The sequence below is a fragment of the Carboxylicivirga sediminis genome (assembly GCF_018156225.1).
In the GTDB taxonomy this organism is placed as follows: Bacteria; Bacteroidota; Bacteroidia; order Bacteroidales; family Marinilabiliaceae; genus Carboxylicivirga; species Carboxylicivirga sediminis.
Genome location: NZ_JAGTAR010000020.1, coordinates 1 through 57,671, shown reverse-complemented (window position 1 = coordinate 57,671; position 57,671 = coordinate 1). Strand labels below are relative to the sequence as shown.

Genomic DNA, 57,671 nt, shown 5'->3' with positions numbered 1-57,671 from the left:
CAATACGATTTTACCATTGTACCATTTATTATCCACTATCCAAAGCCTCTTCAAGGCCGGATATAAATTCCCCTATATGACTCCCTTTAAGGGTCATTGGAGGCAATAACCTCAATGTGTATGTGCCGGAAACGCCGGTAAAAATATGTTTTTTTATTAATAAGTCCTTTCTTAAACTTGATATTTTTTCATGCCCATCAACAGCAATCATCAAGCCAGCACCCCTAACTGACTTAAACTGACTAAATCGGCTAAGTTCCTGCATCAAAATTTCGCCTTGCTGACAGGCATTTTCAATAAGCTTTTCTTCATTCATAATCTCAAGTACAGCTAAAGCAGCTGCACATGCCAAATAGTTTCCGCCGAAAGTAGTACCCAACATTCCTGGCTGTGCCTTAATGTGGGGCGCAATCAGCACTCCTCCTATCGGAAAGCCGTTACCCATCCCCTTGGCCACTGTAACTATATCCGGTTGAATACCGGCATATTGAAAAGCAAAGAATTTACCACTTCGCCCATATCCCGATTGAATTTCATCCAGAATTAATAACGTTGAGTATTTATGACAGACCGCCTGCAACTGTTTCAGGAAATCGGCTGAGGGCATATGAATCCCTCCAATACCCTGGATACCTTCAATGATAACAGCAGCCACATCGTTGCCCGAAAGCGCTTTTTCAACGGCAGCTATATCTTCCCAGGCCACAATCTCAATTTGATGGCCGCTGTTAAATGGCGCAATAATCTTCGGATTATCCGTTGCAGCAACAGCTCCGGAGGTTCTGCCATGAAACCCTCTTTCGAAGGCCACAATTTTACTCCGCCCCGTGTGAAACGATGCCAGCTTCAATGCGTTTTCGTTGGCTTCAGCACCCGAATTACATAGAAATAGCTGGTAATTGTCCATACCACTTAAAGCTCCAAGTTTCTGAGCTAACTCCTCTTGCATAGGGTTTTGAACCGAATTACTGTAAAAACCTATCTGCTTTAACTGCGAAGTCAACCTGTCGACATAATGCGGATGGCTATGCCCCACAGAAATAACGGCGTGACCTCCATATAAATCGAGGTACTTATTGCCCTTATCGTCCCACACATAACAGTCTTCTCCCCTCACAGGGGTTATATCAAATAATGAGTATACCTCAAATAAGTTCATAGCAATGACTCCTTATTACTAATCGATAAAATCTAATTGTATAACTTTGCTTAGGATGAAGTACCGCAGGCACAAGGCCCACGGTACTCAAAGCAGTTGGCCTTCATACAAAGAAGAATGAACACCTAAAATTTAAACCAAATAACCTGCAACAAGTAAGTTCTTTAACCCACTTAAAACGCTACAGGTTTTAAACGAAGACCTTCTGCTTCATCCAAACCAAATAAAAGATTCATATTTTGCACAGCCTGACCTGATGCCCCCTTCAGCAGGTTATCAATCACGCTGATAATATGTAGTTTCGTTCCGTGTTTTTTCACACTTACCAATGCCCTGTTGGTATTTACCACTTGCTTTACATCCGGACTATTGCGCACAACATGCGTAAATGGATGCGCTGCATAGTAATGTTCATACAGCTCTTGTGCCGCATTCTCTTCAAGCTCGGTCTCCAGATACACCGATGCCAGAATACCGCGTGGATAATTCCCACGCATGGGCACAAAGTTCACTGCATCAGCGAATGCCGGCTGCAATTGCACCAAGGACTCACCAATCTCACCCAGGTGCTGATGAGAAAATGATTTATATACCGAGGCATTGTTATTACGCCAGCTAAAATGTGTAGTGCCAGAACACGCCTGACCGGCTCCAGTTGAACCGGTGATAGCATGCACATGCACTTCTTTCAGCTTGCCGGCTTCAGCCAAAGGCAAAAGAGCAACCTGAATGGCTGTTGCAAAACAACCAGGGTTGGCAATTTTATCAGCCTTTTGAATACGCTTCTTATTCAGCTCTGGCAGGCCATACACAAATCCATCAGCTGTTTCCTTCAGGCGGTAATCATTGCTCAAATCAATAATTTTTCCTTTAAAATCAGCCGGTATAGCTTCCACAAAACTGCGCGAACGCCCATGTCCCATGCATAAAAACAAGACATCAACCTCATAATCAGCTTCAGCTACAAATGACAACTCCGTTTCGCCAACCAAATCAGTATGAATGCTACTAACCGGCAAACCAGCCTGACTTGTACTTTGAGCATAAGTAATTTCGGCTTTGGGGTGATTCAGTAATATCCGAATCAACTCACCCGCCGTATAACCAGCTCCACCTATGATGCCTACCTTAATCATCGCTGTCGTTTAGTTCTAACTGGCCCTTATTAACCGCATTAAATATTTTCATTGGTGTTGCCATAATGGTGGTGAAACCTTCCACATCCTGGGCAGTCCAGGCTTTATTCATCTCACCATACTCACCAAACACATTACTCATTAAGTCGTGATCCGACTCGATTCCCACAACCTCGAAGCGATAAGGCTTGAGTTTGATAATTACCTTACCGGTTACATTGTTCTGCGAACTCTCCAGGAACTTCTCAATATCTCTCATCACTGGCTCCAGGTATTGCGATTCGTGCAGGAACATACCGTACCAGTTAGCTAACTGCTCTTTCCAATGCATCTGCCATTTGGTAAGAACATGCTTCTCAAGTACACGGTGGGCATTGATAATCAACAGTGGAGCAGCCGCTTCAAAGCCTACACGTCCTTTGATACCAATAATAGTATCGCCCACATGCATATCACGGCCAATGGCGTAGGCAGCACCCAGGCTTTCTATTTTCTTAATGGCTTCAATCGGGTCATCGTACACCTCGTTATTCACTGTGGCCAATTCCCCTTTCACAAAGCCCAATTCCATGGTTTCTTCACCTTCTTTCTCAAGTTGACTTGGATAAGCTTCTTCTGGCAAGGTCTGATTGGAAGTTAAGGTTTCTTTACCGCCCACACTTGTTCCCCACAATCCTTTATTTATGGAATATTCCATCTTGGTCCAGTCGCGCACAACACCACGTTCCTTCAAATAATTAATCTCTTCTTCGCGCGATAGTTTTAAATCACGAATTGGTGCAATGACCTTAATATCCGGAGCTAAGACCTGGAACGTTAAATCAAACCTTATCTGATCGTTTCCTGCACCCGTACTACCGTGTGCAATGTATTTAGCTCCAATCGAACGAGCATAATCTACAATAGCCAACGCCTGAAAAATACGCTCTGAACTCACCGACAAGGGGTAAGTATTATTTTTCAGCACATTCCCATAAATCATATAACGGATGCAGCGTCGGTAGTAGCGTTTAGTTACATCAAGCGTTGCATGCTTTGCTACGCCCAGTTCATATGCTTTTGTCTCGATGTCGTTCAGCTCACTTTCGCTAAATCCACCCGTGTTGGCAATGGCCGAGTAAATCTCCAGATTTTTCTCTTCAGCCAGATACTTTACACAAAACGAAGTATCTAAACCTCCACTGTACGCTAATACTACCTTTTCCTTCATCATTATATAATTATCAAATGTCTGTTACCCTATCAGAATAATGCTGTTAAGCTTTTTAAAGTCTTGCCAATCTTTCCATCGCTTTTGCGAACGGCATCGCGCAAACGCGAAAGCATGTTTAATGGCTTTTTACTATTGGTTTGTGCTCCCTTCATCGGATCAAAGAGCATACCTGTACACAAACAGTGCTTCCGTTCTGTCCGCACCAGTATATCATAGTTAACACAACTCTGACAGCCTTTCCAGAACTGCTCATCATCAGTCAACTCCGAAAATGTAACGGGCCGATAACCTAGGTCAGAATTAATTTTCATCACAGCCAATCCGGTGGTTAAGCCAAATATTTTGGCTTGAGGATAGCGCTCTCGTGATAGCTCAAAAGCCTTGGATTTAATGGCCTTCGCCAGCCCGTTAGCCCTGAATTTATCTACCACAATTAACCCTGAGTTAGCTACAAATTTGTCATGCCCCCAGGTTTCGATATAACAGAAACCGGCAAACTCCCCCTTATGCAAAGCCAAAATAGCCTTTCGCTCCTCCATCTTCTTTTGGATATACTCAGGGCTACGCTTGGCAATTCCTGTCCCACGCACTTTAGCTGCTTCAGCTATGGCATTCAGCACCACATCTACATACTCCAGATGCTCTTCTGTTGCGACAAATATGTTAAACTTACTCATATCAATAGTTAATTAGTCAGGTGGCAGCAGTTAAAAGTGAATTACATTTCTCAACCAACGCCTTAACCTTATCTCTCATATAACCCATCAGTTTTATTACAGCTTTAGGTAAGTCTTAACTACAGTCTTCAGCCTAAAAACTAATAAGCTATTTTATAATGTCTTTTCTTTCAGGCCCGGCATAAACAAGGATAAAGCATTGATGACATCCGATTTGGATACCCCTTCGCGGCTAATCAGTAAAATACTGTCGTCGCCCGCAATGGTTCCCAATATTTCGTAAGGGCCGTGACTGTCAATTACTGAAGCAATGCCATTGGCAAAGCCTGGTCGTGTTTTCATGATGGCCAAATGCCCTGAAAACTCAATTGACTCTACACCACTTACCGGAAACTCTTCCTGCTTAACCTGCTCTTCCTGCTTTTGTGCCGACTCTGGCACCACGTATTTATAGCCGGTTTCGGCATCAGGCACCTTGGCCACTTTCAGGTACTTTAAGTCGCGCGACAAAGTAGCCTGTGTTATTTTATATCCTTCTGCTTCGAGCAATACCACCAGCTCTTCCTGCGAACTCACTTTTCGCGAACTGATAATTTGCTTGATAGCCATTAATCGTTGTGCTTTAATTTTCATTTGGTTCTTCTTCTTTGTTGATTGTATATTTATACATCGACGATGCAAATTTATTCAATAATTATAAATTTCAAAGCTGTTTTTTGCAAAAAATATGTATTTTTGCACGACAATAATTTCAAAAACGCATAAAACAACAGTTGCGAGTGACATTATTTAGTGTAAACATACGCTTATCAGACCACGCTCATCAAGGGTTAGCACTTCTGTTTCTCATTCCTTTTTCATTTTTTCAATCGCTATTGGTTTTAATCAAAACCAGGCAATCGGCATGTATAAAAATGAAAAACAGCAACACAGCAAACAGCACAAGTGCTTATTTAAACCTCAGAAACTGTATAATTATAGACAAAAGATGTTAAAATTCAGTCGTAAAATAGCGTCTTTGCATTTGCTTATTGTCGATGATGTTTTGAACTTGCTATTTATAAAGGCAGGTTTTATTGTATCGGAAAATAGAAAACAATAATAATAGAAATAAGATGAAGAAGAACGTCAAAAAGGTAGTAGTTCTGGGCTCTGGTGCGCTCAAGATTGGAGAAGCCGGCGAATTTGATTACTCAGGTTCACAGGCACTCAAAGCACTCAAGGAGGAAGGCATCGAAACGGTTTTAATTAACCCTAACATTGCCACTGTCCAAACTTCTGAAGGCATCGCAGATAAAATTTATTATCTGCCTGTAACACCATACTTTGTTGAGCAGGTTATTAAGAAAGAAAGTCCCGAAGGTATTCTTTTGGCGTTTGGAGGACAGACAGCACTAAACTGTGGTACGGCACTTTACGAGGCCGGCACACTTGCTAAGTACAATGTTGAAGTACTTGGTACACCTGTTCAGGCCATCATCAACACCGAGGACCGCGAGATTTTTGCCAACCAGCTTAAGCAAATTAACGTTAAGACACCGGTTAGTATTGCAGTAACCTCAGTAGAGGAAGCGGTTGAAGCATCTAAAAAGATTGGGTTCCCAATTATTGTACGTGCAGCCTATACCCTTGGAGGAATGGGCTCGGGCTTCTGTCACTCAACTGAAGAGTTAATTGAGCGAGCTGAAAATGCCTTCTCCTATTCGAACCAGATATTGGTTGAAGAATCGCTGAAAGGATGGAAAGAGGTAGAGTATGAAGTAGTGCGTGATGCATACAACAACTGTATCACCGTTTGTAACATGGAAAACTTTGACCCGCTGGGTATCCACACTGGTGAGTCTATTGTAGTAGCGCCTTCTCAAACTCTTTCTAATGCCGAATACCACAAGCTGCGTGAGCTGGCCATCAAGATCATTCGCCACATAGGTATTGTGGGTGAGTGTAACGTACAGTATGCCCTGGACCCTTATTCGGAAGATTATCGAGTGATTGAGGTAAATGCGCGTCTGTCACGCTCATCGGCCCTGGCCTCAAAAGCCACCGGTTATCCGCTGGCCTTTATTGCTGCCAAGCTAGGATTAGGCTATAGCCTGCACGAACTGAAGAATTCAGTCACCAAAACCACAACTGCCTTCTTTGAACCTGCACTGGACTATATCGTATGTAAGATTCCTCGTTGGGACTTAGGTAAGTTTACCGGCGTATCAAAAGAGATTGGCTCAAGCATGAAGTCGGTGGGTGAAATTATGGCCATTGGTCGCAACTTTGAAGAAGCTATCCAGAAAGGTTTGCGAATGGTTGGCCAAGGTATGCACGGCTTTGTGGGCAACCAGCCATTTTCGAAGGATATCAAGAAGGAATTGGAAGAACCAACTGACCAGCGTGTATTTGCCATTGCCGAAGCCTTACAGAATGGCGCAACAGTAGATGAGATACACGAGCTGACACGCATTGATAAATGGTTCCTTGAAAAACTGAAGAACATATCAGACCATGCCAATGTACTTGAAAAGCACGATGCTTTAGACAAATTACCTGAAGACGCTCTGCTGGACGCCAAGAAAATGGGCTTCTCCGACTTCCAGGTGGCGCGCTTAGTGCTTAAGTCAGAAAACATGGAAGAGGGTCTGCTAAAAGTTCGCGACTTCCGTAAAGCCAATGGCATATTACCTGTAGTAAAACAGATTGATACCATGGCTGGTGAGTTCCCGGCGAAAATTAACTATCTATACCTGACTTATAGTGGTACAACACACGATATCGACTACGAAAAAGATGGTCAATCAGTAATTGTGCTTGGTTCAGGTGCCTATCGCATTGGTTCATCGGTAGAATTCGACTGGTGTAGTGTAAATGCACTGAATACCATTAACAAGCAAGAGAATCATCGCTCGGTGATGATCAACTATAACCCTGAAACGGTGAGTACCGACTATGATATGTGCGATCGTCTGTACTTTGATGAGCTAACTCAGGAGCGCGTGCTGGATATCATCGACCTGGAAACACCTAAGGGAGTAATTGTATCGATGGGTGGTCAGATACCTAACAACCTCGCCATGAAACTGCACCGTCAGGAGGTACCAATACTTGGCACTTCGCCAGAAGATATTGACCGTGCCGAAAACCGTCAGAAGTTCTCAAGCCTGTTGGACGAGCTTGGTGTTGACCAGCCACGCTGGAGCGAGCTGACATCCATCGAAGACATCTTCACATTTGTGGATGAAGTAGGCTTCCCCGTATTGGTGCGTCCTTCATACGTACTTTCAGGTGCCGCCATGAATGTGGTATCGAACAAAGACGAGCTGGAGCATTTCTTAACACTGGCCGCCAACGTTTCGAAAGAGTTCCCGGTAGTAGTTTCGGAATTCATCGAGCAAGCCAAGGAGATTGAAGTAGATGCTGTAGCTAACAACGGCGAAGTGGTTGGATACGCCATCAGTGAGCACATTGAGTTTGCCGGCGTGCACTCAGGTGATGCTACCATCGTGTTCCCGCCACAGAAACTGTATGTGGAGACCATCCGCCGTGTGAAAAAGATAGCCCGCCAGATTGCCAAAGGTCTAAACATTACCGGACCTTTCAACATGCAGCTACTGGCTAAGGATAACGATATTAAAGTAATTGAGTGTAACCTGCGTGCATCACGTAGTTTCCCATTCGTTTCGAAAGTATTGAAGGTGAACCTGATTGACCTGGCTACACGTGCCATGCTTGGCCTGCCGGTTGAGAAGCTCACAAAGAGTTCGTTTGAACTGGATTATGTAGGTATTAAAGCGCCTCAGTTCTCGTTTGCCCGCTTGGCCAAGGCCGACCCGGTATTGGGAGTGGATATGTCATCAACCGGTGAGGTGGGCTGTATTGGCGAGAGCTATTACGATGCTGTGCTTCAGTCGATGCTGGCAGTAGGTTACCGTATCCCTGAAAAGAACATACTAATATCATCAGGGCCTGCCCGCTCAAAACTGGAATTGCTGCAAAGTGCCCGTATGCTAAAAGAGCGTGGCTACAACCTGTTTGCTACCGGTGGAACGCATAAGTTCTTCGCTGAGAATGGCGTGGAAACAACCTTACTTCACTGGCCAAGTGAGAATAAACAGCCAAACACGGTGGATTACATCCGTGAGAAGAAGATTGATTTTGTGATTAACATTCCGAAGAACCTGAGCAAGGATGAGTTAAAGAATGGCTACTCGATTCGACGCGATGCCATTGACTTTAACATTCCGTTAATTACCAATGCCCGCCTGGCAAGTGCCTTTATTTATTCATTCTGTAAGCTGGATATGGATGATATAAGCATTAAGCATTGGGGAGAGTATAAATAAAATAGGCAGTAGTTAACAGGCAGTAGTCAGTATTGATTAGCGGCTTGCTTAATAGACTGTTAGATAATAGACATAAAGACTATTAGATATTAGAGCCCTGCATCGTTGGATGTGGGGCTTTTCAAATTTTAACACAGAGGCACGGACGCGCAGAGTTTCTTTATATAACGTTAATCAATGCTTCCCTGGGGAAGCTGTCTGAAAGACTGAAGGGGAGATGCTAAACGTCATTCTCAACGTCTGTCTTTAACTTCGATAGCTGCATTATGATGAAAGTTACCTCCACATCACCTCCAAAAACATCCATATTATTGCTTGAAACCTGGAGTGTACCTCATTCTTAGAGCCCGTTATGCTCAACGAGCTCACTGATTATAATATCAACATACAATTTAATGTCTAGAACATCCTATAAGATATTACCGACATCAATATTGAATACTCAAATGTCTCGAAACAGATATTGCTGACATCAAAATGCATATCGCATGATAGATTTTTTTAGCACCGAAAGCAGATATTTGATGTCTGAGACAGAAATTGTGACATCACGAACACCAAAACGCATCTAGTTCACCATCTAATCGTATGTATTGGAGGGAAAAATAGAGGTCATAAATCTAATTTGCCAGTACCATTTATACAAAATAAGCCCCGACCACCATCAGTTAGCTACGGCAGTCGGGGCTTAATATTAAATGCGTTTTCAGCATTTCGACAGTCAAATATCTTTACTTCTTAATCTCGACCAATAAAAATGAACGGGGACCTACATTAACCGTTTCACCAGCCAGCGACACCTTGTTGCCACTGATTACATCCGTTCCTTGTGTTGCCGTACCAATCACCTCATCTTTAAAAGGTACAATGTTCACTTCTTTGGCCTCAGGGTTCTTATTCATCACCAACATTACCACCGATTCATCATCGTAGCGGAACAAAGTATAAAGCCCGTTAGCATGCGTTGGAGCAAAATGCTTAAGGCAACCATTATGAACAGCTGAAGAACCTTTCCTCCAGTTCAGTAGTGTTTTAGTGAATGCTTGTGCTTCTTTCTGGTCGGCCGTCAGCCCTTCACCTATAAAAGCATTGGCCGTGTGGTCAGCCCATCCGCCCGGATACTCAGCGCGAATTTCACCATGTGAATCGGAGTTAGGATTGGTCATGAGAATCTCAGTACCATAATATATTTGCGGGATACCACGTGTAACCGCAATATAGGCCATACCCATTTTAAATAGGTCGAAGTCCTCATTGATTTGTGTATAGAAGCGGCTCATATCATGGTTATCGGGGAATATCACCAACTGCGACGGGTCGGCATACAGATGGTCATTGGCCAGCATACCATATAGCTTCGGCAGTCCCTGTCCCCACTGGCTGTCATCTTCGTTTAAGGCCTTCACCAAAGCTTCTTGTAACGGAAAATCAAACACACCAGGCATATACGACACATAACCATCGGGATTGTGCTTGCCCTTCTGCCAATACGAAACAATGGCCGGATTAGAACTCCACTCCTCGCCCACAATGTTAAAGTATGGATATTCAGCCATCACACGTCGGGTCCATTCGCTCATAAAATCTTTATCAGGGTATGGATAAGTATCCATACGAATGCCGTCCAAATCGGCATGCTCAATCCACCAGATGGTGTTATAGATTAAGTAGTCCGCCATCAGAGGATTACGCTGATTCAGGTCGGGCATCGCCTCCACAAACCAGCCATCAGCATGATTACGCTTATCATAGTCTGATGCATAAGGGTCCATATTGGTTTCGCGCAGGTGAGTAGTTACCTGCCAGCCATCCTGGAAATTCAACCAATCGTCCGTAGGCAGGTCCTTCATCCACCAGTGCTCCGAACCACAGTGATTCATAATCATGTCAATCACCAGTTTCATGTCGCGTTTCTTCAGCTCTTCTGATAATTTCAGATAATCTTCATTACTACCATGTCGTGCGTCGGTCTCGTAAAAATCGGTAATGGCATAGCCGTGGTACGAACCTTCTGGCATATCGTTCTCCATCACCGGGTTCAGCCACAAAGCAGTATAGCCCATGTCTTCGATATAGTCGAGATGATTGATAATCCCGGCCAAATCGCCACCATGACGACCAAAATCATCCGAACGGTCCAGACCTTCTTTCATGCCCGCCACTTCATCATTGGATGGATCGCCATTCACAAAGCGGTCGGGCGTAATCAGATACATCACATCCGAGGTTGTGTAGCCCTGTCGCATGGCCGAACCATCGCGGCGCTGCTTCAGTTCATAGCGATAGCTTAGCTGTGTCTTGTTCTTCTTTTTGAAGGCAATATCAAAGGCGCCCGGCTGAACACTTTTATCAATTTTCAGGTAGAGAAACAGATAGTTGGGCGATTTCACCTGTACAGTGCGCTCTAAACTCACGCCTTCATAATCAATACTTGGACGTAGCTCCGAAATATTTTCGCCATACACCAATAGCTGTAGGTTTTCATCTTCCATACCGGCCCACCAGAAGGCAGGTTCGAGGCGTTCAATTTTATAGGCTGCTGAACTGGCGATGCCAATGAAAAGCAGCATTGCAAATGACAAAATAAGATGTTTCTTCATGTTTAATGTTGTTTTAACAAGCTTGTATTAAGATGCAAATTTCTTCATGAAATAACGCAATGTCAAATGAATAGAATACCAATAAAACAATCAACTTTTAAGGACAAACGACATCAGCTTAGGGACAAAAGACGATGAGAAAGTTAGAATCTGGTGGATGACCGATGACAGATGGCTTGAGGGTTTTGGGTTCAGGATTTCATCGCATGTTAGAATTGTACTACCAGATAAATACCAAACTCGACTTCTGTCCTTCTAAACATGCTTTTTGTCCATAATTAGAAGAGCAACATCTAATAAATATGTAATTTGCCGTCAATTATTATAACACAATGCAGATACTCGCCAATAGTTCAACACTAATAGCCAGGATAATCAACAACCGGTGGTTTCAGCACATCGGCTACTGGGTGGTGTTTGCGCTGTTCTTTGCCTTTGCCTGGGGAACGCACGACAACAACTACCTTAAAACACTGAGTGTTGAACTCATAAACCTGCCCATTAAAATGGCTTTGGTTTATACGGTTATTTACTACCTCTTCCCGCGCTTTCTGTTTAAAGGAAAAGTATGGTCTTTCATCACACTATTTCTATTGACTCTGCTGTTGGCATCCATCCTTCAGCGCGTCAACGACAACCTGATAATTGTTGACACTTTCTTTCCCGAATGGACCAAAGAGCCTACGCTAAATATTGTACAACTGGTGCGTGGAGCCATCAACATCAGCTCTGTGCTGGCCATTCCCATGACGGTGAAAATAATGGAATACCTCTCAAAAGTGCAACAGAGGGAGCAGAATCTGGCCAAAGATAAGCTGGAGGCCGAATTGGTATTTCTGAAAAACCAGGTACAACCTCACTTTCTGTTTAATACGCTTAACAGCTTGTATTCACTTATCCTCAAGAAGTCTGATAAATCGCTGGAGGTTCTGTTAAAATTATCGGAACTATTGCGCTACATGCTGTATGAAACTAATGTTCCACAGGTGGAGCTTCAAAAAGAAATTGACTGCGTAAAAAGCTACATTGAGCTGGAAAAAATACGCTATGGCAACCGGGTAGATATCAGTTTGAATATCTGGGGCGAGGTCAGCGGATACACCATTGCCCCTATGTTGATTATCCCCTTTCTGGAAAACAGTTTTAAGCACAGTACGCGTGGTTTCAACGGACAAGCCTGGATAACTGTTGAAATGGGCTGCTCCAATGGTATGATGACCTTAAAAGTGGAGAACAGCATCCCCGAGGTTAAGACAGATTCACCGGCAGCCAGTGGCATTGGGCTTAACAATGTTCAACGCCGCCTGAATTTATTGTATGACGATAGGCACGAACTGAAAATCAATGCATCGGAAGATGCCTATCTTGTAGTACTCAAACTTAAACTCAGCAAGCAACTATGAATAAAGTACGGTGTTTGATTGTGGACGACGAAGAACTGGCAGTTGATATTATTGCCGAATACATCAGTCGTATTGATAAGCTGGAGATTGCCGGCACATGCAGTAATGCCATCGAAGCCTTGCAGTTTATAAACGAGCACCCTATCGACCTGCTGTTTCTGGATATTCAGATGCCCGGATTAACTGGTCTGGAACTCACCAAAAGCATGAGCACCAGACCGGAGATCATTTTCACAACAGCCTACACCCAATATGCGCTGGAGGGCTTTGAGCTGGAGGCACTGGATTACCTGGTGAAGCCCATCTCCTTTGAGCGTTTTATAAAAGCCGTTAACCGATATTTTAAGCTTCATCAGCAACAAGAATTACCCAGTCAAGCCGACAGCACTGATTTCCGACACTCATTTATCTTTATCAAGTCGGATAAGATGATGATAAAAGTGATGTTACACGAAATCAACTACATCGAGAGCGTGCGCAACTATGTATCCATATTTTTAATAGATGGGCGTGAAGTCAGAACACTGAACACTATCAGCAACATTGAAGAAAAGCTGCCAGCCTCTCACTTTATGCGCATCCATCGCTCATTTATAGTATCGCTTGATAAAATAGACAGCTATATTGGCGGCAGTGTGAAATTGGCCAGACAGACGATTCCTATTGGTCGCCATTATAAAGAGGCTTTCCGGCAGTTAATGGCAGACCGAAGCATCGACTAAAAACAAAGCACTAAATCTTAATTTTCAAATCGTTACCAACTTGTTTAATTTTCTTCCCCAGCTGCTTTCCCCCTTTTTCAATCTCTTTACCTAAACCGCGCATATCCTTCTTAAACTCGTCTGTCCAGATGTGATGTTTAAACTCAGCCTTACCATGTTCAAATAACTGTTTGGCATCATTGTAAAAAACACGCTCCTGAGTGCGGACTGTTTGATCCCCAGCAGTGGTTTCAACAGCTACTTCGCCGTCGTCTACTTCCACTTCCAAACCTTCATCAGAGGACTCAACAGCAAATTCGGTTCCCAGAACAGTGATATCGCCTTGCGGTGTATGAACCTTAAATGGAATAGTGGATTTAACCACTTTAAAAAAGGCTCCTCCATCAAGATGCACTTCACGCTTATCCTCATCAATAACGTACGTCATTGTTGAATTTTGATTAAGTACAACCTTACTGCCATCGGGCAACACATAAAACTTAGGTTCATTATCTGTACTAACTGATTGATGTGCACAAGCTATGCACACCAGTAACATACAGCTACTTATGCAGCTAATTACAATTCGATTTTTTAACATGTGTAGTGAATTTTAGTTTGGGTATAAATCACAATCAGACAGTGTACGCATATGGCCTGGTTTTGTTATAGAAAGATGAGAATATACCACTTATGTGCAGGCCGATTGGTTTTAATTTAACATCAACCAGCCGCTTTTTTAGCAACAATACCGTTTTTGTTATCTTTGCAGCAAAATAGTATAGGCATGACACGAAAGGAGCTGACTCAGGTATTTGATGCATTTGATAAGATGCATATCTTAATTATAGGTGATGTAATGGTTGATTCCTATTTATGGGGCGATGTAAACCGCATTTCACCTGAAGCTCCCGTACCCATTATTGCCACTACTGGACGCGAAAACCGACTGGGTGGAGCCGCCAACGTGGCACTTAACATTCAGTCGCTAGGAGCTACACCTATTATGTGTTCGGTGATAGCCAACGACGAAGCCGGCGATATTTTTATGCAATTATTAAAAGGCAACCAGCTGCCGGCAAATGGCATCATCTCATCGGGCAAACGCAAAACCACCGTTAAAACCCGTATCATCAGCCAGAATCAACACCTGCTTCGTATTGATGAGGAAGAAAACCACCCACTGGAAGCATCGCTGGAGAAAAAACTTCAGGCACACATTGAAGACCTCCTGAACACCTATAAAATTGATGCCATCATATTTGAAGATTATGACAAGGGAGTACTGACGCCAGCCACTATTGAAGCCACTATTAAGCTGGCCCAAAGTAAAGGCATACCAACGCTTGTTGATCCCAAAAAACGCAACTTCAATGAGTACAAAGGCGTCACTTTTTTCAAACCCAACCTCAAAGAGTTTAAAGAAGGTGCCAAAGTGGATGTTAACAGTAACGACAAGAAGGGATTGCTGCAGGCGGCCACCACGTTTATTAAAGAACAGAACATTCGGAATTTCATGGTGACCATGGCCGAAAAAGGCGTGATGATTGTCAACCAGAACAAGCACTATTTTATTCCGGCAGAGGTGCGCGACATAGCCGATGTGTCAGGTGCCGGAGATACGGTGATAAGCGTTAGTGCCCTTTGTGTCTCGGCAGGTCTGGAAGAACAATTAGTGGCCGGCATTGCAAATATGGCAGGCGGCCTGGTTTGCGAACACCCAGGCGTTGTTCCTATTGACAAACAGGAACTTTTGGAAGAATGTTTTGAGAAGCTGGCAGAGTAAACATGAAAAAAATTGAAACATCATGTATTTTTCATCGTAGCGAGGCTATATATTTGAGAAAATTTTAACTTTGGCTTTTCAGAATAAAATAACCATTTTGTAGCCCATAACTTCAACATTAAAAAACACCTTAATATGGCGAAAATCATAGCTCTGGCTAACCAAAAAGGAGGAGTTGGAAAAACAACAACAGCAATTAACCTGGCTGCAAGTCTGGCTGTTTTAGAATACAATGTATTGATTGTTGATGCCGATCCGCAGGCCAATGCCACTTCCGGTCTTGGTTTTGATTTGAGAGAGATTGAAAACAGTATTTACGAGTGTATTGTTGATGGCACAAACCCCAAAGAAGCTACACTACAAACCGAAATAGAACACCTGCACGTATTACCTTCGCACATTGATTTAGTAGGTGCTGAGATTGAAATGCTTAATTTGCCCGAAAGAGAGAGGGTACTGAGCAAGGTACTGGAACAGGTGCGCGATCAGTATGATTTCATTCTGATTGATTGTTCGCCATCGTTAGGTTTGATTACGGTGAATGCACTAACAGCAGCCGACTCGGTTATAATTCCGGTACAATGCGAGTATTTCGCACTAGAAGGATTGGGCAAACTACTGAATACCATCAAAATCATTCAGAGTCGCCTAAACCCAGAACTGGAAATTGAAGGTTTCCTTTTAACCATGTTTGATTCGCGTTTAAACCTATCAAACCAGGTGGTTGAAGAGGTACAACGTCACTTCCAGGATATGGTGTTTAAAACGCTTGTATCACGTAATATCAAATTAAGTGAAGCACCTAGTTATGGTAAAGCAGTGGTGATGTATGATGCTACATCAAAAGGAGCCGTTAATTACCTGAATCTGGCACGCGAATTATTGAAGAAAAACAACCTGGCTGAAAAGAAGTAAACGCTTTTCGGACGCATATAAGATTGACAGAACATAACGATAGATAAAAGATGGCAAGAAAGAACGCTTTAGGACGTGGATTGGGCGCATTAATTGAAAACGCTGATGAAGTCACTCACAAAAGAGAGACTAAACCTGCTGCATCAATTAACGAAATAGATATTGATAAGATTGAAGTGAATCCCTGGCAGCCACGTACCAAGTTTGATCAAGAGCGTTTAAATGAGCTGTCAGAATCCATCAAGCAGATTGGCATTGTACAGCCACTTACCCTGCGTAAGATTGGCCCGGACAAATACCAGCTAATAGCCGGTGAACGCCGTTTCAGAGCATCTAAGCTGGCCGGTTTGACCAAGGTGCCGGCTTACATTCGTACAGCTGATGACGATACCATGCTGGAGATGGCACTGGTAGAAAATATTCAGCGTGAAGATCTGGATCCAATAGAAGTGGCTATCAGTTATCAGCGACTGATTGAAGAATGCAATCTGACGCAGGAAAGCATGTCGGAACGTGTGGGTAAAAAGCGTTCCACCATCGCCAACTACCTGCGCTTGTTGAAATTACCAGCTGAAGTACAACTTGGCCTGGTTGAAAAACAAATAGGCATGGGGCATGCACGCGCTATCATTAGTGTAGAAGACCCAAGGGCACAATTGATGATTTTTGATGAAACCGTCAAGAATGACCTGTCAGTGCGTAAAGTTGAACAAATGGTGCGCGACCTGAATAATGGCACCGAAAATAAAAAACCTTCCAAAGCGAAAAAAAATCTACCTGAAGAGTACGAGGCATTGAAGTCTCAATTGTCTACGTTCTTTAGAACAAACATCCAATTCTCACGCGCAGATGACGGTAAAGGAAAAATTGTGATCCCGTTTACATCTGACGATGAACTGGAAAAAATTATTAGCATTCTGGACAAAGCAAAATAATTGCATTTTTGCCTGAAATTGATTTAAGGTGACCACAACAACAAAACATTATAGATGGGTGTGGTGTCTGTTAGTTTTTATCAGTTTAACACTGACGCTGCAGGCCCAAAAGACAGAGGCATATGTTTCACAGGGTGACACCGTCATGCTTCAGGGAACAGTTGTTGAAACACCTGTTATCGAGAAAAAACATTCGCCACATAAAGCCTCTTTTTACGCCGCCATTCTGCCTGGTTTAGGGCAGGCTTACAATAAAAAATACTGGAAAATACCAATTTTGTATGCAGGTATAGGTGGTGTTGGTTATGCCATCCATTTCAACAGTAAATACTACAAGAAATATAAAGCTGCCTATCGCGACTTTATCATCCGCGACCCGGGCAACAAAAGCTATTTGGAATTCCTGCCTCCATCTATGACTGAGGATCAGATATATGGAGAATACGAACAGTGGTTTGAGGAAGCGCTCAATAGCAAAAAACAATACTACCGTCGTTATCGTGATTTAAGTTATATTGGCATGGTTGGTATCTACGTCCTGCAAATAGTTGACGCAGCAGTAGATGCCCATTTCTATAATTTCGATATTAGCGATGATTTATCCATGCAGGTTCAACCGTCTATGATGGCTCCAATACCCGGAGACTTTGCCGGCGTTGGACTGCAAGTGAAATTTAAATTTTAAAGATCTTATGCAAAAGGTGAAAGAATTGGTCGTGCTGACCAGTATGGTGATAGCAGGATTTGTGGCAAGCGCACAAGATAAAATTGATTCAATTAACTTATTAGAAGAAACGCCTCCATTTCTGGAGGAATGCCTGGATAGCTTGGTTAACCAATGGTACATCAGTAAGGCAACCGACAATCTGGTACTGGATTCAATCGACATTAATCCTATCGGGCAGCTACCCGACTCGGTGTATATCGAACGTATTGCAGCCATCAGCTCGCCTATGCCATACACCTACAATTCAATCGTTAAGAGCCACATCGAATTGTATACTTTACGCCGTCGTGAGTTAGTTCAAAACATGTTGGGCCTATCGGAGTATTACTTCCCCATGTTTGAACAGGAACTGGATGCACGGCAGATGCCATTGGAGTTGAAATACCTTCCGATCATTGAGTCGGCTCTGAACCCTCGAGCCTATTCTAGAGCAGGAGCCGCCGGCTTATGGCAGTTTATGTATTACACTGGTAAACAATACGGACTAACGATCAATTCATACGTTGATGAACGTCGCGATCCCTATAAGTCAACAGTAGCAGCCATTGATTTTCTCAATGATTTATATGCCATTTACAAAGACTGGTTTTTGGTGATTGCCGCGTATAACTGCGGGCCGGGCAATGTCAACAAAGCTATCCGTCGTTCTGGTGGCCATCGCGACTTCTGGAAAATATACTATCATTTACCTCGCGAAACACGGGGCTATGTGCCGGCATTTATTGCAGCTACCTACACATTTATGTATGCCAAAGAGCATAACTTATATGCTAAGCCACATACTCTGCCGACCATGACCGACACCATCGCCATCAATCAGCCACTGCATTTTAAACAAGTTGCTGAAAAATTAAATGTAAAAGTCGATTACTTAAGAAGTCTTAATCCCCAGTATCGCAAAGACCTGATTCCGGCAGGTAATAACTTCTCTTTACGCCTGGCTATTAATGATGCTTCAGACTTTGCAGCCATCGAAGATTCCATTTATGCCTATAAACGAGAAGCCTATTTTGTGGGTGGTAAAACAACCGTACAGCCACAATACATGACCTATACGCCCGATACGCCTAAGGATAAAGCAACAGTTTATTACACTGTTAAGTCGGGCGATGCCATTGGCTTAATTGCCGACTGGTACGATGTACGCACCTCAGATTTACGTTATTGGAACAACATAAGGCGCAACCTGATTAAAACAGGGCAAAAGCTGCGCGTATATGTACCTAAGAATAAAACAGAATACTATAGTCGTATTAACGAGATGAGCTATAGCGAAAAGCAGAAGCTGAACAGTAAAACAGCTACTACCAATAGTTCGGCTCCTAAAAAGAATCTTCCAACGGATGCCAACTATGAGTATTACACGGTAAAATCGGGTGATAACCTATGGACCATTGCCAAAAAGTTCGATAATATATCAAACAAAGATCTGATGCAGTTAAACGGTCTCTCAGAATCTTCAAAATTATGGATTGGTCAGAAGCTTAAAATCAGACCTAAGTCATAAAACGCAATAACAAAATTCTCCAGGGGTGAATATTTCAGCAATGATAATATTCACCCCTGTTCGGTATAATACAAGATATTTTTATATTTTCAGACAATTAACAAAAACCTATGAACCAACAACTTCGCATCCTCATATATTTTACTCTGATTGGTGCGATTGTATTGGCTTTGGTTCACTATGTACCCTTTCCCTTTCAGCCGGCCAACTGGCAAATAAAAACCGCCGAAGAACTAATCATCCCAGACATGGACTCATTGATGACCATGCAGCCAGAACTGCCCGACACCATCCAGCCTGTTAAAAAAGCAGAAAGAAAGGATACCATCATCACTCAACATCACCTCAGCTATTCTACCGGGTTTTTTGAACAGCTAAAACAGCTTCATGGAGCTTTACACACAGCAACCGATAACGGCACAGCTATACGCATACTACACTTTGGTGATTCACAGATTGAAGGTGACCGCATAACTGCCTACTTGCGTGAAGCATTCCAGAGTAGATTTGGAGGCAGTGGTCCTGGGCTGACGACTGTATTTGACCCGGCACATATCAATCCATCGGTTTGGATTGATAGTAAAGGCAACTGGCAGGCCTACCACATTTACAACAGACGAAACGTACTACCCAACAAAGCCTATGGGCTAATGGGGCAAACAGCTGCACTGCATGCACATTCGGCTGGCGAGTTTAAAATCAGTGCCTCGCGTTGGGCTGAACAACACGCCTCAAATTACCAGAAAGTACGCTTGTTTATTGCACCCCATACCGACACAATTGCAATAAAAGGTCAAATTAAACATGTTGAAATTATTAATGATTCTCTACCGCCCTCTTCCGACCTGACGGAGATAAACTGGGAATTTGAACAACTTTCACCATCAATAAAATTCCAATTATTGAGCAACAGTGACGTCCATGTATTAGCCTGTGCACTTGATAGCCTGGCAGGTGTATCGGTAGACAATATTGCACTGAGGGGACAAAGTACACCTTTACTGCACCGCACTGACGCCAACCTGTTTAAAGCCATGGGTGAACAACTCAATATTGGTATGCTCATCTTCCAGTTTGGCACCAATATGATACCTACGGTGGCTCCCAACTATCGATTCTACCAGGTGCAACTTGCCCGACAATTTGACTTGATAAAGAGCTATTTACCTAATGTACCGGTATTGGTAGTAGGTATTGCCGATGCCGCACATAACCACAACGGTGAAATCAAATCATACGAGCATTTGTACCGTATTAATGAAGCTCAAAAAGCTATTGCTCTAAAATACGACTTTGCCTTTTTCGACCTTTATAACGCCATGGGAGGGGAAGGCTCAATTATTAAATGGACCGAACAGCAACCTCCACTGGCACTGACTGATTACATTCACTTTTCGCGGTTAGGGGGCAAAAAAGCAGCACAGTTCATGATTAGCGCCATGTGGCATCAGTTTAATAAGTTTGAAGCACCAGATACTACTTTATTAACCCAACCTGATATGCCATGGGAGCGTTACTAGAACAATTCACTGGTCAATCCGACCTATTTTTGTTTACCCATGGAGCTTTTTGGGCGTTCTATGGCATTGCACTGCTGGCTAGTTGTATTTTAAGCCATCACAGAGCCTTACGCATAACTTTTTTATTTATCGCCAGTTTATTTTTCTATTTTAAAACAGGAGGCTACTTCTTTGCATTACTAATACTTTCAACAATAGTTGATTACACAATAGGACTTGCATTATATCGAGCATCAAAGCCAGCCGCACGCCGACTATTAGTAGCAGTGAGCCTGATAATCAACCTGTCCATCCTTGGCTACTTTAAATATGCCTACTTCTTTGCAGATGCATTGGCACATTTCACACATACAGAAATACCTGTCTATGATTACCTGGCAGCCATGGCCAATCATCTTTTTGGTACAGCCTTTAGCATTGAGCAGATAATTTTACCAGTCGGTATCTCTTTCTTTACCTTTCAAACCATCAGTTATACCATTGATATTTACCGGAAAGAACTGAAACCAGTGAGAAACATTATTGACTTTGGCTTTTACGTATCCTTCTTCCCTCAGCTCATTGCCGGCCCAATAGTCAGAGCCAAACATTTTATCCCGCAAATTTATCGCCAGTTAATACTATCTGACAAATGGATCTGGTGGGCTATCCTACTGATTACAGGTGGATTATTTAAGAAAATGTTCATTTCTGATTTTATTTCGGTCAATTTTGTTGACCGGGTATTTGAACATCCTTTGGGCTATTCCGGATTCGAAGCTTTATTGGCAATTTACGGCTATTCACTGCAGATATATTGTGATTTTTCGGGCTATACCGATATTGCGCTTGGGATAGCTCTGCTACTTGGCTTTCGATTACCTAAGAATTTTAACCACCCTTATAAAGCCACTTCCCTAAGTGATTTCTGGCGTCGATGGCACATAAGTTTATCGAGCTGGCTGCGCGATTATTTATACATCCCTTTGGGTGGCAATCGCAAGGGCTCTTTACGTACACTAATCAATCTATTAGTTACAATGCTAATTGGTGGCTTATGGCATGGAGCAGCACTTAAATTTATTATATGGGGAGCACTTCACGGTATCGGACTAATAGTTAACAGGGCAATAAACAGGATTATTACTAAGAAAAGAAAACTGATTACTGCCCTTAGTTGGTTTATAACATTCAACTTTGTAAGTGCCACATGGGTCATATTTCGTGTTGATTCGTTGGATAATGCTCAAATACTAATTGACAGAATCAGGTATGCATTTAGCATCTCGGATGCTATAAAAATAATTAGCTCAACGCCTTACACATACTTACTCATCTTGGCTGGTTTCACTTTACATTGGTTACCCGACAGAATGCGAAACAGGCTTAAAATTAGATTTATTCAGTACCCCTTTTGGCTGAAAACGGTTCTCACAGGTCTTGCTTTATACACCATTTATTCGCTGCACCAAAGCAGTTTATTGCCCTTTATCTACTTCAGATTCTAGAATAGGCATAAATACTAATAGATTTCATCTTCAATTAGTAAGCAATTGTCAAAAGTCATTTGTTATGCTAATACTAAAACGGTATATTTATCAGGTAATAGCATACCCATGAAACAAGCGTTATTAATAGCTTCACTTGCATTTTGGCTGGTTACTCAGTTGAGCGTGGCGCAACATTTCCATTTCAAGCAATATTCCCTGGAAGAAGGATTGCCTCAATCGGAAGTTGCATCTATGGCTGAAGACCAGTTTGGCTACTTGTGGGTAGGAACAAACGGTGGAGGACTTTGCCGCTTTAATGGCAAAAATTTTGAGGTGTTTACCAAAAAAGATGGCCTGTTCGATAACATCATTCTTGGACTTCTGCATGATCGTAACTACGACCTGTGGGTTGCAACACCCAAAGGCATTCAACGATACAATGGCATCAATTATGAATCGGTAATTGAAGCAGACACCACCCTGTTTACCGACAATGCACAGTTCTGTGAAACACAGGATGGCAATATCTGGTGCCTGGTCCACATGATATCAGGTGAACACCGCCTATACAGCATTCGAAATAATCAGGTTACCAATATCTCTGAAACATATAAAGACCAACTTATTGACAGCGGCACCATCTTTAAGATCATGGCAGATGACAATAACAATCTTCTGATGGCTACCAGCCGACAGCTGTTGGTTTTTGATAACGATTCTATCCGTAACTTCGACGATGGACTGGTCGCCAAAGATCAAAAAGTAATCAGGTATCCACTATTCCGTGATAGAAGCAAACATCTTTGGTTGAATTTATTTGGCCCAGATGACACCCAACAATTAATCATACACATTGACGGCAAGGGAGATAAAACAATCCCCGTTCCCAAGGAAGCACAAGACTTCAAAATATTTAAAGGATTTCAGGACAGGGAAGGCACCTACTGGTTTTTGATGGATAATGGAGGTGTGATGCAATTCAGTAAGAAAAGTGGCTGGCGCATTTTCAATAAGCAAAACGGATTGCCTATCAATATGGTGTTCAACATACATCAGGATGCTGAAGGAAATATCTGGATGGGCACCTTAGGAGCAGGACTTGTCAGATACAGTGGCGACTTGTTTGTATCGCTTAATCGTAGTAATGGTCTGACCGATGATATTATTCGAGCTATTTTTCAGGACTCCAAAGGCACTTATTACTTTGCCGATGGAGAAGGTGGTTTTTCCACGTTAACAAACAAAGAACTAACTACCTACAAAAAGCAGGACCTGCCTGATTTAGTGGCCATCAAAGAGTTTTACGAGCTACCTTCGGGTAATATCCTGATGGCCACCATTGCCGGACTTTGGGAGTTTGATGGTAAATCAACACGCTCAGTTAACGAGAAATATGGCTGGAGCAGACGATTACCACTCAGCGACATTGTGGTTCAGAATGATACTTTTTTCTTTTCAACTTACAATCATGGCTTAATCAAAAGTCATAAGGGTAAAGCCTCTTTTTACAACACCTACAATGCCCATATGCAGGATAATACCATCTTTCATATGCTATCTGATAGTCAGCAAAGACTGTGGCTGTCTACCAGCCGGGGCATTATACTATACCAGCAAGGTGAATTCACCCAGTTTACCGAAGGGCAGGAAATACCCTCTTCCTATATTCTGCAGGCTGCCGAAGATAAGGTTGGAAATATCTGGTTCGCCACTTTTACCAATGGCCTTATCCGCTATGATGGAAAAAACTGGATGACGTTTGACACGGATAAAGGACTCTCTGGTGATAACATTTATTCGGTTATTGCCGATAAGGAAGGTAATATTTTTGCAGGTGCACAAAACGGCATTGATAAACTATCCATCTCATCATCGGGCGAGGTACTAAGCGTTATACAATATGACAAATACGATGGGTTTGTGGGGATAGAAAACAACGGAACGGCCAACTTGCTGGATAATGACGGACACCTCTGGTTTGGTACCATTAAAGGTGCTATCATGTACAATCCCATGGAAAAGCGCACCAACTTTCTGGCGCCTAATATCTACATTCGTGATATAGAACTATCCTATAAACAGCCTGATTGGCTGGCCGAAACCTATAAAACAGCCTACGACTCAATCATTCCGTGGTTTGGTATTCCCAACAGACTAGCATTATCAAGCTCCGATAATAACATCTCCTTTGAGTTTGATGCCCTTTGCTATTCAGTACCTGAGAAAGTAAAATATCGCTGGCGACTGGAGCCCATTGAAACAGAATGGATAGAAGGTTATACCAACACTGTTGCTTATCCCTCTTTGCCTTCAGGCGAATATACTTTTAGAGTAATTGCCGCCAATAACAGCAATATCTGGAACGAAGAGGGAGCAATCTACAACTTCAGTATCCACCCCGAGTGGTATCGCACTGCCTCTTTCCGTGCGCTTATTATCATGCTTATTTTGGGATTAATCGGGGCACTTATTATCTCATGGCAGCAACGCACCAAGACCTTGCGCTTTGAATTGGAGACTTTAATTTCGGCCAAGACCAAAGAGATTAACGAACAAAAAAAGGAGATCTCGAAGCAAAATGAGCAGCTCAAGAATCAAAATATAAAAATTGAGAAACAGGCCAACTCCATTGCTAATGCCTTAAATGATTTGGAGAAACTGACAGAAATAGGTAAGATACTTACTGCCAACCTGTCAACCGACAACATTTTTGCATTGGTTTACAAAGCTGCCAGCGAGGTAATGGATACCTATTTATTTGGCGTGGGCTTATTCAATCAGGAAAGCAATTCATTAGACTTCAACAACGTGATTCTTAAAGGCGAACGCATGCCATTTCTCACGTTCCCTCTTGATGACGTAGAACGACTGTCGATTCACTGTCTGGTGAATGATAAGGAAATATTTATCAACGACTTTGAAAATGAATACAAAGACTATGTGCAGGAAATAAGGCCTGTGCCGGGCGATATCAATAGCCAATCAATTATATACATACCTTTAAAAGTGAGCGGTGCGCCATTTGGGGTGCTAACTGTGCAAAGTGCTGACAAAAAAGCCTACGGGGCCTACCACCTCAGCTTTATGCGCAACATCAGTATGTATACCAGTATTGCTCTGGAAAATGCTAAGGCATTCAGCCAGCTGGAACAACAGCGCCAGTCACTGGAGCAGGTAAACAAGAGTGCCTTTGAACAAAACCAGCTAATCCTAAGCCAGCAAGCCGATATGGATCGCCTGATTCAGGAAAACAATCATTTAATATCCTTATTCACCAAGGAAATAGAACGCCCCATAACCTCTTCAGTGTCACTCATTAGCAGTATCAAAAACGAAGCAGAAATTGACGAGAATGAAAAGGATGAAGCTTTGCAATATGTATTTGATGCATTGTGGCAAATTAAAGAGATGGTGAACCAGGTAACTGAAATTAAGAGACTTGAAAACAGTGAGTTTGCTATTAATAAATCAAAGTTTTCAATAGTTGCCCTTATGCGTGAAGTAGCTGCGCAATATGCCGAATCGTTAGAAGAAAAGGAGATCAGCATCAATTGGTTAGCCAGCGAAGAAATCATCGACAATGATTATACCATCCTGGAAAAAGTCATTTCGAACCTGCTGTCTAATGCCATCAAATTCTCGCCAATGGAATCAAGCATTGAGCTGTCCGTTAAGGCTGATGATGAACAGGTGATTATTGGTGTAAGCGATCAGGGCCCAGGTATTGAAGAGCAGGATATTCCTGATTTGTTTACTAAATACAAGAAGCTCGCATCGCACCATAAAAGCAATGCCCCATCATCAGGTTTGGGCTTATACATAGTTAAACGTTACATCGACAGCATTGGCGGTAGCATTGAATGCAATAGCATCGTTGGGGAGGGAACCACCTTCAATGTAATACTGCCAAAGTAAAAATCTGGCAACATTTTTGATAGTCTGTTAACCTAAATAGACTGATTATGTTTTCACCAATTTTATTAATTATCTTCTTGTTTTTCATGTTTACGAGCATGTTCGTCAGCTCCAGATTGAAAAGCAAATTCAAAGCGTATTCGCGGATACCAATTAACTTTGGCATGTCGGGAAAAGAAGTGGCAGAAAAAATGCTGCGTCAGAACGGACTCATGAATGTTAAGGTGAATTGTGTGCAAGGACAATTAAGCGACCACTACAATCCAGCTAACCGAAGTGTTAACCTGAGTCCGGATGTATATAATGGACGTAGTGTGGCAGCAGCAGCTGTGGCAGCCCATGAAACAGGTCACGCCATTCAACATGCCAATAGCTATGCTTTCCTTGAATTTCGTTCAGCACTGGTGCCGCTTCAGAATGTCAGTGCAAAGATTTTAAACTTCATGTTTATAGCTCTGTTTTTAGGCGCATTTGCACTGCCGGGTTTGATAAGTTATAATCTGGCACTGCAGATCATTATTGCTTGTTATGCCATTTTTACTTTGTTTGCATTTATCACCCTTCCGGTAGAGATTGATGCCAGTAAACGCGCCCTTGCGTGGTTGAATACTGCTGGCATCACCACCCAAGACACGCACGAGAAAGCGAAAGATGCGCTCAAATGGGCCGCTTACACCTATGTTGTTGCAGCCCTGTCAGCATTGGCCACTCTTCTATACTACATCATGTTATTTGTAGGCAACAGAGATTAAACATCGAGTTACTCTTAAATAAAAAGCGGAAGTTACCTGGTAATTTCCGCTTTCTTTCTTTTATCGATGATAATAGTTATAGTCTTTGAGAACAGTACTTAGAAACTCTTTGGCGGGTTGTTTGGTTTCAATTTTCATCTTTTTAAGCACTACCTCCTTAGTTTTAAGTACCAGCGGATGTGGTGCGCCTATACTATTGTAAGAATTATCTTTAGCGGCAATATTAAGAACCTCTTTCACCGTCTGTAAATCATTATCGGACAAAACACTCACCTCTGGATACCGAGGCTGATAATCGTCTTCTACCTCAACGTAAGCTGTGGCTGTTAAACTTCCTTTGGGATCAATTTTTAAAACCGTTGTTTTGGCAACTATATCACCAACACGCTGGCCCTTGCCTCCAATAATGATTGCTAGAAACCCAACCAAAACTCCACCAATTGGCAAGCTAAAATCAACAATGCGGAACAACCAACGCAGAAAACAATCGATAAAACGCAACTCACTGCCATCAATTTTTGCTGCTCGTATCTTAAGCATCATCTTACCAAAACTCTGACCATTTAAAAAAGCTTCGCAGAGTAGATGGTAAAAAACAACAGGCAGAAAGAAGAGACCAATCCACCATTCAGTGACATTCATGCCAACAACAAAAGCAAAAAAGATAATAACTGAATAAAAGAATTGGATAAATCCATCAATGATATAGGCAAAAATACGATCGCCAACACTGGCCAGCTGGTAATCGATATTGACATTTTGAGTAGTAGAAATACTTATATTCTCCATAAAAAGGCTAACGAAATTGATAAGAATAGATAATCAGTAGACCAAAAGTAGCAAAATAAGTTTTTTATGTGCAGAAAAATTCATTTATTCGCAATGCTCATGGACCTGCCCAATGAAGGAAATTACGTTTATAAATCGCAACAAAGCACGCTGGGAAAAATTTGAACAGCAACTTAAAAAACCATCTGCCGTTAATCCTGATAGTTTGGCCGATCAGTTTATTCAACTGACAGATGATTTAGCTTTTGCCCGCACCTTCTACCCAGGTTCACACACATTGGCTTACCTCAATAGCCTGTCTCAAAAAACCCATCAGGAGATATATCGAAACAAACGAGAAAAAGGCAACAGGATACCAGCATTTTTCAGAATCGAATTGCCATTAATTCTTTATTCAGCGCGTCCCTACTTTATTATCTCATTTATTGTGTTTATGGCCTCATGGGCGTTAGGTGTAGCATCATCATTGGCCGACATTGAGTTTGTACGGTCCATACTGGGTGACGCCTATGTCAATATGACCCTCGACAATATAGAAAAAGGGGATCCGATGGCTGTGTATGGCCAGATGGGTGAATTACCCATGGCATTCTACATTATATTTAATAATGTTAGTGTAGCCTGGCAAGTATTCCTCTACGGCTTTTTAACACCCATCGGTGCCATCTATCGCCTGTTTTTCAATGGGGTAATGGTGGGCGCTTTCCAAACCTTTTTTTACCAAAAAAATCTGTTAGGTGTATCCACCTACACCATCATGATACATGGAACACTGGAATTATCAGCCATTGTGCTGGCCGGTGGAGCCGGCATAATGCTGGGCAAATACCTCTTGTTTCCCGGAACCTATCCTCGAAAAGATTCTTTCATCTACGGCGCCATCAAAGGCGTGAAAGTGATGATTCCAATAACCATTGTCTTTTTCGTCGCAGGTATTCTGGAAAGCTTTGTTACCCGCCATTACAACAGCATTGATAACTGGCTGAACATATTTATTATTGCCACTTCAATGCTGGTAATAATCTGGTACTTTTTCATATATCCAAGTCTTGTACATAAAAAATTTAAAGCAAATGACTGAATTTAAGTTTGCACAACGCAGAGATTTTAGCAGTGTTATTAACGCCGCCTTCGAGTTTTTCAAGCAAGAAGGTAAGCTGTTTATGAAAACCATGCTTACATACACAGGCATACCGGTAATAGTGATGATTGCCTCACTGGTATATATGGTTATGCAGCTGGTTAACGGCCAATTTTCTGCCATTACAAATTCGCCGGATCCAATGAGCATACTCACATTCTTTATTCCCTTGTTTATATTCATTGTACTGGCAATTGTGGTGCAAATAGTCATCATGGCCGCCAGTTATGGGTACATGAAAGTATATCATGAGAAAGGGAAAGGTAATTTTTCGCCTTCGGATGTGGGCCAGCAGATTGTCAGGAATTTCTTCCCAATCATAGGTTATACATTTGTTATCAGCCTGCTGATTATGGCTGGTTTCATATTTTTCATCATCCCGGGTATTTACTTTGCCATTATACTAAGCCTGATTTTCCCAATCATGTTCGTTGAAGATGGTGGACTATCAAAGAATTTCAATCGCTGTTTTCAGGTGATCAAAAATCACTGGTGGCTGACCTTTGCTGTACTCATCGTCGCTTCATTGATTGTGGGTATTGTAGGTAGTATAATAAGTGTGCCACTTCAGTTTTATTTGCAATTTAAGATACCAACTATTGCTCAATCGGGTGACTGGAGCCAGGTCAATATTCCATTTGTAGTTATTTCATATGTTCTGCTAATTATTCTGGGAATATACCTCAGAGCATTTGTATACATCGTTACAGGCATACAATATTTTAGCCTAAATGAGAATGATGGTTCGAGCACGATTATGGATCGCATCAACCAGATTGGAGAAGACAGCACGACTACAGAAAACAATCAGCAGTAATAATAGTGAATAGTCTTAAGTACCTGATAGTAATTATTGTTTGGAGTCTGGGGCTCAACACCTCGGCTCAGCAGGATAGCATAGCCTCTGTGGTACCTGTTGATGCCTGGGACAACAGTATTATTGACTACCGCTGTCCAACTCAGGATACGATTGATTATTACCGGGCACAACCAGAATATCAATACAGTGTTAATGCCGATGCCTTGAATTGGTGGCAGAAGTTTGTAAAATGGTTCTTGTCACTCTTTCGTATTGGCGATGGTACCCTAAGCCTGATAGGTTGGCTATTTCTTCTATTAGGAGTAGCTGCAGTGGTGTTTATTGTTATAAGACTGCTGGGCATACCTATCAAAGGGCTGTTTATTTTCTCCCGTTCAACAAAAGTGACCAATTTAAATTTTGGACTCAACAATGCTGATATTGAAAACGAAGAGCTGGAGAACATGCTTAAAGTATTCATCAATAATCAGGCATACCGAGAGGCAACACGTATATTATTTTTGCTGAGCTTACGTCAGCTACACCGCAAAAACTTTATCAGATGGAACGCCTATAAAACAGACCGTGACTATTATTACGAAGTGGATGATCCTGAAATCAAAAGTGCATTTTTAAGCCTCATCCGGCAGTATGAGTTTATATGGTTTGGTAAATTTAATATTAATGAACAGGAATTTAGCACTGTTAAAAACGAATTTGAACAGTTCATGCAATTGCTGACTCCCAATAAACAGGCAAGTTAATGAGTAGCTCCTCTTCAAATAGAATCCTTATAACAGCTACTGTTTGTATTGTTTTACTGGTAGTGTTTGTATTGGCCTATTCGCCAAAACCCATTGACTGGTCATTAAGCTACTCAAAGTATGACACCAAACCCTTTGGCAACAAACTATTATTCGAATTACTACCTGTTGCCTTCGATGAAGATGCCGTCAAAACATCTCATGGAACCTTTGACGAGTTTTTTAGCGACTTTGAAACTGAAGCAACGAACCTGATAGTTATTAACAACGAATTTAGTCCTGACGAAACCGATATTGATACGCTGATTGAATTGCTCAATCAGGGGAATAACCTCTTCTTATCGGCCAGCTCCATGCCGGATACCATCAGAAGCCTGTTTAAAATTGATTACCAGGAACGCTATGGTGCCGGTGATTTTTTCCTGGACTCCATCAGTTTCAATTTCTCCAATCGTAAGCTTCGCACCCACCTGGGTTATTGGTATAAAAAAGCCATTTCCAATAACTATTTCACCAGTTACGATACCTTATCGACTTCTGTACTGGGATTTAATAATCTGGGCAAGACTAATTTCATTAAAGTCAAATATGGTTTAGGGCATGTGTTTATCAACCTCAATCCGCAAGCGTTTACGAACTATAATTTGCTGATTAAAGACAACTATGAATACGCCTTTAAATGCCTGTCTTATTTACCAAATCAGGCTACGGTATGGGATGAACACTATAAATATAAATACCTCGTTCATAATTATGAATCAGGCGGACAGCGCTCCATATTAAGTTTTATCCTCGATCGCACACCACTGCGAATAGCCTGGTATGTGCTATTGATTGGTGTATTAATATTCTTTCTATTTGGTTCGGCCCGCCGACAGAGAGCGGTACCAATACTAAAGCCAAATATTAACAGTACTGTCACCTTCATTGAGACAATTGGCCGCTTGTACTACAGTCGTAAAAACCACATGGACATTGCTAAAAAACGCTTTAGCTACCTGCAGGAATATATTAGAACCAGATACTATATCAACACTTCTGAGATGAATGATGAACTGTATCAGCAACTGGCCGATAAATCATCCATCCCCATCAGAGCTATTAAGCAATTGTTTGAGTTAGGCAATAACCTAAGCAATATGCAGCGCATCAGCGAAGAAGACCTGGAACAGTTTAACAGGCGAATAGACTTTTTTTATGAACAGTGTCAATAAATAACAGAGATATGGACCAACAGACCAATACACCATTTGAGAACCGATTACCATTGGAAGAACTTAACCATTCGGCATTTCGCATTCGTACCGAAATAAATAAAGTGATTGTTGGGCAAGAAAAAGTGCTTGACCTGCTACTGACCGCTGTCATTGCCAACGGCCACGTATTGATAGAAGGTGTGCCTGGTGTAGCCAAAACGATGATGGCCAAATTATTGGCAAAGTCTGTTTCATCTGATTTTTCACGAATACAGTTCACCCCCGATCTGATGCCTTCAGACGTGCTTGGAACCATGGTGTTCAACACAGGAAAATCGGAATTTGAATTTAATAAAGGTCCAATATTTTCGAACCTGGTATTGATTGACGAGGTCAACCGGGCCCCCGCCAAAACACAAGCCGCCCTCTTTGAGGTGATGGAAGAGCGCCAGGTAACCATTGATGGCACCACCCGGGCGATGACACCACCTTTTCTGGTTATGGCCACCCAAAACCCGGTTGAGCACGAAGGTACATACCGCCTGCCAGAAGCCCAACTTGACCGTTTCTTATTCAAAATTAAAATTGACTATCCCAATCTGGAGCAGGAAGTATCCATATTAGCCAATGCACAGAACCGTCAGGAAAAAGACGCATTAAGCCAGATTAATGAGGCCGTAACAGGTGAAGAAATTGTCAAGTACCAGGAGATGGCTGCCAAGGTTATTGTTGAGGATGACCTGCTGCGTTATATCGCGCAAATTGTTGATAAAACACGTACACATGGCGCACTCTTCCTTGGAGGTAGTCCGCGTGCATCTCTTGCAATTCTAACTGCGGCTAAAGCCTTTGCGGCGCTGGAAGGACGCGATTTTGTGACACCCGATGACATTAAGTTTGTGATGATCCCGGTTCTAAACCACCGTGTTATTCTTACACCTGAAAAGGAAATGGAAGGCATCAAACCTGAAGTGATCATTCAACAAATCATCGATTCTGTGGAGGTTCCACGCTAAGCTGCAGGCAATGAGATTCAGAATAAGAAACCACGTATATTTTACACCTCTGTTCTACTATGCCCTTGGCGTAATTGTATTTTCATTGGCAATGGGACAATTTGGCGAAATGTTTTTCCAGTTTGGCCTCATTGCACTGGGCTTATTTATTCTGCTAATCGTCATTGAAGCGCTGTTATTGTTTGTGAAACACAAAAGCAACTTTGAAGCTCAACGTATCACTGAAGAACGTTTTTCGAACGGCGACGAAAACCTGGTAAAGCTAACGTTTACCAATAATTTCCCTTTCCCGGTAACTATTAATGTAATTGATGAATTGCCTTTGCAGTTTCAAAAACGCGACTTCAATATTCGCACGTACCTGAAGGTGGGTGAAACGAAAAATATGAGTTACCACCTTCGCCCAACAGAGCGCGGTGAATATTGGTTTGGAGCCTTGAATGTATTTATCAAGTCACCTCTTCGACTGGTTGAGCGTCGCATTCAGTTTAACCTCAAACAGTATGTAAAGGTGTATCCGGCATTTAAAGAAATGCGGCAATTTGAGATGATGGCCATCTCTAACCGCTTGACAGAAGTTGGTATCAAAAAAATCAGACGGATTGGTCATCAGATGGAGTTTGACCAGATACGTGAATATACAAAGGGTGACGATTACCGAACTATCAACTGGAAAGCGACAGCTCGACGCAGCAGCCTGATGGTCAACCAGTACCAGGATGAAAAATCGCAGCAGGTGATTTCTATTATTGACCTGGGACGAACCATGAAAATGCCATTTGAGGGCATGACCCTGCTGGATTATGCCATTAATGCCTCGCTGGTATTATCAAAAATTGCCATGTTAAAGCAAGATAAAGCGGGGCTAATCACCTTTAACAATAAGGTGCGAACGGTAGTACCACCACAGCGCAACAGCAAGCAGATGCAGGTCATTATGGAGGCTTTGTATAATCAAACAACACGATTTGAAGAACAAAGTATTCAGGCCTTATATACCAGTATCAGACGGAACGTGCATCAACGTAGCTTACTGGTTATTTACACCAATTACGAAAGCCTGAGTGCAGCAAAACGGCAACTACCGATGCTTCAGAAGTTGGCCAATGACCATATGGTGGTCATCGTATTCTTTGAGAACACCGAACTGAAGCAACTCACCGATGCTAAAGCCAGTGATATGGAAGGTATCTATGTGAAGACCATCGCTGAAAAATTTGCTTACGATAAAAAGCGTATCGTACTTGAACTGGAACGCTATGGTATTCACTCTGTACTAACAGCCCCCGAAAACCTGACTGTTGAAACCATCAACAAATACCTTGAGCTAAAAGCCCGCGGTTATATATAAAATAGCCTGAAGCAATCTTCAGATTCAAACATTTACATCACTACTTTTGCCAAAATTAGTAGTCTTAAAAGTAAATCTTATTACCACATTTATTCTCTATTTTGACGAACAGTCGATTTTTTGAGATTATCGTTCAAAAAGGTGTGAGCTAAAAGTATCATATTCTTACAAATTCGTTACAGAAACCCCATAACTTTATACGTGTAAAATTTAGCTTGATTGTCTTATTAATGAAAGATTAACGTAAAGCTAATTTTCACCTTAACCAGACAACTAAGGCAGACACTATTTTTGCACCTATGGTATAACTTAATGAAGAAGCGTGATGATGCGAGTAAATTATTCAACCCCCTACGGTTTTCCTGAAAAGATCGAACTAGACGATGTTGTTAACAGGGAGTTAATCTCGTTAATGACCCAAAGCCCAATTAATCCAGAAGATTTTTATCTGACGGGCTATGAAACCATCTGCTTCAAGCGAACGCGCGAATTCGCATTAGAAACAGTTATATCATCCGTCATTCCGCTTGACAAAGACATACTGGTAGTTGCCAACCATTCTGACGATTTGCACATCCAGAAGTTGTGTAGTTTATACGGCGTTAACAGCACACTCATCCATTTACCCGAATCGGAGAAAGAGCTGGAAGCAGCCTTATCGGCTTATGAACAGCAGCGGTCTTATTCACACATTTTAATCTCGTGCGATGTCAACACGCCCGAATGCAAGGACAAAATCAGGCTACTGGCAGCTGAACTCAGTAAAACATCCATTAAACTCATTGTACACTGCCGACGCAGTCCAATGGATTTGAGTGAAATAAGCGAACTCAATGTGGCATTTATGGTGTGTAATGGTATGAGCAGCTACATCAGCTCAGTGGTGATTGCCCGCCGCAGTCAGCTGGTTCAAACCGAAGGCATTTCACGCAACGATAAGCTTGACCTGTACAACTACTGGCAAAAAATGCTTTACAGTCGCAATTCGGGCATTAAGCCCATGGCTGTATAGTTCTTTTATAACAAAATAGTAAAGTCGCCCATAGTGGCGACTTTTTATATTAAACAAATATTACCTCCTCTTTAACCCAGCTCTCAAGGCACCATTCAATTCGCACTAGTTTCTTACTAGCTTAACATCAACTTATTACTAAGCCATTATCATTGTGATATAATTAAACTTTGACAATGAATAACGAAAAACAAAAAACACCCAGGCATGCTGATGCAATAGTATTATCAGATACTCACCTGGGTACATTTGGCTGCAAAGCTGATGCTATTGTTTCATACTTAAACACTATTTCCACGCCTATTCTGATTCTGAATGGAGATATCATTGATATCTGGCAGTTCTCCAAATCGTATTTTCCAAAGTCGCATTTAAAAGTCATTCGCCATCTGCTAAAAATGATGGAGAAAGGAACTCATATTTATTACATTACCGGCAACCATGATGAGCACTTTCGGCGCCTGGCGGGACAAAAGATTGGTAATCTGAGTATCGTGAATAAGCTGATTCTCGAACTGGATGGTAAAAAGTCCTGGATATTTCACGGCGATGTGTTTGATGTTTTCATGCATTACTCCAAATGGCTGGCCAAATTAGGGGCCACGGGTTATGGCATTCTTACACTTATCAATCGCTTTACCAACGCCGTTCTGCAATTGCTTAAGCTTAAAAAGGTTTCCTTATCACGCGACATCAAAAAGTCGATTAAGAAAGGTAAAAATAACATCACCTCATCATTTGAACGAACCGTTTCAAACCTGGCCATTGAAAAAGGCTATGATTATGCGATTTGCGGACACATCCATTGGCCCGAGAAAAAAAACATCAGCAATGAACAAGGAAGCGTTTGCTACCTGAACAGCGGCGACTGGGTAGAAAACATGACAGCGCTTGAATATTATAACAACGACTGGCACCTGCATTACTATGAAATGCCTAAAAACAACACGAAGCAGGCAGATAACGAATTAGTTAGCGATGACATGCTTCTGCCCAACCCCAAAATCCTTTTTCAAACCATGGTGAATGACATCATTAACAGCTAACTAATATGAAAATCTTATACGCTATACAAGGAACTGGCAATGGGCATATTTCCAGAGCATTTGAAGTCATCGGTCATCTAAAAAAATACGGTGAAGTGGACCTCCTAATAAGTGGTACACAATGTGATATAAAATTACCCTGGAAAGTGAAGTATCGCTTCCATGGCATGAGTTTTATTTTCGGAAAGAAAGGAGGTGTAGATCTTAAGGAAACCTTTCTGCGCTCTCGACCATACGAATTCTTAAAAGAGGCATTGACCTTACCTGTTTATCAATATGACTTAGTACTCAACGATTTTGAGCCGGTAAGCGCATGGGCCTGCAAATTACGAAACGTTAAGTGTGTAGGCATAAGTCATCAGAGTGCAGTTTTACATCCACAGGTGCCAAAGCCCAGAACAAGGGATATTGTCGGCAAAGCCATATTGAAGCATTATGCACCGGTTTCAACGGCCCATGGCTTTCACTTTAAAAGCATCGGCCAAACTGTTTCAACTCCTGTAATACGCGACGATATTCGATGGGCCAATAACAGAAATAAAGGTCACTATACAGTATACCTCCCATCCTATTCTGACGATAAAATTATTCAGGTCCTCTCACAGTTTAAAAACACCAAATGGCATGTATTCTCCAAGCACACCAATACTGAATACACTGCGGACAATATTGATATTAAGCCGGTAAATAAGGAAAAGTTTACCAAAAGCCTGGTGAGTGGTGCAGGTGTACTTTGCAATGCCGGGTTCGAAACCCCTGCTGAAGCATTGTTTTTGGGTAAAAAACTATGTGTTATCCCCATGAAAGGGCAATACGAACAGCATTGCAATGCGGCTTTTCTGGAAAGTATGGGCATTACAACGCTTAACAGTTTCTCAAAGGAGCTAGAAAGAATACAGGACTGGCTAGATTCCAAACAGCCTGTACAAATCAAATACCCCGATAACCTGGCCGATGTAATTGACGAAATAATGGCAAATAATATAAAAGCAGCTTGTCCTGAACTGGCAGTCTATTGATACGCACTAAACCTCAACAAAATACTTAAGTTGAATAATCTATCGGCGCCTCAGGTTTTGGTAGGAGTAGCTTAGCTGGGTCTTTTCATCCACAAAAGGCCCTTCTTCATTAACAACCAACCAATCGGCCATATTAATAGCTGGGAAGAACACCGTTGCCTCATCAAAAATGTGTTCAATCACCGTCAAAAACAGCTCCTGAGTGACTGGTAGAAAGCTTTTATAAATCTCGCCACCACCAATTACAAACACTTTCTCATCGCTGTTGCAAAGTGCCAAAGCTTCATCTAATGAATGTACCACCTCAGCACCCTTGGCTTCAAAGTCAGTCTGGCGGGTGATGACCACATTACGGCGATTGGGTAAAGCACCTTTGGGCAATGCCTCAAAGGTTTTTCGCCCCATTATAATGGTATGTCCGGTGGTTAAAGCTTTAAAGCGTTTTAAATCAGCTGAGATATAAGCCAGTTGGTCATCTCCTTTACCAATACCATTGTTCCGGTCAATGGCCACAATCATTGAAAGTATCATCTTCTATAGTTCTTTGTAAAGTCAGTTAAACATTTCAGCACAAAGGCCATTAAACCGATATCGCTCCTTTAATGTGCGGATGTGCATCGTAGTTAACCAACTCAAAATCGTCATACACGAATTCATCAATTGATTTACGCTCCGGATTGAGCAGTAATTGTGGCAAAGTTTTAGGCTCCCTTGTCAGCTGTAGCTTCACCTGTTCAATATGATTCAGATAAATATGTGCATCGCCAAGTGTATGAACAAAAGTACCTGGCTTTAAACCACACACCTGCGCCACCATCATGGTTAGTATGGCATACGAAGCAATATTGAAGGGCACTCCCAAAAAGATATCAGCACTTCGTTGATAAAGCTGACAGCTCAGCTTACCATCAGCCACATAAAACTGAAATAGAATATGGCATGGTGGTAGTTGCATATCGTCAATAGCCCCTACATTCCAGGCACTCACAATATGACGTCGCGAATCCGGATTATTTTTGATGCTCTCAATAACCTGCTTAATCTGATCAATATGACCACCATTGTAATCGGGCCATGAGCGCCACTGATACCCATAAACAGGGCCAAGCTCACCATCTTCCTTAGCCCACTCGTTCCAAATACGCACGCCATTATCCTGAAGGTACTTAACATTGGTACTACCCTTTAGGAACCACAACAGTTCATGAATAATCGACTTCAGGTGTAACTTTTTGGTAGTCAGCAGTGGAAACCCTTCACTCAAATCAAAACGCATCTGATGTCCAAACACGCTGATAGTCCCGGTTCCTGTTCGATCTTCTTTCTTAAATCCTTCCTCCAAAACCCTGTCTAACAGGTCTAAATACTGCTTCATACTATACTCCTTTGCTGGTAACAGGTAGTATTACCTGCCTTTAAATTTGTGTTTCCGATGCTACATGGAATAATGCCATGTAGGATTTTGAAACGTAAAAATAGATAAATTATTAAGATATAACACCTCAACCACTATGCTCTTAATTTTCCCGATCAGGCTGAAGCTCAAGCGTGGTAACAATAGGATAATGATCGGAAACATCCACTTTGATACGCCTGAAATTATAGGAGGCAAAATGGTTATCGTGAAAAATGAAGTCAATACGAAAAGAAGGTAAGGGCCCGTTGTATGTGCCACCAAATCCCTGTCCCGATTCTTCAAAAGCATCCTTTAAATTACCCCGCATCTTACGATACACATATGATACAGGCGTATCATTAAAATCGCCACAAACAATTGGCGGATATGGCGAATTAGCAATATACTTACCAACCGTTTCGGCCTGCAAAGCCCGGTTACCAAACGCCTTACTCAGCTTACTGCTGATGGCTTTAATATTTTCGTTGCGCTCCTTTTTATTCTGATAGTTCAGACTATCCAGAAAATTAAGCTGTTCCCTGTCAAACTTAATGGACTCGAGGTGATTATTAAATATGCGAATACGCTGCTCCCCAATCTTAATATCACTATAAATACTGAAGTTATTCGATTGCTCAAACCTTACACTATACTTCTCAACAATCGGGTATTTACTGAAGGTGATCAATCCAAAATTACGCTTCCCCTTCTTACCCGATAAATATTCGATATGCTGATACTTGAACTGATTCAAGCGACGAAGTATATAATGCTCGGTGTATGATTTATTAGATGAAGTAGTAAAAAATTCCTGGATACACAGTACATCCGGATTTTCCTCACGAATAAAATCGAATATCTTCTCATTGGTATTATCACCAATCCATTGGTAATAATCAAACATGCGGGCATTTAAGCTCATCACCTTAAGTGGTGCCTGCATCTCTTTTCGATCCATTTTGGCACCCTTCCACTGAAAAGTATGCTCCCAGTGCCCCCAGGTTATAACGATAGCTAATAAAGGCAACAGGAACTGCCAGCGCCGTTTAACCAGCCAGAAAGCAAACAGCACAAAGTTGATGAGCCAGAGAGTAGGAAATACATAACCAATAAAGGCCAGCACGGAGGTATGAGCCGGACTGATATAAGCCGTTAACACAGAAAACAGCAAAATGCCTGAGGCTATCAGGCTGATAATGGTGACTACAGATTTAAAAAAACGTCTTAACAAAATGACTTATTTACTGGCATCAAACAATGTTTGCTTCTCTTCTTTACTCAAACTATCGTACCCACTCTTCTTTATCTTATCTAAAATACGGTCAACCTCCTGCTGCTTATTCACTTTGCGAGCATTGTACTCCATATCGGTTACAGGTCGGCGATGCGTCACTTTCAGTTTCGACTTGGGCTTAAACAAAGTCGCCAGTCTATCCATCATGCGATTAAAACCCATGGTGACATCGCGCCCCTGCGAAATACTTCCCCCATAGAAATAGCCAAATGCCGCACCTCCAATATGTGTCAGGTGCCCACCAGTGTTTGACAATTGCGGGATACTGATTAAATCCAATATCAAAGCAACCAAGGCTACGTATTTGAGTTGTACGGCTCCAAAAAACAGCAAATATATTTTATGGTTGGGAGCATAGCGCGCAATGGCAAATAATATGGCCATCACAGAGCCTGAAGCCCCCATTAGAATAGCATATGGTACCTGTTGATGCAGAACGGGTATTAGGTTGTAGCTAACCAGGTAAAACGCCACCCCCGATAAACCGCCTAAGAAATAAACGCCTAACAATTGGCGAGGATTCAGAAATTCGAGGAATATACGGCCAAACCAGTAGAGGTAAAGCATATTAAACAGGATGTGCAGAAAATCGTAATGCACAAACATATAGCTTATCAATGTCCAGGGCTTGAATAACAGCTTACTTAAATCAGCAGGCACCGAAACCCATTCCAGTAAAGGGTAATGTTGAGCACTGCCTGAGCCGGATGAAAAACTAAAAAAGACCTGCAACAAACGGATGGCAATAAACACCCCAATATTAATGTAGATTAATTTGGTCAGTACGCCACCCTGACGATACGATTGTTTAATTTCATCGACTATGCTCATAGCTTACAAGTTAAATCAGATTCCTTTTTTATCCCAATATTTAATCAAGATAAATCCAAAAATCATTCCTCCCAAATGCGCCCAGTGAGCCACATTGTCGAATGAGAAATTGGCAACCCCCATAAATAATTCAGCTACACCATAAATCATTACAAAATATTTGGCTTTAATAGGAATTGGTGGAAATAACAGCATGAGCTCTGTATTAGGAAACAGCATACCAAAGGCCAATAGTATACCAAATACAGCACCAGAAGCTCCTACCATGGAACTGTTAAGCACCATATTAAACTTCGCCATATCCGGGTTGGTAAAATTCTTCCACTCACGTAATGCCTGTGCACCTTGTTCAAATACAATAGCCACCTGCTCGTCGGTCAGCACTGAAATAGCATTATTGTAGTCGATGTATTTGAACCCTAGCTGAATCACAGCCGCACCTACACCCGTAATAATGTAATACACAATGAACTTCTTTGGCCCCCAATACACCTCTAACACACGCCCGAACATAAACAGGGCAAACATATTAAAGAACAGGTGCATAAAGTCGGCATGCATAAACATGTATGTTCCAAACTGCGCGGGATGAAAATTATCTGACAGAGGAAAATACAATCCCAGGTAGTTATTTAAATCTATACCGAATGTATTACGTAATACCCATGTCGCCAACAGGAACAGGGCATTAATTATCAACAGATTTTTTGTTACCGGTGGTAATCCGGCTAAAGGTGATGGACGATAGTTCATCTGCTCTATTTTAAAAGTTATTGGGCACTCTGCTACAACATCAGTGCCAATCCTATTCTTCCACTAAATAAACGCAAAAGCAACAAGAATTGTTAAATCAACTACTTATATTCTGCCAATATGACACTACATAAAGCGCTTTTGCATTTCATCCATATCCATTATTGAGATAATGGTTTTGCCCGATGGCGAGAAGTTGGGTACCATACAGGCAAACAACTGATCAAACAGTTCACTCATTTCAAGTGTCGACAGCACCTTACCATAAGGAATAGCACCACGCCTGGCCATGGAGGTGGCCACCTGCTCGGTTACTTCCTTTTGTAAATCCACCTCACCATCTCTAAAATCGGTGAGAATACCATCAATCAGCTGGGCAGCCGATACATTCTCTAGTCCGGCCGGGGTCGATAGCACATTGAAGGTTTCCTCATTAACCTGTTGCAGCTCCAAGCCGAGGGTCAACAAATCAGGCTGCAGCTCATTCACCATGGCCATTTCCTCAGGACCAAAATGCAGCTCTTCGGGGAACAGACACTTTTGAGACAACGATGCGCCTCTCTGCAATGTGCGAATAAAACCTTCGAAGATAATGCGCTCATGAGCCCGCTTCTGGTCAATCATCATCAAACCCGACTTAACCGAAGTGAGTATATAGCGGTTCTTCAACTGAAAGAAGCGGTTACTGCCTGCGCTTTCCTCATTGGCACCACCCGATAAGAAAGTTTGTTGCACCGGTTCCTGTTCCTGCTCGTTGGGTTCAAAGGGTTGTTCCTGCTTCTCCATTTCAGAATTAGCCAAAGCAGAAAAATCGGGCAGTTCATTACTTTCATTACCATCGTACAGGTTCTCCCAGCCCTGCGCCGACGCCTTTGACCGGAAAGTAGCCGTTCCGCCACTGCTATAACTCGAAACAGATTGTTTCCTTTCCTCTTCGAAAGGGTTATAAAACGGATTCACCTCAACTGTTGGCTCCACCAATTCACCCTCGCGGCTGGAGACAGGAATGTGAATTTGATCAGTAGTGTCAAAATCGATGGATGGCATCATATTGAACTTACCCAGGCTTTCGCGGATGGCGGCATTGAGTAGCTGCCAGAAAGCCCTTTCATCCTCAAACTTTATCTCTGTTTTGGTCGGATGAATATTCACATCAATAATCTGCGGATCTACTTCGAGGAAAATAAAATAAGCCGGAATGGTTTCGGGCTGCAGTATATTATCATAGGCATCCATCACTGCACGGTGCAGGTAGGGATGCTTCATAAAGCGGTTATTCACAAAAAAGAACTGATCGCCCATGGTCTTTTTAGCCGATTCGGGCTTACCAATAAAGCCGGAGATCTTCACCATCACCGTATCAGTATCGATGGGAATAATGTTATTGCCCATCTGCTTGCCGTTCATATTAACAATGCGCTGCTTTATATTACCGGCTGGCAGACTAAACATGGGCACTTCATTATGCACCAGCGACAGGGCCACATCGGGGTGCGCCAGGGCCACACGTTGAAATTCATTAATAATATGTCGGAGCTCGGTGGAGGTTTTTTTCAGAAAACGACGCCTGGCCGGCACATTGTAAAACAGATTTTTAATACAGAACTGACTACCAACCGGACATTGTACAGGTTCCTGCGACTCAACCTGAGAAGCTGCAATATTAATTTGCACTCCCAGGTCGTCTTCCTCACGTCGTGTTTTTAGTTCAACCTGGGCAATGGCGGCTATAGATGCCAAGGCTTCGCCACGGAAACCCATTGTTTGCAGCGCAAATAAATCACTGGCCTCACGAATTTTTGATGTGGCATGGCGCTCAAAAGCCATACGCGCATCGGTTTCGTTCATGCCACAACCATTGTCAATGACCTGTATCAGGCTCTTTCCCGCATCCCTGGTAATCACTTGAATATTGGTAGCCCCTGCATCAATGGCATTCTCCATCAATTCCTTGATAACCGATGCAGGTCGCTGTATCACCTCTCCGGCAGCAATCTGGTTGGCCACCGAATCTGGCAATAACTGTATTACATTCGACATGTGTTAACTATCTCTTTTTATTAATTAATAAAACCCAAGATTGATGAAGCAGGCGGCCATATGCGCTCAGGCAGACATCAAGTTTGCTATTACGATTTGTGCAAATGTTTATTCAATTGGCTAGTCGGCAAAAAATGATTCCATCCAGGCCATTCCCTCCTGAATGAGGTAAACCCCCAATATCATCAGAATAATCAGGATAAGAACTAAACGTAGATTGGAACGACGCTTCTCGCTTCGCGACACCTCGTAATGAGACTTTATACGACGACGCATACCTCCCTTAATACGGCCGGCATAGCCACTTTCCTTCTCTTCGTCGTTTAATAGCCCTAGCTCTTCCTTTATCCGACGTTCCCTTTCTTCACGCTTCTCCTTCTGCTCATCGTAATAAATCGGGTCGTGCTGAAACACCCGATGACGCGCCACTTTTGAAAATGTAAATTTCATCTTTCTCTAATTTTTATACCAAGCCACAATTCTTATACCAGCATATACTCCTACCGGTAACGAAATTCTGCGTCCTGATAATTGTGCAACAAAAAGCTGTTTGCATCCGCACCTAGGCAAAGATAACAAGTAATCGTTAATAACCAGAAACAGCCTGTTTCAAGCTGGCCTTTTAGCGACCTAAAAAGCTTATTTGATGACGAATAGTATTTACTAACAAAGCCTGTGAACATCTTATTGATAACTTCAGGGCTTCTCAACTGGGCCAATGGGCAGAGAATACAAAAACAACTGTCAGAACCAGTTAACGAAACACTTGACTGATAAATGAAGTAATGGGATGGGTAATTTTACAGCAGGGCCTGCTCATTTCCCGGAAGGCCGATGAAATTATGATATTTTCGTCGCCCTTCCCATATTTCCCTTTCCCTTTCTGTAATTTCGACGGCCTTCCCATAATTTTGATGCCCTTCCGGTAAAACAGCCCACCCCGGCTATCTTTTTATCGTCCTGCCAGCATCGTTGAGGACCATCACCAGGTTGAACCAGCTCAGAGAGTTTGGCAAGAGATCAAGCGGGTAGATTTCTATTTCAGTGGATGACCGCAGTGCTTGCAGAAAGCAGCTTCATAGTCATGCCCCTCCTTGAGGCAGTCAGGACAAACACGCGAACCTGGCTGCCGGCGACTTTCATTCACCAGCTGACTGGTAACAATACCAGTTGGCACAGCAATAATGGCATAACCCGTTATCATGATAAAACCTGCCAGGAACTTACCTAACACCGTCACAGGCGCTATGTCGCCATAGCCTACTGTGGTGAGCGTTACAATGGCCCAGTATACACTTTGCGGAATACTTTTAAAACCCTCGTTATGTGGATTCTCTACAATATACATGACGGTGCCCATGATGGTAACAATGATAAGCACCACAAACAGGAACACGCTTATTTTATTACGCGACGACAACAGCGCCAACCACAAAACGCTCGCCTCTTTTACATAGCGGGTGAGTTTCAGCACACGGAATACGCGCACCAGCCTCAATGCCCTCACAACTATCAGCATCTGTGTGCCTCCGATAATCAGACCCAGATAGGTAGGCAGGATGGCCAGCAAATCAATGATGCCAAAGAATGAAAAAATATACTTGCGCGGGCGATCGATAATAACTATACGCAGAAAATACTCAATGGTAAAAAGCCCGGTCAGGCACCACTCCATCACCACCATGGCTTTATTGATGGCTGGTGGCAGCGTGTCATCACTCTCTACCATCACCACAACTATACTTAGTAGAATAAGTATAATCAAAAGAATATCAAACAGCTTACCGGCTGGCGTATCGGTTTCGTAAATTACCTGGTATAAACGATTCTTAACAGATTGCATAAGTTTATGATTTGCGCTCACTCAAAGATATAAAGCCTTTGAGCTTAAAAAAATTTTAAGTTTAGAAAAGCCATTGTACTTTTACAAAGCAAATAAGAACACATGACACGAGAAGATATCATCAAAGAATTTAATGAAGCACAAGCGGTGCTGAACCGTTTTATGCAGGAGGAAAGCAACTGGGATAAGCTACAGGCGGCCGGCGATATGATGGCTGAGGCTATTGCTGCTGGCGGTAAAGTCATGTCGTGTGGTAATGGCGGCTCCATGAGCGATGCCATGCATTTTGCCGAAGAGCTGACAGGTCGCTTTCGTGATAATCGCCGCGGGCTGGCAGCTGTTGCCATCTCCGACCCCACTCATATCACTTGTGTGGGCAACGATTATGGCTTCGATTATATTTTCTCACGTTATGTGGAAGCCACAGGCCAGAGTGGCGATGTACTGCTGGCTATCAGTACCAGCGGCAACTCACCCAATGTATTGAACGCCGCTAAAGCAGCCCGGGAGAAGGGTATGAAAGTAGTGGCCTTGACTGGTAAATCGGGCGGTGAACTGGCTGAGGTAGCGGATATTGAACTACGCGCCCCCCATACGGGTTATTCAGATCGCATCCAGGAGATTCACATTAAAATCATCCATGTATTGATTCAATACATTGAAGCTAAAGCAATAGGAGAATAAGCCGCGGGTAACCTGCCTGTAGGCATAAATCAATAATGTTGCGCAGGCAACAATAGCAACAATAAAAGTACTGTCGCTGACGCTAGGTCATCATGTTATTAACAACAGTACTCGAGCCTTTACATCGTAAAGATACTTAAGTGAGGTAATTGACATTACTACAGCTGGGATATTACATCTAATTTGCTGAGCGATTCAGTTCTAAATCAGGCTCACGATACAATGCTACTCAGGGCTTGCGCATACTTTTATAGCCTATTCATGCTGTTACCTCAACCATTCTCACTATCTTGTGTTTCATCTTTAGAAGAAAAAGATTAACTAAATCGCACAGTTATATATGAAGGGTATATTACTAGTCAATATGGGCGGACCTCAGTCGCTAAGTGAGATGCGCCTTTTCCTCAAAAACATGTTTAGTGATAAGTATATTTTGCCGCTACCGTTTGGTCTCAGGCAATTTGTGGCCAATATGATTGCCAAAAAACGCCATCCGTCATCGTGGGAGAAATACCAGTTGATAGGCGGTACACCCATCATTAAACATACCGAAGCAACGGGCAAGGCTCTGGCCGAACAAACCAATTTGCCGGTTTACACAGCTTACTCCTATACGCCTCCTTTCATTGCCGATGTGCTCGACAAGATGGTGGCTGATGGTGTTGATGAGATTGATGTACTGACCATGTATCCACAGGCCAGTGACACCACTACCACATCTGTTTTTACTGATGTTAAGAAAGCTGCTAAGAAATTAAACGGTGTAAGCATTAGAGAGATCTGCGATTACAGTGTACATCCCACATTTCTGGAATACTGGAAAACCCTCATTGAAGAACACATTGAAAGGGAAGGTCTGGATAATCCATTGTTGCTGTTTACGGCCCATGCCATCCCCATGTATGGTGTTAAGCGGGGCGATAAATACCCCGATACGGTTAAGCACATGGCCAAACGGCTGGCTGGACTCATGAATCGCCGTTACGAAGTGGCTTTTCAATCGCGTGTAGGGCCGGTCAAATGGGTTGGACCTGATACCGATGATCACCTGGAAGAGCTGGTGGTAGCCGGTGAAGATAATTTTGTGCTGATACCCCTTAGCTTTACTACCGAGTGTCTCGAAACGGTTTATGACTTAAATATAAAGCTGGTGGATATCTACAAAAAGGATGAACGGGTAAAGCACATTTCACGTGTAGAGATACCTGTGGCGCATCCGCTTTTTATCGAAACACTAAAACGTGTGGTGAATGAATAAACAATACGATGTGGTGATACTGGGGGCCGGTGTTACGGGCTTAACCCTGGCGCATAAACTCAATAAAAAAGGCATTAACTTCTGCGTGTTGGATAAGCAAATGCAGGCAGGAGGCGTTATAAACACACAAAGCGAAAATGGCTTCGTCTTTGAATCAGGTCCCAACTCTGGTATTGTCTCACACCCTGAAGTAGTGGCTTTGTTCGATGAGCTGGGCGATGCCATTAAAGTAGAGAAAGGCAATGACCTGGTAAAAATTCGCTATGTACTCAAAAATGGTGAGTGGCATGCTTTGCCTCACAGCCCTATCTCGGCAGTCTCAACGCCTTTATTCACACTCAAAGATAAGTTTCGCATACTGGGCGAGCCCTTCAGGGCAAAAGGCACCAACCCTGATGAAACATTGGCAGAGCTGGTGAAACGACGAATGGGAAACAGTTTCCTCGACTATGCCATCGACCCCTTTATTCTGGGGATATATGCCGGTGATCCGGCACAACTGGTGACGCGGTATGCCATGCCTAAGCTATATAACCTGGAGCAAACCTATGGCAGCTTTATCGGCGGTGCCCGCAAAAAAGCCAGGGAGCCAAAAACTGAGCTTGAAAAACGTACCGATCGGGCTGTTTTCTCTATTGAAGGTGGTTTAAGTGGCTTAACCAATGCCTTGCTGCGCAGCGCAGGAGAAAGTAACTTCTGTTTTGGTGCCAGTGATGTAGTGGTGAAGCCGAATAATGGAATCTACCAGGTGAGCTATGCTGTGGATGGTACGTCCCACCAGATACAAGCTAATAAAGTGATTACCACCTTTGGTTCGGTGGGATTGGAAGAGGCCCTGCCATTTGTAGAACCTCAGCAAATGCAGCACCTGACCAACCTTAAATATGCCCGGGTAGTGGAAGTATCCCTTGGTTTTGACAACTGGGATGGGCGCCCACTGGATGGTTTTGGTGGATTGATACCGCATAAGGAGCAGCGCAACTTACTGGGCGTATTGTTTATGTCATCGCTGTTTAAAGGGCGTGCACCTGAAGGAGGCGCATTAGTCACCATCTTTATGGGAGGCGTGCGCAACGAGGGGCTGTGCGACCTTAATGACGATGAACTCTTGCAGGTGCTCGAAGATGAATTCGTTGACCTGATGAAAGTGACTACTTTTAATCCTTCACTGGTGAAAATAAAAAGATACTCGCACGCCATACCACAATATGGTATTAGTTCGGGTGAGCGTTTTCAGGCCATTGAAGGTGTGCAACAGCAATACCCCGGCCTCATCATAGCGGGCAACCTGCGCGACGGCATCGGTATGGCCGACCGCATCAAACAGGCAACACTTATTGCCAAGGAGCTGGGCGCATGAGAGAACTAGTGCTGATATTGCATATAATTACCAGCCTACTGGCCTGCTTCATCACAGGCACAATACTGGTGAGAGCCATTGGGGGTTTGGCTAACCGTCTGCAACTAAACAAGCTGGATGTGAAGCTGCCGTTTGTAGCTACTTTGCTGTTGTATCTGCAATTTGTGTTAGGCACATTCCTCTTTGTAATGTACATGCTTGAGTTTGGCAGTGGCGAAGTCACCATCTATGCCAAGCAGGTGGTTAAAGGGCGGTTTTGGGCCGTTGAGCATTTTATTCTGATGGTGTTTACCCTCGTTATGAGTCATATTGGCTGGGTATTTGCCAAGAGCAATCATACGCCTCGGCTCATTTTTAAAAAGAATTTTCTTTATTTTGGTATTGCCTGTGCCATGATTTTAATATCGATGGCCATGAATATAGTGAGGTATGCCATGTGATGTAATAATATACCACAGGCGCGTTTGAGCATATAACGACTATGAAAATATTAATAGTAGAAGATGAACCGCAACTGGCACAAAGCGTTCAGCAGTTTTTGAGTAGTGAAGGACATAGCTGCGAGGTGGTTGGCACACTCAATTCAGCCTTACAGATGCTTGACGGCCAATTTGATATTGTTCTTCTGGACCTGAACCTGCCCGATGGGAATGGCCTGGAGGTGGTCAAGAAGGTGAAAGGTGGCGGTATGCAAACCGGGATTATTATTCTTTCGGCACGCGACAGCCTGGAGAATAAAATTGAAGGATTGGAGCTGGGGGCTGATGACTACCTCACCAAACCTTTTCAGATGGCAGAGCTGAATGCACGACTGAAATCATTGGTGAGACGGGTACATTTCAAGGGCGAAGAAACCATCAATTTTAATGAGCTGGAAATAGTGCCGGGGCAATTGCTTGTAAAAGTAAATGACAATCCGGTAGATCTTACCAAGAAAGAATTTGATCTATTGGTGTATTTCATTGCCAATAAGAACCGGGTATTGACCAAGACAGGAATTGGCGAGCACATGTCAAAAGACTTTATGGACTATGGCTTTACCGATGATTTGATTTATTCGCACATTAAAAACCTTCGCAAGAAACTGATAAAAGCAGGGTGTGGCGACTACATAAAAAATGTATATGGGGTGGGCTATAAATTTACCGACGCCACTTAATCAATCCTATGAAGCTAATCACTAAAACCGGACTTAATTTCATTTCTGCCAGTATCTTCTTCTTCTTTATTGGCAGTCTGGGTGGTTATTATTTTATTCGCTTTGCAGTTGATAAAATGTTCAACAACGAACTACTGGAAGCACAGCAAAAAGTAGAATCACAAAACAACTACTCACTCACCTATGCCGATGTCAGTGTCGATACCCTTCGGTTAACAATCAGTGAGGACTATTACGAATTTACCGATACGGTGATGCAGCAGGCTGGTAACGAAAACTATGATTTTTACCGCAAACTTACCTACTTCAAACCAATTGATAATATTCACGCCACCCGCTTTACCATTATCCGCTCAACAGCACCTTCTGATCTGATGGTGATGAAGTTTACGCTGATGCTGACCGTATTTCCTGTTATCTTCTTCCTGATACTATACCTGGTAAACCGGGCATCTACCAAATATTCACTGGCCGTATTTTATGATACCATCAACAAGCTACGTGCCTTTGATGTAAATAAAGATAATCGCCTGGAATTGATGACCTCTGACATCGATGAATTTGAACAACTCAATGAGGTGTTCAATGCCATGGAGAAAAAGATTAAGGTGGACTATGAACGATTGAAGGAATACACGGAGAACACCTCACATGAGCTGCAAACACCTCTGGCCATTATCAATGCCAAGTTAGATGAACTTATTCAGGCCGATAACCTGACTGAAGAGCAAATAAAATCCATTGCCGGGTTGATTGAGACAACACACCGCCTGTCTAAAACCAACCAGGCACTTATATTCCTGGCCAAATTGGACCACCGGGTATTTGCCGATGCCGAAGAAGTAAGTTTTAATGAAGTAGTGCGCAAGCAGCTCGAGAATCTGGAGATGCTGATTGAGGATGCCGGGTTAAGAATTAAGCTGGTATCAACGGCCAGCTTGCGGGCACACATGAACCAATCGCTGGCACATACGCTCATTCAGAACTTACTGAAGAATGCCATTCGCCATAATATACCTGATGGACACATCCACATCACCATCGACGACAAGTGTCTGGAAATTAAAAACAGCGGGCTGGTAGTCAGCTATGACCCGGAGAAGCTTTTCGGGCGCTTTAAAAAAAATAGCCAACACCCGCAATCATTGGGCATTGGCTTATCCATTGTCAAACGCATCTGCGATATATCAGCTATCTCGGTCAGCTATGAGCAAAAAGATGCCGAGCATATCTTCAGATTAAATTTTTAGTAGGTTGATAAGGCTCTTCGCAAGCCTTCAAAGCGGTTCTCGTAATCTTCTATTGACAGACGAATCACCTGTTTGGCTTCTTCGGCATTATAAACATGTGTAATCTCCGAATCGTTACTCAAACCGGGCATATCCTTATAAGTCAGGAAATAATGCTTCAGACGCTTAATCACCATTTCGGGCATGTCGTTAATATCCTTATACTCGCCATACATCACATCATTTTTCAGCACCGAAATAATTTTATCATCGGCCTGATTGCCATCCAGCATGCGAAAACCTCCAATGGGTATAGCTTGTGCCAACACATCGCCATGCGGTATATCCTTTTCAGTTAATACCAATATATCCAATGGATCGCCATCTCCAATAATATCTTTCTTACCCGATTTCTCTGCGCAGTATTTGCCCACCAGCTTACCACAGTATGTTTGTGGAATAAAGCCGTAAGGTGCCGGCACCACGTTGGAGTACTTCTGCGGACGATCAATACGCAGGTATCCACTCACCTTATCCACTTCATACTTGATGGTATCCGTCGGAACTACCTCAATAAAACTGGTTATTATATCAGGCGCGTTATCACCAATGTCAACACCATGCCAGGGATGCGACTTATAACGTAAACCCATCAGGCGCCCGATTGGATCCATTAAACTATTAGATGTCATGTTCTTCCTTTTACTTGATTTTTAGATTTGGATTGTTAGTACAACAACACGAAGTAAAGGAATGTTTCAGAAGAATTTAATGATTAATGGTAATTTAATTCATAGCACAAAGCATGATGTTGCATTTGACGTTTAAGGATGCTTTTTATACTTTCAGCAATGAATAGCAGCATTGCTTGAATCATAAAAGACACAAATGATGAGAAATACAGTAATAATCAGCCTGATGGTTGTAGTGGCCATGAGCTGTCAAACGAAGAAAAAAGAAAGTACTGATAAGGTCAATCAGGAAAGTACAGCAGTTGAACAAGAACAAGCGGCTAATAAGGTCTTTTATACAAAAGAGCTAAAGCTGCAGGGTATCACATTTACTGTATCAGCAGCTAAGGAGAATGGTTTTAGTAAGATGACGGTCAACACATCCGGACTGGAAATCCAGGAATTTAATGAAGCATTTGATATTACCGGCAGCCGGATTGTTAATGCCGAGGTGGAGGATTTGAACTCCGATGGCTCGCCTGAGCTGTTGATCTTTACCCAGTCCGACGGTAGTGGTAGCTATGGCGAGGTATATGCTTTCTCGGTAAACAACCTGAAATCGATGAGCCAGGTGTATTTCCCACCCGTTGCAGATAATGAGCAACTGAACAAAGGCTATATGGGGCACGATGAATTTGCTATTGTAGAAACCAAACTGGTGCAGCGTTTCCCAAAGTATAACGATGGTGATAGCAATGCCAATCCTACCGGCGGCCTGCGCCAGGTGAGTTACCAACTGGTGGACGGTGAGGCATCGCGTCACTTTAAGGAGGTGAGTGTAACGGATGTTGAATAATTATCCGCAAACAAATAATGCATCATTCGGCATAGCCTAACGCTATGCCGTTTTTTATAATACCTTCGCTGCCGCGCGAATCTTCTCGGGTAGTAGCCTTATAAATATTAACTACCCTGCCCAACCCGAGCGGTCTAAACTGCGGTACTGAACGGCCTCAGCCACATGATGACTCTGTACGGTGTCGCAGTTCTCCAAATCGGCTATGGTGCGGGCCACTTTTAAGATGCGGTCGTATGCCCTGGCCGATAAATCCAGCTTTTCCATGGCTGTCTTCAGGATGTTCATCCCTGTTTCGTCGGGTGTGGCATATTGGGCCAATTGCCGGCTGCTCATCTGCGCATTGCAATGCACCTTTTCATTATCCTTAAAACGTTCCGACTGCACTTTTCTGGCTCTAATTACCCGTTCGCGCACTGTAATGCTGCTCTCCGATGGCGGTGCTTCTGCCAGCTTGTTAAAGGGCACCGGTACTACTTCAATATGCAGGTCGATGCGGTCGAGCAAGGGGCCGGATATCTTACTCAAATACTTTTGCACCACGCCGGGGCTGCACACGCATTTTTTTTCGGGATGATTAAAGTAGCCGCAAGGACACGGATTCATGGATGATACCAGCATAAAACTCGCCGGGTAATCGATGGTGAAGCGAGCTCGTGAGATGCTGATGCGACGATCCTCTAATGGTTGGCGCATCACTTCCAGTACGGTCCGTTTAAATTCAGGCAGTTCATCCAGAAACAGCACCCCGTTGTGCGACAGAGAGATTTCGCCCGGCTGCGGAAAGGATCCACCACCGACTAAAGCCACATCGCTGATCGTGTGGTGGGGCGATCGGAATGGGCGCTGTGTAATCAACGCCGTGCCACTGCCGGTTTTGCCGGCTACCGAATGTATCTTGGTGGTTTCCAGTGCTTCGTCCAAAGTGAGGGGCGGTAAAATACTGGCCAGACGCTTGGCCAGCATGGATTTACCAGCACCGGGAGGGCCAATCATGATCAGGTTATGACCGCCGGCAGCTGCAATCTCCAGGGAGCGCTTCACGCTTTCCTGTCCCTTCACATCAGAAAAATCGAAATCAACCAATTGTGTGCCTTTCTCAAATTCCTCTTCGGTATTGACCTTAACAGGCTCTGTATCCGAGTCATCTTCCAGAAAGCGGATCACCTGCTGAATGTTTTCAAAGCCATAGATGTCAATGTCGTTCACCACGGCGGCCTCCCTGGCATTTTCAAGTGGTAAAATACAGCCTTTAAAGCCTTCCTCTTTAGCGCGGATGGCCATTGGCAGAACCCCTTTTACCGGCTGCAGGCTGCCGTCCAGCGATAGCTCACCCATCATCATGTAGTCAGCCAGTTTATGATTCACAATCTGAGAGGAGGCAGCCAGGATACCAATGGCCAGGGGTAAATCATAGGCAGCCCCTTCTTTACGTATATCGGCTGGGGCCATGTTAATAACAATTTTATGCCCGGGCCATTTGTAGCCGCATACTTTCAGGGCTGAGTCTATGCGTTGATGGCTTTCTTTAACGGCGTTATCGGGCAGGCCCACCAGGAAAAAACGGATGCCTTTAGAGATGTTAACTTCAATAGTGATGGTGTAGGCGTCAATACCACTGACGGCTGAGCCAAAGGTTTTTACAAGCATGGTCAAAATATTTAACCGGAAGTTAAGTAAAAATCACTTAACAGTATGCTTCTTGCGTAATAAGTTTTGACCGACAGGGTAGTTTTAGTGTTTAATACTACTAATTTTCTGATTGAAGGTGATTTAGTAGGCAAGGACATGCCCACTTCCTGCGTATTGTACCTGATTGGGGAAGGCTTCTGTAAAATAATCAAAAGCGACTTCTCCCGTACAGTGGTTCAATAGCCAATGATTAACATGGAAAGGTATCAAGCCTCTGATTACATGCTCAATCTCGTCCTTATTTCGGCCGTTCAGGTGAAGTCCACCGGCTACATAATAAAAAGTATTGTGGTGCAGGCGTTCACTGATGATATGCAGGATATTAACAATACCCGTATGGGCGCATCCACATAATACGCTGGGTTGTATTTTTTCAGGAGTTACCAGTATCAGTTCATCATCAAATGGATCGGGCTTATATTGAGTACCGTCTTTTACGACCAGCCGTTGGTTGATAACCTCATAGCCGGTCTTAGGTTTTATATTGCAAAGTATATGCGTACCATCGGGCAATTGCAGGTCTTCGTCTATTATCATGAAGCGTTGTGCATCAATCCCAGATTCATCACGCCAGGGAATGCCATTTTCTTTAATCATGCTACTCGACCTGGAGAAGCGTTCCTTGAAGGCATGCTTGTGTATAATCACTTTGGCTTTATTGTTCATACCTAGAAAAGCAGGCAGTCCACCGGTATGGTCATAGTGACCGTGACTAAGAACCACGTAGTCAATTGACAACAAGTCAACACCCATCTTTTCGGCGTTAAAAAGAAACTTATCCGATTGCCCGGTGTCAAACAGGATGTTGAGTTCATCTGTTTCCAATAGAAATGATAAACCATGTTCGCACTTCAGGTGGTTTTGACTGCATTTATTATCAATTAGTGTGGTAAGTTTCATGGCTCTTCAAATTAAAGCACTAAGGTAATGAGTTGAATCGTAAATCAGATGAAACGACTCGTTAGAAAAAATGCTCCCCCGCGGGGATGATTACGTTAAGGCGAGTGCCATATGACAATTGAAAAACATAGCATCATATGAAATGGGATACTGTTCTGCCTTCTGTCTTCAAACTACGTAAGTAATATTTATCTTTACACCCTTAATTTAGATTCATGAGTACAAAGCCGCTTTTTGCCGATATTATACTACCTGTGCCGTTGCCACGGTTGTTTACCTACGAGGTGCCCGATGATTTGGTGCACCTGGCAACGGTTGGGAAACGTGTGGCTGTGCCTTTCGGTAAAAAGAAGATGTATTCGGGTGTTGTTTGTCTGCTGCATCACAACAAGCCGGAGGAATATGAAACAAAGCCCATTGTATCGGTGCTGGATGAGGAGTCCCTTGTCAATGCCTATCAACTGAAGTTTTGGAACTGGCTGGCCGATTACTATCAGTGTACCTTAGGAGAAGTCTATAAGGCTGCTTTGCCATCTGGGCTGAAGATGGAGAGCGAGACGCGTATCATCTACAACACCGAATTTATAGCTGAGTCGCCTTTATCGGATAAGGAGAACAAGGTGCTGGATATCATTGCCGGTAAAAAGGTATGCTCCATCAACGATGTGAATCAACAGAGCGGCCTCAAGAACAGCCTGCCGATTATAAAGCGGTTGCTGGAATACAATGCCGTATTTGTGAATGAACACTTGAAGGAGAGCTACAAGGCCAAGACAGAAAAAGTGATATCCCTCCATCCCAAATGCCAGTCGGAAGATGCGCTACAGCTAGTGTTTGATAAGCTGTCGCGTGCGCCTAAGCAGCAAGAGCTGTTGATGACGTTTATGTCGATGGTGGGCGGATTAACCGGTGCCATTACCAATGAGAATGTTGCGAAGCCTGAGTTGCTCAAAAAGGCCAATGCCAGCCAGGCAGCCATCAGGGAGCTTTGTAATAAGGAGATTTTCCTGGAGCAGGAGCGCGCCATCGACCGGCTCGATCTGAACGATAAAGCAGTTAAGCAAGCCAACCAGTTAAGTGAGGTGCAGCAAACGGCCTACGATGAAATAAAAGATGGTTTTCAAACGCACGATGTCACCTTGCTGCATGGTGTTACTTCGGGTGGTAAAACCGAGATATACATTCACCTGATAGAGGAACAGTTGATGCAGGGCAAACAGGTGCTATATCTGTTGCCTGAAATTGCCTTAACCACCCAGATTACTTCACGCCTGCAAAAACATTTTGGCAATAAGATGGGTATCTACCACAGTAAGTTTGCCGATGCCGAACGCGTGGAGATATGGAATAACCTGTTACAACAAAAGAATTACCAGCTAATCGTTGGGGTGCGTTCATCGGTGTTTCTGCCCTTCTCTAACCTGGGCCTGATTATCGTTGACGAGGAGCACGAAAATACTTACAAACAGTTTGACCCGACACCACGCTATCATGCGCGCGATGCCGCTATTGTGCTGGCCAGCCTGTTTGGTGCCAAAACATTACTGGGTACCGCTACGCCATCAATCGAGTCCTATTTCAATGCACAGCAGGGGAAATATGCCCTGGTAGAGCTGCTGCAACGCTTTGAAGGGATTAAGATGCCGGAAATAGTGGCTGTTGATGTGCGCGAGGCCAAACGCAAAAAGCAGATGAGCTCGCATTTTACACCTATGCTGCTCGAAAAGATGGATGAGGCCTTGAAAAATGGCGAACAGGTCATCCTGTTTCAGAACCGCAGGGGCTTTAGTCCGTTTATTGAATGCGGGCAGTGTGCCTGGGTGGCCAAGTGTGTCAACTGCGATGTGTCCATGACCTACCACAAGCATCTCAATCAGTTGGTGTGTCATTATTGCAACCACAGTATCCAGCTGCCAACAGTGTGTCCGGCCTGCCATAGTCCGGCTATTGAAACGCGCGGCTTTGGTACCGAAAAGATTGAGGAGGAGATGAGCCTGCTCTATCCCGACCATAAGGTGGCGCGCATGGATTTGGATACTACCCGCAGTAAATCGGGCTACGACAAGCTGATTAAGAAGTTCGAAGACGGCGAAGTACATATTCTCATTGGTACCCAAATGATTTCCAAGGGACTGGACTTTGATAATGTGAGCGTAGTGGGCATCCTCAATGCCGATAATATGCTTAACTATCCTGATTTCAGGGCCTTTGAGCGCAGCTACCAACTGATGACACAGGTGAGTGGCCGGGCCGGACGCAAAAACAAGCAGGGACTCGTAGTGTTGCAAACATCCAATCCCAAGCATCCGGTGATTATGGATGTCATCAACCATAATTTTCTAAATCATTACAACGGCCAGCTGGAGGAGCGGCAGCTGTTTAAATATCCGCCGTATTACCGCCTGATTAACATTACCATTAAGCACAAAGAGCAGCCGGTAGCCAACAGGGCAGCTCATTTGCTGGCTGAACAGCTACGCGTGGTATTTGGCAATCGGGTGCTGGGCCCGCAGGCGCCGGTCATTAATCGTATTCAGAACCTGTATATTAAAAAGATACTGATTAAGATGGAGAAGAAAGCGTCACCCACAAAAGTGAAACACCTGATGCGCGAAGCCATCTTTAGCCTCCAGGCTCAGCAGGCCTTTCGCTATGTGACGTTCCAGATTGATGTGGACCCAGCCTAGGATTAGCAGAGGCAATAATTTGGATGATTCTTTACTAACCTGATTTCGACATAAAATTACTGGCTCAAATCGCTTATAAATGTTTAGTTTCAAGGAATATTTGTGAAAGCATAGCGAGCTATGGTGAACAGATATGACG

49 protein-coding genes (1 of these 49 running past the window's edge) are annotated in these 57,671 nt (G+C 43.0%); 29 read left to right on the top strand and 20 right to left on the bottom strand.

Annotated elements, in window-relative coordinates; genetic code table 11:
- The 6 genes from KDU71_RS13435 to argR all read right to left on the bottom strand — a co-directional run.
- Positions 1–17 carry the beginning of an NUMOD4 domain-containing protein gene (locus KDU71_RS13435; RefSeq protein WP_212191600.1) on the bottom strand. 574 nt of this gene lie to the left of the window's left edge, so 17 of the gene's 591 nt are visible here — the first part of the coding sequence; its start codon is at positions 15–17; its stop codon lies off the left edge, out of view.
- A gap of 11 nt (positions 18–28) precedes the next feature.
- Positions 29–1,159 carry an aspartate aminotransferase family protein gene (locus tag KDU71_RS13430; RefSeq protein WP_212191599.1) on the bottom strand — a complete coding sequence of 377 codons (1,131 nt, stop codon included), beginning with the start codon at positions 1,157–1,159 and terminating at the stop codon, positions 29–31.
- Positions 1,160–1,332: 173 nt separating this feature from the next.
- Positions 1,333–2,295, bottom strand: a complete 963-nt coding sequence (argC, locus tag KDU71_RS13425; RefSeq protein WP_212191598.1) for an N-acetyl-gamma-glutamyl-phosphate reductase — start codon at positions 2,293–2,295, stop codon at positions 1,333–1,335.
- A complete protein-coding gene (locus KDU71_RS13420) occupies positions 2,288–3,508 on the bottom strand; it encodes an argininosuccinate synthase (RefSeq protein ID WP_244828489.1) in 1,221 nt (406 codons plus the stop codon). Before KDU71_RS13420 ends, argC begins: the two co-directional genes overlap by 8 nt.
- A 29-nt stretch (positions 3,509–3,537) precedes the next feature.
- Entirely contained in the window at positions 3,538–4,185 is a 648-nt protein-coding gene (locus tag KDU71_RS13415; protein ID WP_212191597.1) for a GNAT family N-acetyltransferase, read from the bottom strand.
- 153 nt (positions 4,186–4,338) lie between these two features.
- Entirely contained in the window at positions 4,339–4,818 is a 480-nt protein-coding gene (gene argR, locus KDU71_RS13410) for an arginine repressor (protein ID WP_212191596.1), read from the bottom strand.
- A gap of 482 nt (positions 4,819–5,300) precedes the next feature.
- Between argR and carB the strand changes: the two genes are divergently transcribed.
- The gene (gene carB, locus KDU71_RS13405; RefSeq protein WP_212191595.1) at positions 5,301–8,516 is read left to right on the top strand and encodes a carbamoyl-phosphate synthase (glutamine-hydrolyzing) large subunit; all 3,216 of its coding nucleotides are present in this window, start codon (positions 5,301–5,303) and stop codon (positions 8,514–8,516) included.
- A 731-nt stretch (positions 8,517–9,247) separates the two neighbouring features.
- On the opposite strand, the gene KDU71_RS13400 is transcribed toward carB, so the two are convergent.
- Positions 9,248–11,116 (bottom strand): glycoside hydrolase family 13 protein, encoded by a 1,869-nt coding sequence (locus KDU71_RS13400; RefSeq protein WP_212191594.1) that lies wholly within the window; start codon positions 11,114–11,116, stop codon positions 9,248–9,250.
- A gap of 332 nt (positions 11,117–11,448) precedes the next feature.
- Here KDU71_RS13400 and KDU71_RS13395 point away from each other — a divergent pair, with 332 nt between their 5' ends.
- A complete protein-coding gene (locus tag KDU71_RS13395) occupies positions 11,449–12,519 on the top strand; it encodes a sensor histidine kinase (RefSeq protein ID WP_212191593.1) in 1,071 nt (356 codons plus the stop codon).
- Positions 12,516–13,241 carry a LytR/AlgR family response regulator transcription factor gene (locus KDU71_RS13390; RefSeq protein WP_212191592.1) on the top strand — a complete coding sequence of 242 codons (726 nt, stop codon included), beginning with the start codon at positions 12,516–12,518 and terminating at the stop codon, positions 13,239–13,241. Before KDU71_RS13395 ends, KDU71_RS13390 begins: the two co-directional genes overlap by 4 nt.
- Before the next feature lie 10 nt (positions 13,242–13,251).
- On the opposite strand, the gene KDU71_RS13385 is transcribed toward KDU71_RS13390, so the two are convergent.
- Positions 13,252–13,821: a FecR family protein gene (locus tag KDU71_RS13385; RefSeq protein ID WP_212191591.1), complete on the bottom strand. Its 570-nt coding sequence runs from the start codon at positions 13,819–13,821 to the stop codon at positions 13,252–13,254.
- 186 nt (positions 13,822–14,007) lie between these two features.
- Here KDU71_RS13385 and KDU71_RS13380 point away from each other — a divergent pair, with 186 nt between their 5' ends.
- From KDU71_RS13380 to KDU71_RS13340, 9 genes are all read left to right on the top strand, one after another.
- Positions 14,008–15,006, top strand: a complete 999-nt coding sequence (locus KDU71_RS13380; protein ID WP_212191590.1) for a bifunctional heptose 7-phosphate kinase/heptose 1-phosphate adenyltransferase — start codon at positions 14,008–14,010, stop codon at positions 15,004–15,006.
- A gap of 135 nt (positions 15,007–15,141) precedes the next feature.
- Complete coding sequence (locus KDU71_RS13375) at positions 15,142–15,921, top strand: ParA family protein (protein ID WP_212191589.1); 780 nt, start codon at positions 15,142–15,144, stop codon at positions 15,919–15,921.
- A 50-nt stretch (positions 15,922–15,971) separates the two neighbouring features.
- On the top strand, positions 15,972–16,856 hold the full coding sequence (locus KDU71_RS13370; protein WP_212191588.1) for a ParB/RepB/Spo0J family partition protein: 885 nt from the start codon (positions 15,972–15,974) through the stop codon (positions 16,854–16,856).
- A 28-nt stretch (positions 16,857–16,884) separates the two neighbouring features.
- Complete coding sequence (locus KDU71_RS13365; RefSeq protein WP_212191587.1) at positions 16,885–17,541, top strand: DUF5683 domain-containing protein; 657 nt, start codon at positions 16,885–16,887, stop codon at positions 17,539–17,541.
- A gap of 7 nt (positions 17,542–17,548) precedes the next feature.
- Positions 17,549–19,090 carry a lytic transglycosylase domain-containing protein gene (locus KDU71_RS13360; RefSeq protein WP_212191586.1) on the top strand — a complete coding sequence of 514 codons (1,542 nt, stop codon included), beginning with the start codon at positions 17,549–17,551 and terminating at the stop codon, positions 19,088–19,090.
- A 110-nt stretch (positions 19,091–19,200) separates the two neighbouring features.
- Positions 19,201–20,610, top strand: a complete 1,410-nt coding sequence (locus KDU71_RS13355) for a GDSL-type esterase/lipase family protein (protein WP_212191585.1) — start codon at positions 19,201–19,203, stop codon at positions 20,608–20,610.
- Positions 20,595–22,097 (top strand): MBOAT family O-acyltransferase, encoded by a 1,503-nt coding sequence (locus KDU71_RS13350; RefSeq protein WP_212191584.1) that lies wholly within the window; start codon positions 20,595–20,597, stop codon positions 22,095–22,097. Before KDU71_RS13355 ends, KDU71_RS13350 begins: the two co-directional genes overlap by 16 nt.
- Before the next feature lie 108 nt (positions 22,098–22,205).
- Positions 22,206–25,994: a sensor histidine kinase gene (locus tag KDU71_RS13345; RefSeq protein ID WP_212191583.1), complete on the top strand. Its 3,789-nt coding sequence runs from the start codon at positions 22,206–22,208 to the stop codon at positions 25,992–25,994.
- Positions 25,995–26,041: 47 nt separating this feature from the next.
- Positions 26,042–26,746 (top strand): zinc metallopeptidase, encoded by a 705-nt coding sequence (locus tag KDU71_RS13340; protein WP_244828486.1) that lies wholly within the window; start codon positions 26,042–26,044, stop codon positions 26,744–26,746.
- Positions 26,747–26,806: 60 nt separating this feature from the next.
- Here KDU71_RS13340 and KDU71_RS13335 read toward each other — a convergent pair whose 3' ends face one another.
- Positions 26,807–27,535, bottom strand: a complete 729-nt coding sequence (locus tag KDU71_RS13335) for an RDD family protein (protein ID WP_212191582.1) — start codon at positions 27,533–27,535, stop codon at positions 26,807–26,809.
- A 112-nt stretch (positions 27,536–27,647) separates the two neighbouring features.
- On the opposite strand from KDU71_RS13335, the gene KDU71_RS13330 reads away from it, so the two are divergent.
- The 9 genes from KDU71_RS13330 (at position 27,648) to KDU71_RS13290 (ending at position 36,879) form a co-directional block, all read left to right on the top strand.
- Positions 27,648–28,616: a stage II sporulation protein M gene (locus KDU71_RS13330; RefSeq protein ID WP_212191581.1), complete on the top strand. Its 969-nt coding sequence runs from the start codon at positions 27,648–27,650 to the stop codon at positions 28,614–28,616.
- Positions 28,609–29,493, top strand: coding sequence for a hypothetical protein (locus tag KDU71_RS13325; RefSeq protein ID WP_212191580.1), 885 nt, complete (start codon positions 28,609–28,611; stop codon positions 29,491–29,493). Before KDU71_RS13330 ends, KDU71_RS13325 begins: the two co-directional genes overlap by 8 nt.
- Positions 29,494–29,498: 5 nt before the next feature.
- On the top strand, positions 29,499–30,239 hold the full coding sequence (locus KDU71_RS13320; protein WP_212191579.1) for a hypothetical protein: 741 nt from the start codon (positions 29,499–29,501) through the stop codon (positions 30,237–30,239).
- Entirely contained in the window at positions 30,239–31,453 is a 1,215-nt protein-coding gene (locus KDU71_RS13315; protein ID WP_212191578.1) for a DUF4350 domain-containing protein, read from the top strand. Before KDU71_RS13320 ends, KDU71_RS13315 begins: the two co-directional genes overlap by 1 nt.
- A gap of 11 nt (positions 31,454–31,464) precedes the next feature.
- The gene (locus tag KDU71_RS13310) at positions 31,465–32,451 is read left to right on the top strand and encodes an AAA family ATPase (RefSeq protein ID WP_212191577.1); all 987 of its coding nucleotides are present in this window, start codon (positions 31,465–31,467) and stop codon (positions 32,449–32,451) included.
- 10 nt (positions 32,452–32,461) lie between these two features.
- Positions 32,462–33,802, top strand: a complete 1,341-nt coding sequence (locus tag KDU71_RS13305) for a DUF58 domain-containing protein (protein ID WP_212191576.1) — start codon at positions 32,462–32,464, stop codon at positions 33,800–33,802.
- Positions 33,803–34,127: 325 nt separating this feature from the next.
- Positions 34,128–34,814, top strand: coding sequence for a hypothetical protein (locus tag KDU71_RS13300; protein ID WP_212191575.1), 687 nt, complete (start codon positions 34,128–34,130; stop codon positions 34,812–34,814).
- Between the two features lie 176 nt (positions 34,815–34,990).
- Positions 34,991–35,860 carry a UDP-2,3-diacylglucosamine diphosphatase gene (locus KDU71_RS13295; protein ID WP_212191574.1) on the top strand — a complete coding sequence of 290 codons (870 nt, stop codon included), beginning with the start codon at positions 34,991–34,993 and terminating at the stop codon, positions 35,858–35,860.
- A gap of 5 nt (positions 35,861–35,865) precedes the next feature.
- On the top strand, positions 35,866–36,879 hold the full coding sequence (locus KDU71_RS13290) for a glycosyltransferase family protein (protein ID WP_212191573.1): 1,014 nt from the start codon (positions 35,866–35,868) through the stop codon (positions 36,877–36,879).
- 39 nt (positions 36,880–36,918) lie between these two features.
- Here KDU71_RS13290 and KDU71_RS13285 read toward each other — a convergent pair whose 3' ends face one another.
- From KDU71_RS13285 to KDU71_RS13250, 8 genes are all read right to left on the bottom strand, one after another.
- Entirely contained in the window at positions 36,919–37,410 is a 492-nt protein-coding gene (locus KDU71_RS13285) for a dihydrofolate reductase (RefSeq protein ID WP_212191572.1), read from the bottom strand.
- A gap of 49 nt (positions 37,411–37,459) precedes the next feature.
- Positions 37,460–38,254 carry a thymidylate synthase gene (locus KDU71_RS13280; RefSeq protein ID WP_212191571.1) on the bottom strand — a complete coding sequence of 265 codons (795 nt, stop codon included), beginning with the start codon at positions 38,252–38,254 and terminating at the stop codon, positions 37,460–37,462.
- A gap of 142 nt (positions 38,255–38,396) precedes the next feature.
- Positions 38,397–39,506 (bottom strand): endonuclease/exonuclease/phosphatase family protein, encoded by a 1,110-nt coding sequence (locus tag KDU71_RS13275; protein ID WP_212191570.1) that lies wholly within the window; start codon positions 39,504–39,506, stop codon positions 38,397–38,399.
- A 6-nt stretch (positions 39,507–39,512) separates the two neighbouring features.
- Positions 39,513–40,400 (bottom strand): rhomboid family protein, encoded by an 888-nt coding sequence (locus KDU71_RS13270; RefSeq protein WP_212191569.1) that lies wholly within the window; start codon positions 40,398–40,400, stop codon positions 39,513–39,515.
- A gap of 15 nt (positions 40,401–40,415) precedes the next feature.
- Positions 40,416–41,153 (bottom strand): rhomboid family intramembrane serine protease, encoded by a 738-nt coding sequence (locus KDU71_RS13265; protein WP_212191568.1) that lies wholly within the window; start codon positions 41,151–41,153, stop codon positions 40,416–40,418.
- A gap of 126 nt (positions 41,154–41,279) precedes the next feature.
- A complete protein-coding gene (gene mutL, locus KDU71_RS13260) occupies positions 41,280–43,193 on the bottom strand; it encodes a DNA mismatch repair endonuclease MutL (protein ID WP_212191567.1) in 1,914 nt (637 codons plus the stop codon).
- Positions 43,194–43,313: 120 nt separating this feature from the next.
- Entirely contained in the window at positions 43,314–43,643 is a 330-nt protein-coding gene (locus KDU71_RS13255; RefSeq protein ID WP_212191566.1) for a hypothetical protein, read from the bottom strand.
- Between the two features lie 586 nt (positions 43,644–44,229).
- Positions 44,230–45,036: an ion transporter gene (locus KDU71_RS13250; RefSeq protein ID WP_212191565.1), complete on the bottom strand. Its 807-nt coding sequence runs from the start codon at positions 45,034–45,036 to the stop codon at positions 44,230–44,232.
- Positions 45,037–45,138: 102 nt separating this feature from the next.
- Here KDU71_RS13250 and lpcA point away from each other — a divergent pair, with 102 nt between their 5' ends.
- From lpcA to KDU71_RS13220, 6 genes are all read left to right on the top strand, one after another.
- A complete protein-coding gene (gene lpcA / locus KDU71_RS13245) occupies positions 45,139–45,720 on the top strand; it encodes a D-sedoheptulose 7-phosphate isomerase (protein ID WP_212191564.1) in 582 nt (193 codons plus the stop codon).
- Positions 45,721–46,060: 340 nt separating this feature from the next.
- Positions 46,061–46,978 (top strand): ferrochelatase, encoded by a 918-nt coding sequence (hemH, locus tag KDU71_RS13240; RefSeq protein ID WP_212191563.1) that lies wholly within the window; start codon positions 46,061–46,063, stop codon positions 46,976–46,978.
- Positions 46,971–48,338: a protoporphyrinogen oxidase gene (gene hemG, locus KDU71_RS13235; RefSeq protein WP_212191562.1), complete on the top strand. Its 1,368-nt coding sequence runs from the start codon at positions 46,971–46,973 to the stop codon at positions 48,336–48,338. The genes hemH and hemG overlap by 8 nt, the downstream gene beginning before the upstream one ends.
- Positions 48,335–48,778, top strand: a complete 444-nt coding sequence (locus KDU71_RS13230) for a hypothetical protein (protein WP_212191561.1) — start codon at positions 48,335–48,337, stop codon at positions 48,776–48,778. Before hemG ends, KDU71_RS13230 begins: the two co-directional genes overlap by 4 nt.
- A 41-nt stretch (positions 48,779–48,819) precedes the next feature.
- Positions 48,820–49,497 carry a response regulator transcription factor gene (locus KDU71_RS13225; protein ID WP_212191560.1) on the top strand — a complete coding sequence of 226 codons (678 nt, stop codon included), beginning with the start codon at positions 48,820–48,822 and terminating at the stop codon, positions 49,495–49,497.
- Between the two features lie 8 nt (positions 49,498–49,505).
- Complete coding sequence (locus tag KDU71_RS13220) at positions 49,506–50,747, top strand: sensor histidine kinase (protein WP_212191559.1); 1,242 nt, start codon at positions 49,506–49,508, stop codon at positions 50,745–50,747.
- On the opposite strand, the gene KDU71_RS13215 is transcribed toward KDU71_RS13220, so the two are convergent.
- Positions 50,744–51,418, bottom strand: a complete 675-nt coding sequence (locus KDU71_RS13215) for an inorganic pyrophosphatase (RefSeq protein ID WP_212191558.1) — start codon at positions 51,416–51,418, stop codon at positions 50,744–50,746. The genes KDU71_RS13220 and KDU71_RS13215 overlap by 4 nt on opposite strands.
- A 196-nt stretch (positions 51,419–51,614) precedes the next feature.
- Here KDU71_RS13215 and KDU71_RS13210 point away from each other — a divergent pair, with 196 nt between their 5' ends.
- On the top strand, positions 51,615–52,253 hold the full coding sequence (locus KDU71_RS13210) for a PliI family lysozyme inhibitor of I-type lysozyme (RefSeq protein WP_212191557.1): 639 nt from the start codon (positions 51,615–51,617) through the stop codon (positions 52,251–52,253).
- A gap of 111 nt (positions 52,254–52,364) precedes the next feature.
- On the opposite strand, the gene KDU71_RS13205 is transcribed toward KDU71_RS13210, so the two are convergent.
- Positions 52,365–53,903 carry a YifB family Mg chelatase-like AAA ATPase gene (locus KDU71_RS13205; RefSeq protein WP_212191556.1) on the bottom strand — a complete coding sequence of 513 codons (1,539 nt, stop codon included), beginning with the start codon at positions 53,901–53,903 and terminating at the stop codon, positions 52,365–52,367.
- A 123-nt stretch (positions 53,904–54,026) separates the two neighbouring features.
- Positions 54,027–54,845 (bottom strand): MBL fold metallo-hydrolase, encoded by an 819-nt coding sequence (locus tag KDU71_RS13200; protein WP_212191555.1) that lies wholly within the window; start codon positions 54,843–54,845, stop codon positions 54,027–54,029.
- Between the two features lie 215 nt (positions 54,846–55,060).
- Here KDU71_RS13200 and priA point away from each other — a divergent pair, with 215 nt between their 5' ends.
- Positions 55,061–57,532 carry a replication restart helicase PriA gene (priA, locus tag KDU71_RS13195; protein ID WP_212191554.1) on the top strand — a complete coding sequence of 824 codons (2,472 nt, stop codon included), beginning with the start codon at positions 55,061–55,063 and terminating at the stop codon, positions 57,530–57,532.
- Positions 57,533–57,671 lie beyond the last annotated feature (139 nt).

What these genes read in the sequence shown, in the direction of transcription:
- KDU71_RS13225 (WP_212191560.1), top strand. Translation starts at nt 48,820, where the DNA reads ATGAAAATATTAATAGTAGAAGATGAACCGCAACTGGCACAAAGCGTT.
- hemH (WP_212191563.1), top strand. Translation starts at nt 46,061, where the DNA reads ATGAAGGGTATATTACTAGTCAATATGGGCGGACCTCAGTCGCTAAGT.
- mutL (WP_212191567.1), bottom strand. Translation starts at nt 43,193, where the DNA reads ATGTCGAATGTAATACAGTTATTGCCAGATTCGGTGGCCAACCAGATT.
- KDU71_RS13355 (WP_212191585.1), top strand. Translation starts at nt 19,201, where the DNA reads ATGAACCAACAACTTCGCATCCTCATATATTTTACTCTGATTGGTGCG.
- KDU71_RS13420 (WP_244828489.1), bottom strand. Translation starts at nt 3,508, where the DNA reads ATGATGAAGGAAAAGGTAGTATTAGCGTACAGTGGAGGTTTAGATACT.
- KDU71_RS13215 (WP_212191558.1), bottom strand. Translation starts at nt 51,418, where the DNA reads ATGACATCTAATAGTTTAATGGATCCAATCGGGCGCCTGATGGGTTTA.
- KDU71_RS13415 (WP_212191597.1), bottom strand. Translation starts at nt 4,185, where the DNA reads ATGAGTAAGTTTAACATATTTGTCGCAACAGAAGAGCATCTGGAGTAT.
- KDU71_RS13305 (WP_212191576.1), top strand. Translation starts at nt 32,462, where the DNA reads ATGAGATTCAGAATAAGAAACCACGTATATTTTACACCTCTGTTCTAC.
- KDU71_RS13250 (WP_212191565.1), bottom strand. Translation starts at nt 45,036, where the DNA reads ATGCAATCTGTTAAGAATCGTTTATACCAGGTAATTTACGAAACCGAT.
- KDU71_RS13330 (WP_212191581.1), top strand. Translation starts at nt 27,648, where the DNA reads ATGAAGGAAATTACGTTTATAAATCGCAACAAAGCACGCTGGGAAAAA.
- KDU71_RS13230 (WP_212191561.1), top strand. Translation starts at nt 48,335, where the DNA reads ATGAGAGAACTAGTGCTGATATTGCATATAATTACCAGCCTACTGGCC.
- KDU71_RS13380 (WP_212191590.1), top strand. Translation starts at nt 14,008, where the DNA reads ATGACACGAAAGGAGCTGACTCAGGTATTTGATGCATTTGATAAGATG.
- KDU71_RS13345 (WP_212191583.1), top strand. Translation starts at nt 22,206, where the DNA reads ATGAAACAAGCGTTATTAATAGCTTCACTTGCATTTTGGCTGGTTACT.
- KDU71_RS13210 (WP_212191557.1), top strand. Translation starts at nt 51,615, where the DNA reads ATGATGAGAAATACAGTAATAATCAGCCTGATGGTTGTAGTGGCCATG.
- hemG (WP_212191562.1), top strand. Translation starts at nt 46,971, where the DNA reads ATGAATAAACAATACGATGTGGTGATACTGGGGGCCGGTGTTACGGGC.
- priA (WP_212191554.1), top strand. Translation starts at nt 55,061, where the DNA reads ATGAGTACAAAGCCGCTTTTTGCCGATATTATACTACCTGTGCCGTTG.
- KDU71_RS13220 (WP_212191559.1), top strand. Translation starts at nt 49,506, where the DNA reads ATGAAGCTAATCACTAAAACCGGACTTAATTTCATTTCTGCCAGTATC.
- KDU71_RS13375 (WP_212191589.1), top strand. Translation starts at nt 15,142, where the DNA reads ATGGCGAAAATCATAGCTCTGGCTAACCAAAAAGGAGGAGTTGGAAAA.
- argR (WP_212191596.1), bottom strand. Translation starts at nt 4,818, where the DNA reads ATGAAAATTAAAGCACAACGATTAATGGCTATCAAGCAAATTATCAGT.
- KDU71_RS13340 (WP_244828486.1), top strand. Translation starts at nt 26,042, where the DNA reads ATGTTTTCACCAATTTTATTAATTATCTTCTTGTTTTTCATGTTTACG.
- KDU71_RS13265 (WP_212191568.1), bottom strand. Translation starts at nt 41,153, where the DNA reads ATGAACTATCGTCCATCACCTTTAGCCGGATTACCACCGGTAACAAAA.
- lpcA (WP_212191564.1), top strand. Translation starts at nt 45,139, where the DNA reads ATGACACGAGAAGATATCATCAAAGAATTTAATGAAGCACAAGCGGTG.
- KDU71_RS13385 (WP_212191591.1), bottom strand. Translation starts at nt 13,821, where the DNA reads ATGTTAAAAAATCGAATTGTAATTAGCTGCATAAGTAGCTGTATGTTA.
- KDU71_RS13290 (WP_212191573.1), top strand. Translation starts at nt 35,866, where the DNA reads ATGAAAATCTTATACGCTATACAAGGAACTGGCAATGGGCATATTTCC.
- KDU71_RS13325 (WP_212191580.1), top strand. Translation starts at nt 28,609, where the DNA reads ATGACTGAATTTAAGTTTGCACAACGCAGAGATTTTAGCAGTGTTATT.
- KDU71_RS13295 (WP_212191574.1), top strand. Translation starts at nt 34,991, where the DNA reads ATGAATAACGAAAAACAAAAAACACCCAGGCATGCTGATGCAATAGTA.
- KDU71_RS13255 (WP_212191566.1), bottom strand. Translation starts at nt 43,643, where the DNA reads ATGAAATTTACATTTTCAAAAGTGGCGCGTCATCGGGTGTTTCAGCAC.
- KDU71_RS13205 (WP_212191556.1), bottom strand. Translation starts at nt 53,903, where the DNA reads ATGCTTGTAAAAACCTTTGGCTCAGCCGTCAGTGGTATTGACGCCTAC.
- KDU71_RS13315 (WP_212191578.1), top strand. Translation starts at nt 30,239, where the DNA reads ATGAGTAGCTCCTCTTCAAATAGAATCCTTATAACAGCTACTGTTTGT.
- argC (WP_212191598.1), bottom strand. Translation starts at nt 2,295, where the DNA reads ATGATTAAGGTAGGCATCATAGGTGGAGCTGGTTATACGGCGGGTGAG.
- KDU71_RS13200 (WP_212191555.1), bottom strand. Translation starts at nt 54,845, where the DNA reads ATGAAACTTACCACACTAATTGATAATAAATGCAGTCAAAACCACCTG.
- KDU71_RS13370 (WP_212191588.1), top strand. Translation starts at nt 15,972, where the DNA reads ATGGCAAGAAAGAACGCTTTAGGACGTGGATTGGGCGCATTAATTGAA.
- KDU71_RS13360 (WP_212191586.1), top strand. Translation starts at nt 17,549, where the DNA reads ATGCAAAAGGTGAAAGAATTGGTCGTGCTGACCAGTATGGTGATAGCA.
- KDU71_RS13395 (WP_212191593.1), top strand. Translation starts at nt 11,449, where the DNA reads ATGCAGATACTCGCCAATAGTTCAACACTAATAGCCAGGATAATCAAC.
- KDU71_RS13270 (WP_212191569.1), bottom strand. Translation starts at nt 40,400, where the DNA reads ATGAGCATAGTCGATGAAATTAAACAATCGTATCGTCAGGGTGGCGTA.
- KDU71_RS13310 (WP_212191577.1), top strand. Translation starts at nt 31,465, where the DNA reads ATGGACCAACAGACCAATACACCATTTGAGAACCGATTACCATTGGAA.
- KDU71_RS13350 (WP_212191584.1), top strand. Translation starts at nt 20,595, where the DNA reads ATGGGAGCGTTACTAGAACAATTCACTGGTCAATCCGACCTATTTTTG.
- KDU71_RS13400 (WP_212191594.1), bottom strand. Translation starts at nt 11,116, where the DNA reads ATGAAGAAACATCTTATTTTGTCATTTGCAATGCTGCTTTTCATTGGC.
- KDU71_RS13335 (WP_212191582.1), bottom strand. Translation starts at nt 27,535, where the DNA reads ATGGAGAATATAAGTATTTCTACTACTCAAAATGTCAATATCGATTAC.
- KDU71_RS13285 (WP_212191572.1), bottom strand. Translation starts at nt 37,410, where the DNA reads ATGATACTTTCAATGATTGTGGCCATTGACCGGAACAATGGTATTGGT.
- carB (WP_212191595.1), top strand. Translation starts at nt 5,301, where the DNA reads ATGAAGAAGAACGTCAAAAAGGTAGTAGTTCTGGGCTCTGGTGCGCTC.
- KDU71_RS13280 (WP_212191571.1), bottom strand. Translation starts at nt 38,254, where the DNA reads ATGAAGCAGTATTTAGACCTGTTAGACAGGGTTTTGGAGGAAGGATTT.
- KDU71_RS13430 (WP_212191599.1), bottom strand. Translation starts at nt 1,159, where the DNA reads ATGAACTTATTTGAGGTATACTCATTATTTGATATAACCCCTGTGAGG.
- KDU71_RS13390 (WP_212191592.1), top strand. Translation starts at nt 12,516, where the DNA reads ATGAATAAAGTACGGTGTTTGATTGTGGACGACGAAGAACTGGCAGTT.
- KDU71_RS13300 (WP_212191575.1), top strand. Translation starts at nt 34,128, where the DNA reads ATGATGCGAGTAAATTATTCAACCCCCTACGGTTTTCCTGAAAAGATC.